This window comes from Segatella maculosa OT 289, assembly GCF_000243015.1.
Taxonomy (GTDB): Bacteria; Bacteroidota; Bacteroidia; order Bacteroidales; family Bacteroidaceae; genus Prevotella; species Prevotella maculosa.
On record NZ_JH594502.1, the window covers coordinates 111,262 to 168,853 of the forward strand.

A 57,592-nucleotide genomic window follows, 5' to 3' on the forward strand; every position below is an offset into this window, starting at 1 on the left:
GTTGGTTGCAGGCCGCTTATTCTTTCCTCAATTGAATTCTTAGTGAGCCAGAGAAAGCACACAAGAAAACCGCACCGGGCATACGTCCGATGCGGTTTTACACGTATTATGAACAGAAAAGAATTAACCAACCATGCGCTTGAGGTCGTCTTCGACGGTCGTAATGCCGCCCAATCCGAAGTTCTCAACGAGTACTTTCAGTACACCTTCCGAGACGAAAGCCGGGAGTGTAGGCCCGATGTGAATGTTTTTCACCCCTAAAGACAGCAGGGCAAGCAACACGATAACGGCCTTTTGCTCATACCAAGCGATGTTGAAAGCGATGGGAAGTTCGTTGATGTCGTTGGCTCCGAATATCTCTTTGAGTTTCAAAGCAACCACTGCCCATGAGTAAGAGTCGTTGCATTGGCCCGCATCGAGCACGCGCGGAATGCCGTTAATGTCGCCAAGAGCGAGCTTATTGTACTTGAATTTCGCGCAACCGCTGGTCAGAATAACCACGTCTTTCGGCAATTTTAGGGCGAATTCCTCGTAATAATTGCGGCTCTTCATGCGTCCGTCGCAGCCTCCCATGACGACAAATTTGCGAATAGCGCCGCTCTTTACGGCCTCAACAACCTTGTCGGCGAGGGCGAACACCTGTGCATGTGCAAAGCCACCTACGATTTCTCCCGTTTCAATCTCCGTTGGAGCCGCGCACTGTTTGGCAAGGGTTATCACCTCAGAGAAGTCTTTGTGACCGTCGGCACCAGCCTCAATGTGCTTCCAACCGGGGAAACCTGCCGAGTTGGTTGTGAAGACCCGGTCCTTATAATTAGCCTTTGGAGAAGGCGGAACGATACAGTTTGTAGTGAAAACAATAGGCCCATTGAAGGTTTCGAACTCTTCTTTCTGCTTCCACCACGCGTTACCATAGTTGCCAACGAGGTGCTTATACTTCTTCAACTGCGGGTAATAGTGAGCCGGAAGCATCTCTCCATGCGTGTAAACATCAACACCTGTGCCTTCAGTTTGCTTCAAAAGGTCTTCTATATCCTTCAAATCATGACCGCTGATAAGGATACCTGGATTCTTACCCACACCGATATTGACCTTCGTCAGCTCGGGGTTTCCATAGACACCTGTGTTGGCTTTGTCGAGTAAAGCCATGACATCGACACCGTATTTGCCTGTTGCAAGAACACAGTTGAGCAGTGTTTCCATGCTTGCATCGGGGTCGCTGATGGTGCAAAGCGCCTCGCTCATGAAGTTGATGATGTCAGGATTGTGCTCACCAAGCCGGGATGCGTGCTCATAATAGGCTGCCATGCCCTTCAAACCAAGCACGGTGAGCTCTTTCAATGACCGCAAATCGGGATCCTCATTGCGAAGAATGCCCTCGCGTTTGCCCTCTTCGGCATAGTCATCTTCGTCACCTCCCCATCTTACTTCCTGCCAATCAGGGAGCGAAATGTCCGCTTTTGCAGCCAAATCCATCAGTTGCTTCTTCAGCAAAATACCGTTGGTCACCTTGTTAAGGATAGAAGTATCGTCGAAGTTTGCATTGGTTATGGTTGAGAAAAGTGCGTCGGTAATAAAACTTTCCACCTCGGGTAAGCTCGCTTTTCCAGCCTTTTTGAGATAATGGTCAACCGTTCCTACACCGCGAACTACGCCTAACAGCAAATCCTGCCACAGGTTTGTTTCTGCCGTTTTGCCACAAACACCCTTCACAGTGCAGCCGGTTCCCTTTGCTGTTTCCTGACATTGGAAACAAAACATCTGATTTTCTGTCATACTTTATCTGTTATAATGTTTTTGTAAATGTGCTGCAAAAGTACGGCAAACGACCAATATGGCAAGGTAACATTTGTGACTTTAAGGGTGTTAATGACTGTTAAAACGCCTTGATGAGCTGTTGTTCGGCTTGAAAATCAAGTATGCTTTTAGGCTGATTATATTGAAAATAGCACCCCACTTCTGATAGTTTTTATAATAATGATTGCCTTGCAAAGTTATCATTATGTAAAAGAGACGGTTTTAGATGACTATACCAATCTTGAAAGTGACATAGAATAAGGTTGTATCATTCTTACCAATGGAAGCCAGTAAACCTGTTGATGCTGTAGCCTATAATAAAGCTGTTGAATAGGTAAATCGATAAAAGGTTCCTAATAGGAGGAAAATAGGACTTTGGAATAGGGAGATTTGTTGCCCATGATATATCGCCGGGCTTCTTGATTAATCTGTGTTGCAGTCTTAATGGGCTTCTGTCGTAGCCATGTTTCAAGTACGGTCTTCTCAAAGTAAAGCATTTTATCTGTTGCTGTACTTGGGTTCACACCATAACAACAAGAGGATTATTCCCCCTCTTCCTTTAACTAAAATCGAGACTTACCGTTCTTTTCGGGATACATCACTCATCTTTCCTTCTTCGTACTTCATAGATATTGCTTTTGGTTGATTAACAAACAATCCCTTCACAAGCCATTAGTTTGCAAAGGGATTTATAGTAGTACCCAGACGAATGAGAGAGCATCACAATTACCGCTTATGGTTTTGCAAAGGGATTTATAGTAGTACCCAGACCCGGTACAACGCCACGAAAACAAGAGAAAACAAGAGAATATATTATATTGATAATCAATAACTTATAATTTTCTTGTATTTATCGATTTTACCCATTTTTGTCTGTTTTTTGTTAAATAGTACACTTTTAGTACACTTTGATATTCAGAACTTTTTAGTATCTTTGCAAAATAAGAAAACATCTGAAAATAAACGAGTTAATAATTTTACTCGGTTCTATACTCATTCAGGTACATAACTATCAATTATGGCAAAATTAGAAAATAAAGCAAAGGAAAACTCGAAATTGGAGCAAAATGTGCTTTCTGATGGTCGAATAAGTCTTTATCTGGAGTATTATCTCGGTAGAGAAGAAACTCCTGTGTTAGACGAAAACGGTAATCCCGTTTTGTATGAAACGGGTAAGATGATGGGTAAACCTAAAGTTCACATCAAACACAACAGGCGAAAAGAAAACTTGCAGTTGTACTTGATAGCTAAGCCCCGTACTCCTGCGGAAAGGCAACAGAACAAGGAAACTCTTGAATTGGCTGCCAAAATCCGTGCGGAGCGTGAACAACAGTTTAAGGAGAGTATGCTTGGCTATCGTTTGAAGAAAGATAGAAACGTCAACTTCCTGGACTACTATCAGGCTTACATTGATACTTATTCTAAGAAAGACCTGCGAATGGTTAAGATTGCCTTGAACCGTTTTAATGACTTTTTGAAAGAGCAATATCCTGTTTATGAATTTAGTATTAAGCCCGAACTAATAACCAAAGATATGATGGAACACTTTGTTGAATATTTGCAATCACGAAGTGTTGGTGAAGGAGCAAAAAGTATCTATCAGCGTTTCAAGAAAGTTATACGTTATGCCATTGACCATGAAGTAATGCAGAAAGATCCCTGCAAAGGTGTTGTGTGCAAGGTAGATGACCAAGTGTTGCGCAAAGATGTACTCTCAATGGACGAAATACAGACATTGATTCAATGTCATTATGAGAATGAGAATCCTAATGTTAGACGTGCTTTTATTCTCTGTCTCTATTGTGGCCTGCGCTTCTGTGATGTAAAAGACCTTACCTATAAGAATGTAGATTATACCAATCGCCTGCTGAAGTTTGAACAGAATAAGACTAAAGGGCATTCTACACATAGTGGTGTTATTATTCCTCTCAATGACGGCTTACTCTCTTTAATTGGCGAAGCTCCTGAAGATTTAAATTCTTCTATCTTCAACCTACCTTCATATGAGAGTTGCAGCAAATCTGTTAAACGATGGGTAAAACGTACAGGTATCAATAAACACATTAGTTGGCATTGTGCTCGCCACAGTTTTGCTGTGAATATTCTGAATAATGGTGCCAACATCAAGACCGTTGCAAGTTTGTTAGGACATAGCGGATTGAAGCACACAGAGAAATACACTCGTGCAGTGGATAAATTGAAGTCGGAAGCAATCAATAGTTTGCCAGAATTGAAATTATAATAAGAAAAATGAATTGAAATACATTTTTTTGATTACAAGAAACTATCTTTTTGCTCAAAACACACACTTTCTGAGAAATAATGAGTAATTTTATGGCGTAATCAAGTTACATAAGTATGGAACGCAAGAAAATAAACCGTCTAAAAGTGGTTCTCGCCGAGAAAGGAATGACCAATAAACAACTGGCAGAGATTTTGGATAAAGACCCTGCTGTTATATCGAAGTGGGTAACGAATGTTGCCCAGCCCAATGTTGAAATGTTCATTCAGTTGGCAAAGTTATTAGAAGTAAAAGTTGATGATCTATTGTGGACAGAATAAAGAAAAAATAATATGGTAATACAAATAAAAGACAATAAGATATACGCTCCTCTAAAAGACAAATGGCTCATACTGAAGCCAGAGGAAGAGGTTCGACAGACATACATTAAGCGCTTGGTGGATAGTTATGGCTACGCTATAGATAAAATGGATCAGGATACAAGTATCTAATTCCCAACGTGGGAAAGGAGCAGCCTGGACCGATATTGTAGTTGGGGAAGGTAAAGAGGCGAATAAGTATCCTTTGATAGTAGTAGGATGTAAAGCTGAGTTTATAAAGATAGACAAGGAATACTATTACCAAAGTATGAAGTATGCAAATCGTAAACTTCTCATTTATACAAGCAGCCAGATTGTGTCTTGTTGTCTAATTTCATAGAATAAATGCGAAAATTTAACACCGAAAATAATGATCAAGTCGTTTGATAATAATTCGCTTCGGAACTTCTCCGATGTTTTGGCAGTAATATTGACCCATACAAGGATCAGTAAAATACTTGCAGAATGTAGCATGCCTGAAGCTGGTGGTGCCAATAAATCAGATAGACTTTATTATGCATTCATGGAAAAGCAAAGGATAGATAATTGTGGTAATAATATAGCAGCATTTATTGTGCGCGTAATTACTCCAAAGCTATATGATGATGAGTTAAGTTTTGAAAAAGATCGATCAGCAATTAATGAAAAATTAGCCTATGATGGTTTGCAGATTGATATTCATGGAAATATTGCTTTATGTAAAACTGCAACAACCATCACAGAGGCAAAAGAACGCTCCCAAAATATCAAAGCGAAAATAAAAGGTATGACCATTCATCAAGAAATAGTTAGATATTGTGATGAAGAATGGCTACATCAAGATTATTTTCATGCGATAGAAGAAATTGCAAAGAGTGTATTTGACAGATTAAGAAAAACGTCAGAATCCAATAAGGATGGAGCAGAGTTAATTGATGAATGTTTTGCTCTTGGTAAAGACAACCGTCCAAGATTTGCATTCAATAAACTTGAAACGATGAGTGAGTTAAGTGAACATAAAGGATTTGCAAATTTGTGTAAGGGGTTTTATGGTTTATATCGGAATCCCAAAGCGCATAGCGTTAGAGTAGATGAGACCACAGATTTAGAGGATATGTCTGAGGTCCTTATTGTGGCAACAATCATTCACAATAAATTAGATAATACGTTTAAAACAGGATTCTAATAAATTATATATAGGATGATGACATACGAAATAAAAAAACAAGTTTATGAGTTGACAAAGGAACATATCTTAGAACCATCACGTTTTAATTCTAATGATTTAATGCCCGTCATTTCTTCTATATGGAATGTTTACAATCTAAAAAACACAGAAGATAAACGTTATAACAACTTGGATGATGAAATCGACAAGCATTTTTTCATGAATGATGATTGGGATGAAGACAAGTTGTTCATAGGTAAACTTCATCTTTTAGACGATGATCATATTTTTCTTACTTTTATCGAAAAACTTCTTAATTTATATGTAAGTTCACCACTTTATAATGCATATAAAGAAGCAATTAGACCAATTCTTTCCAATATAGGTATCCATATATCTGAAATTACGTATGATAATGGACAAATGAATGTTCATATTCATGTTGGCGACAAAGGACAAGCTAATCGAACAGAAGATAGAAGTCTAAGATTTTATATTTGTAAATCGAAAATAACTAATGCTGTTATGTTTTATGAAACAAATATAGAATGGCCAGATGATACTAATTGCTTTGTACTTACATTTAATGCAGAGTGGAATGATAATTTTTCGTATAAAACGAGATACAATCTATATTACGTCTGTGATAGTATACAAAATCATATTGGTGAAGTTAAAATTATAAAAAGAGGGAGTGATAACACGTCAGATGTTTTACCATCTTCATTCTATTCATTAGATTCAGATTTTTGTTCACTTGGACAAAGTGATAATTATTACTATAATTTTTCCAAGTTTTTTAAAGAACAAGCCTATGTATATTTAGCCGAACTATGTGATGTCGCACTATATTCTCGCTTACAGAAGGAATTTGAAAAAGAACCTTCTTTTATCTCGTCTCTAATTAGATATAATGATGCGGAAAGAGCCTTAAGGCTAGGAAGATATATCGTATATGGAAGAGATATATCAAATGCATTCTCTTTTCAATATGAGTTTATTCCTCCCTATAACAAGCAAAAAGACAATCTTGTTGTCTTTGATTTCAATTTTACGAAAGACATAGAATATTATAGACGTGCAATTGCTCTAATCGGAGAAAATGGTGTTGGTAAAAGCAGTCTAATGAAGAAAATGGTGAAGGAAATTGTTACTAATAAGAATGAAAACTTTAGAGGCCTAAATCCTCTATTTAGTTGTGTCATGGCCATCACCTACTCTCCATTTGATGATTACCCTTTATCAGATTCTCTAAAAGGAAAAACAATCGATTACGAATATTGCGGTTTGGTTGACCATCTAGAAGAAGAAAATAATCGCATTATAAAGAAAGATTTACTCACAAAGGATAAGCAGATAAAGATATTTATAAAAAATGTACATGTAATACTTGAAAGGAAAGAACATCTTATATCAACTTGGATAGAAAACGTTCTTAAAGTTATCAACCAAGAAACTCTTGAAAAAGCAATAAATTTTAAAGAAAGCATCCTCAATTATACGTTGAATGACAACGGATTAGAAGAAATGTTCGAAAAAGCGAGTTCTGGTGAATCAATATTCTTATCTGTAATTTCATCTATATTAGCAAAAATCAGATATGATAGCATCTTATTTTTGGATGAACCAGAGCAACATTTACATCCTGCAGGAATTACAGTACTAATAAGTTCAATAATGGGAATACTTGAAAGGTATAATTCGTTTGCGGTTATATCAACACATTCTCCATTCATTATTCGAGAAATATCATCTTCAAATGTGAAAATACTCCACAGGAAGAACGAAAGACTATATAGCTCTCCTATTGGAATAGAATCATTTGGAGAAGAAGTATCCGCAATTAGCAACTTTGTATTTGAAGATCTTGATAGAGAAAAACGATATGAAGAAATAATAGATAAATTATCAGCGATGCACAATTATGATTTTGGGAAAATCATAGAGACATTACAGAATAATGGGAAATCACTAGGTTTAAATACCTTGCTCAAAATTAATTCAATAATCCGAAAAAATAAGGAACAATGAAACATTTAAATCATACAAATGATGATGCAATTTCATTTATCAGTAAAATCATTGATAACAAATCAGAGAAAGCTGATAAAGAAATTCTTAGAAGAAGACGAAAAGCAGAAGAAATTGGAAGCTCTAAGCCTAATGAACTAACCTATCAAGAGAGATGCCATTCCATTTTGGATAAAAATAAAAAATCCATTTCTGATTATGATACAGATTTCAACAATGACCAATGGACAGATATCAAACTTGGTATACCTTCCGTTACAATTACAGAAGAAAATGACAAAACAGATTTCAAGAAATTATATTTATATAGGAATAATTATATACAAGAACTATGTAACGACCTAAGGAAATCAAATTATGGTGAATGGATGTGCCCAATTTGCCAGGTAACACCTGTAAATAGCCTGGATCATTATATTCCTAAAACTAAGTATCCTTTATATGCTGTTCATCCTCGAAATTTAATACCTTGTTGTACTACTTGCAATGGACATAAATCTGAGAAAGTTGTTGAAGAAGGAAAGAGAGTATATTGGAACGCATTTCTTGATTCAGTTGAGCAGAGATATCTTTATTGCGACATTATCCTAGAAAATGGAATTCCGACCTGCAATTTTTCAACAAAGAAAGGTGATTTGTCTGATGAACTGTATAAAGTGATAAAAACTACATTTGATGATTTACATGTTGCCGATACAATGCGTGATGGTGTTTCTTGCTTTGTGACAGAATTAAGAGATTCAATTGTTAAGAATCTTATCAAAAACAATTTTGAATCATTAGAACAATGCATTTGTGTAATAAAACAACTATATCAGCCCAAAAATGTTAATGACGTAAGAAAGGTTGCACAATTAGCGTTATTGGATTCTCCTGCTTTTCTTAAAGTTGTTAATGATCTGGTATCATGTAAGAATATATCATCTATGGACATTTCGCCTCTCATCGCTTAATATTATGATAAAGAGGATTTATATGAGAAAAAAATTACCATCTAAACGCTCTCTTTAATTAATATTGTCAAGATTGTTATATAAATTTTACTATAAATATTAATTTATGAATATACAAGAAATAATAGCCCGTAAGGAAGATCAGACATTTGACTGCAAGAGCATTCAAATAGAGCCGAAGGCTTTGGCTGTGCCCATCGTGGCATTTGCCAATGCAGATGGTGGTGTTATCGCCATTGGTGTGTCTGATAAGACGAGGAAGATAGAGGGTGTGGATCAATATACAGAAAAACTGAATGAGTTGCTTCGTGTGCCTTTAGATTTCTGTAATCCTTCTGTACCCATTACCAGCGACTTGCTGCCTTGTATAGATAAAGATGGAAACGACAACCATATATTGTTAATGTATATTCCTGCAAGTTCTGAGTTGCATGCCAACCAAACAGATGAAGCTTTTATGCGTGTTGGCGACAAAAGTAGGAAGCTGTCTTTTGAAGAACGCATACAGCTGATGTATGATAAGGGTGAACGCTACTACGAGGATACGACTGTGTATAGTGCTACGGTAGATGACATTGATATGGCTACTGTCGAAAGATATACAGAATTGATTGGTTATACTAAGTCAGCAAAGCAATATCTACAGGAGAATAATAACTTCGTGACTACCAACGCAAGGGGAGAAGAGCAAGTGAGTGTGGCTTGTATTCTTTTGTTTGGTAAATATCCTCAAAAGTTCTTTCCTCGTGGGCGCACTCGTTTCATCCGTTATAAAGGTACAGAGGAACGAGTGGGTGCAGAGATGAACGTAATTAAGGATGTAACCTTTGAAGGAACTATACTTGATCAGGTGAAAGCCACGATAGCTTATCTTGAAACCCAAGTAGAGGAACATACATTCCTTGGACAACATGGGCAGTTTGTAACCCATAGAGATTATCCAAAGTTTGTGATACAAGAAATGGTAGTCAATGCTTGCTGCCACCGCGCCTACAATATTAAGGGTACGGAAATCCAAATAAAGATGTTTGACAATCGTTTGGTATTTGAGTCGCCCGGTAGATTACCCGGAACGGTCAAGCCTTCAAATATTCGCCATACACACTTTTCACGAAATCCCAAAATAGCCCAATTTTTTAAAGCATACGACTATGTGAAAGAATTTGGCGAAGGCGTAGACCGTGTGTGCAGGGAATTGGAAGCTAATGGTACACCACATCTATCTTTCCATCTTGATGATTTTATTTTGAAAATTACAGTACCGAAGGTGGCAGAAACCGAACCGAATCGAATCGGAAGGGTAACAGAAAAGGTGGCAGAAAATAGCAATAAGGTAGCAGAAAAGGTGGCAGAGGCAAATAAAAAGGTAACAGAAAGATTAATTGAAAAGGCTAATGCTCATGGAGAAAGATTAACGGCTAACCGAATCAAGATATTGGAACTGATGTTAGAAGATCCCTATATATCGAGGGCAGATTTGGCTAAAAATATAGGAATTAGTGAAACTTCCATCTATCGTAATATTGAAGTTATGCGTGGCAGATATCTCCGTCGTGTTGGACCAGATAATGGTGGCTTTTGGGAAATCATAGAATAATATGGTGATATAACAAGCCCAACCTACATCTCGTTTGGTTGGGCTTGCTTCGTAGAGTATTATTTCAATTTCTTCTGCATCAAGCTATCAGCCTTAGATTTTAGTTGCAAGTCGTATCCGTCTGCTTTTTCCTTGATTAGCTTGATAATCTTTTCATTGCGATGAATGTCAAACATATCATTGAGCCATAGGATTTCCTTAGAACTACAACCTCGCCATACTCTGATGATACGAAACTTCAAGGCATCATCTTTGTATTGCTGTTTGCTTTGCCACAAGAAGTAATTGCCGACCAAAGAAACAAGACAGAGGATAGACACTGCCACCACAGTAGCAAAGACTTTCGACGATTTGATTTCAAAACTGTGTCTGTGAAGCAATTCCTGTGGTTGTAGATGCTCTTTCTGCTCCTGTCCCTCGTTCAGCATGGCCCAGACGCTTGTCGTCAATTTGTCTATGGACTTAGCCTCCTCGTCCTTGATGCGTTTTTGTACATCAATGTACTTATTAAGTACGTCTTTCGTCCGCTGTTCATACTGGTTAAGCAATCCTTGTTCTTGCTGTTTATCACTTTGTACGGTTGTAGATGGAACAGGGAGAGAAATAGGACTGTTCTTCTTTTCTTTCAGTTCCTTTACTTCCCTGTAAATTGTCTCCAGTTTGTTCTTTATTTCCTCAAAGAGGATAAATGCGTTATTGTCTGCCATAGTTATAAATGTATTTTACGTTTTTTCTTTTTCTTCTTTTTATCAAGTGTATTGTAAACTTCCGCAGGGACAGTGCCGTGAGTTTGGAATAATCCCAATCCTCCTTCAATGAGTTCGTTGGCTATTTCGCTCGTAACACTTACAACATTAGATATGAGGTTTAGCGTTCCTTGCATCTGTTGTTCGTGTTCCCTGTTATTCTGTTGCAGAGCAAAGTCTATTTTAGAATAGCTGAAATTCCTATCCACCTTAGAGCCATTGAAATGATAACTGTTCTTTTCAAAGATAATTCCCTGCACCTCCTGTGAGTTGCCTTTATATTTAAAGTGGACATCAATATCTTGCTTTTTCAAGTGAGCAAGCAAAGCTTTCCAATCCCTGCGCCGAGCTATTTCTGTTTTCAACGCCTGATAGATTTCATACTTGGTTTTATCGGGTTCTTTCAAGCGGTGTTCCTTGACATTCTCCTTACCATCGGAAAAATACAATCCGTGTTTGGCGGTTAGTTCCTTGCAAATCTTTTCACTTCTGAATCTGTCGTTACGGTCAGAAATAGTCTTGCCATTATTGTCTATCCGATTAAAAGCGATATGAACATGTGGGTGCTCCTTATCGAAATGGCGCCCGATGATATACTGCGTATCTTTTATTCCCATCTTATCCAAGTACTCACGGGCTACTTTCACCATCCACTCATTGCTGAGTCTTGGGGAGTCTTGTGCAGAGAAACTTAGGGAGATATGCCCTACAACCTTATCAACTCGTGGATTCAGTGTCGTCTGGTCAATGAAACTTTGGGCAATATGGCTGATACTGTCTGTCCGCACTCCGGAACAGTCTATAAGCTCCGTTCCTTTCTTCGGGTCAAGGATGTAATTGATGACACCCTTGAAGCCTGAACCTTTCATTATCTTTGCAATCATCTTCGTATCAGATTTAGGATTTCATCAATCTTGCTAATGATGATTTTATGGAAAGGAGCAATGGTATGAAATCCTTCCGCATTAGCACGATGTGCCAACTGATTGAGGTTGTTTGCCATGCCGCACAGCTTACGGATGAAGTCTGCTTGCTCTATGGTCAGTCGCTCAATGACATGTCCTTTATCAAGAACTTTCCTTACAAACTCACTCATGGGTACTCCTGCGCTTTTGGCTTTACCTTTGAGCGTATAATAATCCTGCGTATTCAGTTTTACCGTGATACGATATTTCTTCTTTTCGGCTGCGCCCTTGGTTGGGCGACCTCCCTTGTTGTATTCTGATTTAGTCATACTTGTTTCTTTAATTTGATTTGATGGAGACCGACGGGATAATCCTCTGCACCGAGTGTCAGGAGGTAAAGCAAGTGGTTTTGGTATGCCCAAAACATAAACTTGCTCCCCGAAAAATAGATTATGCGAAGCATATTCCTATAATCAGAACTTAATCCCTTTGGTTTTCTTGATTTCTGCTTTTTCTGAATGCTTGGATTCTGCACACAGATAGTCGTTCAGGTCCTTATAGCCGTTGTATAAAGCAGATGCTTTTACACCGGAATCTCCCAATTCCTTTGATAATTGCAGATAAGCATTTCGCCCTGCTTCATCATTATCCAAGAAACACTGGATGTTATTGTACACAGATAGACACTTCAAGGCTTTATGAATATTCGTTACAGAATTCAATATCAAATAGTCCTGATTACTCAGTCCATTATATTGTGGGTTCTGGATTCTCCTAAGCGTCATGAATGAGAGAAAATCAATAAAGCCCTCGAAAAGAAAACATATCTTCTTTGGCTCGTCGGCATAGAAATGGCTGATGTCTTTCGGTGCAATGCAACCCTTGAAGAATGGATTGCGCAACTCATAGCCACCACCACAGTTCGGAAAGCCAATAGCAAAATAACGTTTGTTGTTGACCTCATAATGTACCTCCTTGCAAACTGATTTGGCGACTTCTATGTCAATACATCTGTCCTGCAAGTATCTAATCAAAGCTGGATGCGACAAAGGAAGTACTTGCAAGTTCTCAAAAGTTGCAGAACTCTGTTTAAGCTTCACAACTCCAGGAGATGCAGAAACCATACTTGGAACATTGTGCCCAATCTGATGAATGAGATACGACACATCAGAGGATTTGTAGAGTTGCTCTGCCAAATCTATGATGTTTCCACCCTTGCCAATACCGAAGTCGTACCATTGGTTATGCTCGGTATTTACCTTGAATGAAGCATGGCTCTCCTGACGAAAGGGGGAAATATACCATAACTTGTTGCCCTGTTGCTTAGTGGGAGTATATCCCAGACTTGCAAGAAAATCCTGCAACTTTATCATTTTAATTTCTTGTATGTTCATATTAGAGTGAAGTTGAATGGTTTGAAAAATTGATGATTTGATGAAAATGCACATAACCATTTCATAACAAATAAATTACTTGCTCATTATGGTTTCATCACAGGACTTACCAAAAGAAAAAATATGTATTTCTCTTTTGGCCAGTATCATCTTTTCCTTTCATCATTCTTTCATACTGATAAGTGGAAAGATGAATCAAATAGGCATTGCCAATCAATCTGTTATATATACTTTTCATCATTTCATCAAAATAATGATTAAATGTTTGTGAGTTGTTCCTTGGTTACGGTATAGTATCTGCCTGTTCGTTTGATGGGCGAATAGTTTCGCAAACTGTTATAATCCATCTGATAAGTCAGATATGTCAGCGTGTTGGAAGCAGGAGAGAGTTTCCATATATCCTGCACAATCCTGCGGACTTGGCTTTTATCAGTCTTGCATCCTGTGTTGTTCAGCAAGCACACCATATCATTGATACAGAATGAAAGTTCGGTAACAGCCATCTGCTCCATTATCTCCAAACAGAGTTCGGACATTTCCAACTCAATCTTATTGCGGTTGCTGCGGATAATGCGCTGCAAGGCTGACGTAAAGGTCAGCTGGGGCGCAAACCACATTCGGCTTTCCTTTTGGGTAGATAGCGTGCGGTGCTGTAGAAAATAAAGAAAGGCTGGAATTTCGGCTTTCAGCTTTTGCAGAAAGTCGGTGTCATCGCTTTTAAGACGCTCTATCTTCCTTACCCAATATCGGGTTTCTCCCACATCTATAATGACAGGGAGCAACTCGTTATTGGAGCACAGTACAAACTTGGCAAAGAAGGAGATTTCGTCTCGGTCTTTGCCCTTGGCTTCCACCTTGTAGGAAAGCGTTGTGCTGAGATTTTTCAATCGTTCACTATCCTCCCTACGGTTGAGCAATACCTCGTCCACGACAATGAGTAGCTTACCAGCCCAATCAACATTGAATTGGCTGCGAAAATCCTCGTTGGTGTTGAACGTAACATTGTTCTGAAAAACAGCCTTGAGAAAATTGAGAAATGTACTCTTACCTGTATTGCGTTCTTCTGACACCATCAGGAGGATGGGGAGTTTCTGCACGGGCTGGAGATAGAGCAACTACAAATAGTCCATGCCCAACTCGTATTGTTCCCCGAAGATATGCCTTATCAGGGATTCAACATGTGGGAACTCTCCTTCTTTTGACTGGTGTCCTATCGGCTCGTAGAGATTCAGGAACTTATCAACCACAGGCTGATAGTCCACATGATTAGGTACGGTGCAGAAACCATCGTACTTCGGGACAGTGGCTATGAAATCTTTTCCATAGTCCTGGCGTAGCGTTTCATTGTTCCACACTATACGCTTCTTGACAAAACCACCATTAATGCGTGGTTGGTTCACAATCTTATATAAGGTTGTGCCAACACGGATAAATTCTTCCTGTGCCATGAGTTATTTCTGCATTAAGGGTTTGCTACCCATGATATACCGCAGGGCTTCTTGATTTATTTGTACAGCAGTTTTAACTGGGTTCTGCCGTAATCACGCCTCAAGTTCTGTTTTTTCAAAGTAAAGCATCTTTCCCTGTGGCTTGTAATGCGGTATCAGATTGCCTGATGTGAGTTTGTAGAGATAACTCTTTGAAAGGTTCAAGAACCTGCTGGCTTCTTCAAAACTCAACACATTCTTATTTATGAATACTATTTGTTCGAGTTCTTCAACTCGAGTTTCTAATGTCTTGTTCATATTGAAAACATTTTGAATTAAACAATATGAAGGTGCACCTTCGCTAATTATTTGTTAACGATGGCAAAATTAGAAAGGATAAAAGTAAATGGCGTTGAGCAATGTTTGAGGTATCAACCTATGCTCAACCTTTTTTCAGTTGTTTGAAGTATTTATCAATGGTTTTCCATCCTTTCGGCTGCTTCATGTTGATTTGGTCTGTTGCAGTGGAAAGGTCGGTGCGTGTCAGTGGCGTATCTTTTGTTTTCCCCAAAACAAGTTCATTACGGGCAATCACAGATTGCCATTCATCAGTAATGAACCCTCGAAGATTAAGACTTTGCATGAGATATGCCAGCTGGCGGTTGTTGTTTGATTTCAGAACACCTTTTAGCTTACAAGCAAAGAAATCTTTGAGTATCTTAGGAGAAATGCAAGTTGTAAATAATTGAATTTCGTTGATGCAAGCTGTAAGAATCTCTATTTGTTCATCTGTAAAATCAGATTGAAATGGATTTGTTCCTTTGCCAACGATGACAGGTTTCTTTTTCTGCTCACATGGTTCATCGTTTATCAAGACTGAAGAGCGAGACCGATCAGTTTGTACCTCTGCCAATTCAGTTCGTTCTATTTCTGCCATGAGATATTTTGTGTATCGTTCATATAGAATAGCATCGACAAGATACGAGAACATCGGCAGGATATTATTATATGAGGTGTGTGTCTCAATGTACTTCGCATATTTAAACGAAAATACAGAAAATGAGATATATTTCTGTTTTTGTTCTTTGGTCAGTGATTCAAAAAAAGTACTTTCCCACAAAAAGTCATCATTGTTGTAATATTCCTCTACACATGCAAGAGCAGGGTAATTCAGATAAATGGAAGAAAGTTCGTCAGTGATTCGGATATATTCTTTTTGCAAAATCTCTTTGAACTGTATATTGCTGATGCAACTCTTCTTCCTCAGAATATTTCCAATGAGCACATTGTAGGTCTGAGTAATGCAATAGCTTAATATTCGTTGAATACTGTCAAGCTGTATCTTTAGATTGTCATTTTCCATTTTGCAATTTTCTATGGTGGGTACTGTTTACAAAGGTAGGGCATTCATTGGAGAAAAAGCTAAGAAAGGGAAACAAACAGAATAAAAGGGAAAAGTTATCGTTAATTAAATATAAAACTAAGAGGTGAAATACTATAAAAGTACACCTTTCCAATAGTTTTGTTAGAAAGTACACTTTTAGTACATGTTGAAAAAGAAAAATCCCTTGTAAATCAAAGACTTACAAGGGATTTGTGGTACCCAGACCCGGGCTCGAACCGGGATGCCTTGCGGCACTGGTGTTTGAGACCAGCGCGTCTACCTATTCCGCCATCTGGGCATGGTTGTCTCTTGGAGACAGGTGCAAAGGTAGGAAGATTTTTTTGATTGGCAAAGCTTTTCATGAGAAAAGTGTTCTTTTTGTGTAAGGTTTCCATAAAAAAGCAAAAAGACTTTGCGGTTTCGTTTTTAATATTTAAATTCGTTGAGTAAATAAAGAAACTCAAAAGCAGGCATGACCTTAAACAATTTCTACTGTGTGATTTTGGCCGGAGGCAAAGGACGCCGGCTTTGGCCGTGCAGTCGCGAGCGTTTTCCTAAGCAGTTCGTTGACTTTTTTGGCGTAGGACGCACGCAGTTGCAGCAGGCTTACGACCGATTTGCTGCGATCCTGCCACAAGAGAACATTTATATCAACACCAATGAGGCGTATTCGGACTTGGTACACGAGCAGTTGCCCGAAGTTTCAGCTGACCGCGTGATGGCTGAGCCCATTTATCGCAACACGGCACCAAGTGTAGCATGGGCCATGCACCGCATCGGGCGCGTCAATGAGGACGCTTGCCTGATTGTTGCACCTTCCGACCAGATGGTGCTCAGCGAAATAAACTTCAAAAATAACCTATTGGAAGGCTTAGAATTCGTCGCAACGCACGACTGCCTGCTGACCATGGCTGTCAAACCCACGCGCCCCGAACCGGGATACGGCTACATTCAACTCGGAGAATACGCCGGAAAGGGCGACATTTACAGTGTGCGCACGTTCATCGAAAAGCCCGAACGCGACTTTGCACGCATGTTCATGGACAGCGGCGAATGGTATTGGAACACGGGAATGTTCCTCTCCAACGTCCGTTTCTTGCGCAAAAGTCTGTACCGTCTGCTGCCATCTGTATTGCGAAACCTCGATGCCAGCAAGCCCGATTGGACCATTGCAGACGAGAATGCCTTTGTGAAAGCGAACTTCCCTTCGTACCCCAATATCTCCATCGACTTCGGAATACTCGAGAAATCCGACCACGTCTACCTCAAACAGTGCGACTTCGGGTGGGCCGACATGGGCTCTTGGCACGGCGTTTACGAGGCCATACAAAAGGGAGATGACGACAATGTGGTCATCAATTCGGACGTTTATCTGGAAGATGCCCGCAACAACATCATCAAAATGCCCGAAGGTCGGCTGGCCGTCATCAACGGATTAGACGGCTACATCGTGGCTGAAGAAGGCAATGTGCTGCTGATTTGCAAGAAAGAAGACTCTTCGGCACTCATTCGGAAATATGTTGCAGAGGTGCAGATGAGAAAAGGACACGACTTCGTGTGAGGCACATAATAAACCAAGAATATGATAGAAAAGACTTTAATCGACGCTTATCGCGAGCAAGTGAGGCAGTGTCTGCTGCGCGCAACCAGTGAAACGGGAGAGCCGCGACTGACAGAAAGCGAGGTGAAAGAACTGATGGAGATGTTCACCGACGACGACCTTGTCTTCGGAATGCCTTTCAATACACCCCAAGAGATGGCCGATATGTTGCTGGAAAAGTGATAAAAAAAATCGGTGAAGATTTCTCTCCCCGATCATCAAGGGTGTATAGCCGTCACGGCTCCACCACTTTCATCTAAAATTACAACCTTTTAACCTAAACTAATAACTAAAAACCTAAACCTATTAACCTATATTACAATCTTTTTTTACCTTAACCAATACCTAATTTTGGTGTTATTCCTGAAAAACAATCTTCTTTTTACCTTAACTGACCTATTGTCTTTTGGTATTGCAAAGGTAGGAAGATTTTGCGAAATGCCAAGAAACGAAACCTATTTTTAACGAAAATGCGGCGTATTTTTGACATAAATCAATTATTTGTGCGCGAACACACCTCCTAAAACACTCATTTTCATGCTTTGCCCATCATGATATTCCTCCATCAAAACGCTACTTTCGTTCACCTTTCCAACCGAAACTGTCTTTTATTTGAACGAAAGCAGAGGTACACGGCTCGTGCGTTTCCTTCACGTTTCAGTTGACAGTTGACAAGTAAACGGGTGAAGAAGTTGAATGTGCATACGGATATGGGGACGCACGGTTCGTGCGTTTTGCTCAAATAGGCTGTGTATTCGCTTGCCATTCACCTTGGGCAGACGCACGGGCCGTGCGTCCCTACATACCCATATCGGTCGGATTGATGTGTAAAATGGGTGATGGGGCAAGCTATGCGAATGCATGTAGGGACGCATGGTCCGTGCCTCCACTCAAACAGCTGTGTACATTGAAAATCAATCGCTTGCATTCTCTGTTCTAATCTCAGCCATTTCACCGTGTAATATGGGTGAGATTAGGCGGTGAAACGGCTGAGATTGCACGACAATATGGGTGAGATTGGAATGCAAGGTGCAAGTGATTGAAATCCAATGCGAAAGGAACAGCGCGGCGTAACGATTTCAAGTGCGCTACAACCCTTCGGCAGCTATTTGCGATTGCGGCGCGGCAAGCGGTCACAATGATTTCAACAGCGCGCGACAGTCTTCCAGAATGGCAGTCAGTTCGGCCGTTTTCGTGGCGCGAAGCATGGCTATCCGCATCGGTTTGAAGTCGGGAATACCTTTGAAAATGGGGCTTGAAGCGAGGTGACGGCGCGTGTGAATGATACCTCGATACTCGTCTATTCGCTCCACATTTATCCGGAGTTGCTCCTCAAGAATATCGATTTTGTCGTCTATGGTCAACGGTTTTGCGGTCGCATTGTCGATGAAATCGCGCATCTCTTTGAATATCCATGGCCGCCCAAACGTGGCTCTTCCCACCATAACGGCGTCCACTCCGTAGTCGTCGAACGCCCGTTTGGCTTCCTCGGGTGTGCTGATGTCGCCGTTACCGATAATGGGAATGTGAATCCGGGGATTGCGTTTTACCTCGCCAATCAGCCTCCAATCGGCCGCACCGGTGTACATTTGGGCCCGCGTTCTGCCATGAATCGTTAGGGCTTGAACGCCACAATCCTGTAGCTGTTCGGCCAATTCTGTGATGATAAGATGGTCATTATCCCAGCCCAAACGAGTCTTAACGGTGACCGGAACATCAACAGATTGCACCACGTTTCGGGTGATATCGAGCAGTAAGGGAACATTTTTCAGCATGCCAGAACCAGCTCCCTTGCCAGCCACTTTCTTTACGGGACAGCCGAAATTCAGGTCAATCAAGTCGGGTTTTACACGTGAAATGATTTGCGAAGCCTGCACCATTGACTCCACATTTCGGCCGTAAATCTGAACTCCGATGGGCCGTTCTGCATCGTTAATTTCTATCTTATTGAGGGTTGATTTGATGCTTCTTACAATGGCATCTGCTGAAACAAACTCTGTATAAACCATGGCTGCGCCATACCGTTTACATAGCATTCGGAAGCCAATATCGGTCACATCTTCCATCGGAGCAAGGAAGATCGGACGCTCACCAAAGTCGATTTTGCCTATTTTCATACGTCGGCAAAGTTACAATATTTTCCTTATCCCAGCAAATGATAGCTGCCGCCGGGCATCAGTTTCACCACCCCTTTCATCTCAAGCCTGAAGAGTGAGGCTGTGAGATGGGCTATCGGGAGGTTTGTTTTAACGGTAAGCATGTTCACTTGCAGGTCGTTTTGCTGGCTCAACACAGCTACTATCAGTTGCTCTTCAGCCGAGAGTTCGGGGAAAAGTTGCCGTTCGATGCCCTCGTTACGGACCTTGGAGAGTAGCTTGTCCTGCCATCCCATGGCGTTGATGAAGTCGAAAGCCGAGGTGATAAGGCCGGCCTGATTGTCGCGAATGAGGTTGTTGCAGCCCTCACTATAGGCCGAACCGACAGCTCCGGGAAATGAAAATACATCGCGATTGTACTCTCTTGCGAGGCGAGCCGTGATGAGTGCACCGCCGTGAACTGCACTTTCAACGACGATACATGCGTCACTCAAGCCTGCCACAATGCGGTTCCGGCGCACGAAGTTCTGCTTGTCAGCGTTGGTGTGTGAGGCATATTCGGTGAGCAAACCGCCTTGATGGAGCATTTGTTTCGCGGTATCTCGATGCGCATTGGGGTAGAGATTGTCGAGCCCATGCGCCAAGACAGCAACGGTATTGAAGCCGTTTTGCAGTGCATTTCGGTGGGCTTGAATATCCACACCATAGGCAAGTCCGCTCACGATAAGGGCGTCTGGGCAGAGTTGTTTCAGGTCTGTTGTGAACCGACGGACAAGGTCTTGACCGTAAACCGTGCAACGTCGCGTGCCCACAATGCTGATGATGCGTCGGCAATTGAGGTCGGCTGTGCCCTGATAGAATAAGACCAGCGGTGCGTCGCAGCACTCACTGAGGCGCTGGGGATAGCATTCATCGTTCAGACAAAGCACATGTATGCCGTTGTTTCCGGCCCATTTCAGTTCCGCTTCGGCCCATCTTTGCAAGGAATCAATATGCTGAAACGCCTCAACGAGGCGCGGCGAGGCTTCGGGAATGAGGCTTCGAATGTCACGATGTTGCTCCATAATGGCCGTGGCCGAGCCCACCCGGCGATAGACTTCGAGTATTCCTACGAGATTATAAAAGCCTATCCGCGATAGAACAAGAGTGTTGAACTGTTCCTGTTGGTCTGCCATGGCGTGCTATTTTGGGGTCTCTTGTGCGATGAACGGAGCAAATGCACGGTCGTAGTCTGCACTGTTTCCGAGTCGTCCGTTGATAAGACAGACCAGTTCCACAGTGGCATGGAAGCACAGCTGCTCGTCGTTGGCACGGTAGATGTCGTGGGTGAAGATATAGCGCACGCCCTCCTTGCGCAACCCCATGCGTGAGATGAACTCGTCATCGCAGCGGAGCGGGGTCTTGAAAGCAAGGTTCATGCGGGCCACAACCGCGTCTACTCCTTTCTCATGCATGCGGGCAAAGCTCAGTCCGGCATGCTTTAAAAAGCGGTGTCTGGTGTGTTCGGTGTAGTGAAGGTAGTTGGCATTGTTTACAATTCCTTCGATGTCGCACTCGTAGTCGCGCACTTCCATGCGCGTTTCAAAGATGTATTTGCTCATTGTTTCGTTTTAAGTATTCATAACCTATCCTGCATCGCAGGCATTCTTTTTTGTCACAGTATTCGTTTTTCAATTGTATCAGAGCTTGAGCGTCGCCGGCATGTGTCACTTGCAGGCCGCAGTCGCGCCACATTCTGACGATGCGGTTATCCTCGGCCCGTAGTTCTTCGAGGAAACCGAGGGCTCTTTCACAAAGCGATTCTTTGTTGATGTGACGGCCATATGCAAACAACAGTGGCACAATGGTGTTGACCACGAGCAGTTGGAGCGAGGTCGTCGAGAGCCGTTTCTCATGGGGGGTGCTTGCAACGCCGAAGCCGTAGTGTGCTTCCCAATAGGGGGTTACGTTGCTGCCAAGCAACTCCATGGCTGCTTTCACGGTCTCGCATTCGAGCAATTGGCTCAATCCTGCCCGCCGTTCAGCGTAGAGTCGGGCCAATTGAGCAATACGGATATGTGGGAAGTTCTGGGGTCTCAGGCGCAAGAACCGCCACAGATGGGAGTCAATAGGCTTCAGGTTGAACTTGTGTTGCAAATAAGTGTACTCGTTTTGCAACTTAGAAAAATAGCCGTCGGCAAGTGCTTCGTCGCGGTGACGGACCGGAACGGTCTCGAGATTGAGCAGTCCGGCCTGTCCGAGGAAGATGGCTTCAATCTGAAAAAGGTTGTCGCGGTGGTGGGCAATGGCCTGCAACGGAATGCTCAACGCCCACTGCTCAAAAGCTTCTCCATTGATACCGAAACCATAGTTACGTGCCAACGTGACGAAACAAGCCGCCTCCCACGAGCCATTACAGGCCGTTACGCGTCGCAAGATGGCTTCCGTTTTCTGCTCCAATCGCTCGGTTTGCAAGGCTGTGAGCCATGAAGTGAGCATCAGATGTGACAGGTTTGGAATGATTGAATGGCAGGGTGGATAGCGGTCAGCGGCCAACAATGCATCATAATGTTGCGTGACATAGGGAGGTATTTCCAACTGCATTTGTGGCAAATGATCGCCCTTTTGCGTTGTTGCGACAGCATCGAGCTGTCCGCAGACATGCAGGATAACGTTGTCATAGCGCTCGTCCTTGTCGTGTCCATGGGCGAACCAGTCGCTCGCTTTGTCGTGGATTTCGACGTTACCCACCCACAACGTACTCCCGATTTTAATCTTTGCATTAAAGAAATCGGGCCCCGCATCGTGGTTGTGCAGGCCGGAATCTATCACTTCCACCGGCTGCCCGTCGGTCGTCGTGAGGGGTTTCAGGGGGAACATCTTGTGTTTCCAGACGTAATGCAGGAGCTGCTCCATGATATTCTCAGGCAATTTGTTTTTTACAAAAATATTGCAAACAAGGCAAAGTGAACGTGTTCACGATTTGTCGAGTGCAACTATATTTTGTACAAAAATACAAAAAAACTGATAAAACACCACGAATTTCAACAGATTATACATCATATACTCATCAAATCAGCGGAGAATTTCGTAACTTTGTCGCAATAATAAGCACGTAAAATGAATAAAACGACAACGCAAGTATGAAAATAGCATTGATCGGTTACGGCAAAATGGGGCATATGATCGAGCAGGTTGCCCTTGCACGTGGCCACGAAATCGTGTGCAAAATCGATGCCGACAATCAGCAAGACTTCGACTCCGAGGCCTTCGCAAAAGCCAATGTGGCCATCGAGTTCACCAATCCCACGGCGGCATACGACAACTATCTCAAGGCATTCAGCCACAATGTGAAGGTCGTTAGCGGCTCTACGGGTTGGCTGAAAGACCACAAGGCCGACGTTGAGGCTCTGACCAAAGATGGCAAGCATACCCTTTTCTGGGCCAGCAACTTCTCTGTGGGCGTGGCCATCTTCGCGGCCGTGAACCGCTATTTGGCCAAGATTATGAACCAATTTCCGCAATATGACGTCACGATGGAGGAGACTCACCACGTGCATAAGCTTGATGCACCCTCCGGAACTGCCATAACACTGGCCGAAGACATCATCGGAAACCTCGACAGAAAGACCGAATGGGTGAAAGGTTTCCAGCATCATGCCGACGGAAGCGAGGAAGGAAGCAACGCTGTTGCGCCCGAAGAGCTACCCATTGCCAGCATTCGTCGCGACGAAGTAGCGGGCATTCACAGCGTCATCTATGACAGCGAGGCCGACAGAATCACGATTACGCACGATGCACACAGCCGCGAAGGCTTCGCTTTGGGCGCCGTGTTGGCGGCTGAATACACTCAAAATCACACGGGGTTGCTGACAACCGGCGACCTATTTAAATTCTAAATACAATGATCGATAAAGAAAAAGCCAAGATAAACCCACGTGTTCAGTGGGCCAAGTTCGTTGCCGTCATCATCTGCTACCTGCTGTTTCTCTATTGGATAGGCAGTTGGTGGGGACTCATTGTGGTTCCATTTATTTATGATGTCTATATCACCAAGAAAATCAAATGGCAATGGTGGAGAGACGCCGAAGGCCCAACACGCTTCATCATGGGCTGGGTCGATGCCCTCATCTTTGCCTTGGTAGCCGTTTATTTCATCAATCTTTTCTTCTTCCAGAACTATGTTATTCCCTCGAGTTCACTTGAAAAGAGTCTCTTGACAGGCGATTATCTGGCCGTGAGCAAGGTGAGTTACGGACCCCGTATACCCGAAACACCGCTCTCGATGCCCCTCACGCAACACACACTTCCCGTCATCAACACCAAAAGCTACCTCGAATGGCCTCATTGGGACTATCGTCGTGTGAAGGGATTTGGGCATGTCAAGCTCAATGACATCGTGGTTTTCAACTATCCGTCGGGCGATACGCTCTGCTCGGCCGAGGCTTATCAGGGGCAAGACTTCTACGGATTGTGCAGCTATATTGGCAAAAGTCTGCTCGCACAGCAGGGTGTTCAGCCCGATTTGAAGGCCATGAACCCCGTTGAACAGCGTGATTACTTGGATCATGCGTTGGCCGTGGGACGCAAATTCATTGCAGGTAACCCTGCAGAATACGGCGAAATCATCACCCGACCCACCGACCGACGCGAGAATTATGTGAAGCGTTGCGTGGGACTTCCGGGGCAAACGCTGCAGATCAAGAACCGCATTGTCTATTTGGATGGCAAACCCAACAAAGAACCCGACAATGTTCAATACAGCTACTACGTGAAGTTGAAGACGCAGATGCCCCCGGAATTGATGGACGAATTGGGCATTTCAAACGAGGATATGGCCTCGCTCAATCAGTTCGGCTATCTGCCTTTGACGTACAAAGCAGCCAAGAAACTTGCTGCCCGCAGGGACATCGTGGCCTCTATTCGCCTGAACACCGACGCACAATCGGGCGATCTCTATCCCTTGAATGCCTATACGGGGTGGACACGCGACAACTACGGACCTATATGGATACCCAAAAAGGGAGCCACGGTGCACTTGGATATGAAGAATATTGCCCTTTATGAGCGTCCGATCCGAGCCTATGAGCACAATGATCTCGCCGTGAAAAACGGTCAAATCTATATCAATGGGCGACTCAGTCACAGCTATACTTTCAAGTTAGATTACTATTGGATGATGGGAGACAACAGGCATAACAGTGCCGATTCGCGCTATTGGGGATTCGTACCCGAGGACCATATTGTCGGGAAACCTATCTTTATATGGTGGAGTCACAACCCCGACCACCCCGGATTCAGCGGCATTCGCTGGAGCAGGTTGTTCAAACTTGTCGACAATATCAAGTAATATATAAATAAGGTGGGCCTTTTTCGTATTCCACCGACTGCGGTTGGTGGTTGCGAAAGGGTCTTTTCTGATGCAGCAACTGCGTGCTTGGCTTCTGACTTCGGGCGTTGCACTGTTGATCGTCGTTGCAGTTCGCGCCTTTGCTTTCACCGTTTACCGCGTTCCGGCAGCCTCCGTGCTGCGTCAGGGCGACCGTGTAGTGGTGAATAAGTTGTCACATCGCAACTTTCATCGGGGCGAACTCATTGTCTTTGGCAGCCGAACAACGACCTTGGGTCGCATCATGGCGTTGCCCGGAGATACCCTTACAGTGAGCCAGAAGCGCTTCGTTATTCCTATAGTTTGCTGTAAGAAATGCCATTGTAAACACTGTTTTGCCTACCTTGTCAGTACAGGAAGCGGTCAAATGCTCGTGCCTTACCACGACATTATCGGCCCTGCTTACCGCCTTTTTTATCTGCCTTTCTGACAGGAAGCAACGCTTTCAACGCCTAAATGCATTGCTTTATGAAAACAGCCCTGCTCTCTTCTGCCTATTTTGGCCCCGTTCAATGGTATCAAAAGTTGCATCGTTACGACCGATGCCTCATCGAACAACACGACAATTTCGTCAAACAGACCTATCGGAACCGTTGCATCATTCCCACGACCAATGGCATTCAAGCCCTCAGTATCCCTGTTTCATGCCCTCAAGGTAGCCGACTTTCAAAGACACCGATGCGCGATGTCCGCATCTCCGATCATGGAAATTGGCGACATATCCATTGGAATGCACTCTGTTCGGCCTATGGGGAGAGTCCGTTCTTCGACTACTATCAAGACGACTTGCGCCCATTTTTCGAGCGAAAATGGACGTTCCTCTTCGATTTCAATATGGAAATCACCATAAAAATGGTCGAACTGCTCGACATTCGGCCCAAAATTAACCTCACAACGGCATTCCTTTCCGATGCTTCGATGGCTGAAAATGCTACAGAAAACAGCCTCGTTGATGACTTCCGCGACGTCATTCGGCCCAAGCATCCCGGCCTTGATAGTGACTTTATGGCCCGTCCTTACTATCAAGTTTATCAGCAAAAGCATGGCTTTCAGTCCAACATGAGTATCCTCGATTTGCTCTTCAATGAGGGGAACGAGGCGATATTGTGGTTATAAAAGCCTCTTCTTGACCCTTGTGAGGGTTTTGAGGTGAATTCCAAAGACTTTCCGGTGAGTTTTTCCGGTGGTCCTTCCCACTAATGATATTTAAAAAACACGAAATTTTTAGAGTATTTTTTTGCGCCATTCAAAAATAATGTTTAATTTTGCCACCGGATTTTGATTTTTTAATAGGGAGTTTATACAAAGGTAAAATATGGAAATGAAAGAAAATCATATTGTTTCTGTAATATTTAACAGGAATTATTTGGTTATTCCAAATGATTTGTTACCTATCCCGTATCCTCTAAATACGCTTATACATATTATAAAACGTTTCCCCGCTGTGATTTGCGAGGGCCTTTCGGGTGTCTTGATATCAAGGCGCACCATGACGGTTTGTAACTTAATTATTAAATTCAAAATAAATCGATGAAAGAAATTCAAGAAGAAAAGCTTCTCGATGGGCGAAAGACATACATCAGCCCATTCATCACCGTGCACGAAGTGGACTATGGTCACGCATTACTTGAAGCATCGGTCGTGGGATTAGACAACCAACCGGGTGAAGCACAGAACTCCGGCGGTGCTGGAAGCCAGAACATTGGCTCTAGCAGTGCGGGTGAAGATGCGTTAGATGATGGAGAAATCAACAATGCAAAGTCGTGGGGTAGCATTTGGGAGGAAAATTAATTCTCGTGTTATTTCACAATTTTATCAATACAACAATCAAGAAATAGAATTGAAGACGATGAAAAAGCAATTATTGATGCAGTTGTTTGCTGTCGGCATATTGGCATTGAGCTTTGGGGCTTGTGCCAGTGAAGACAATGCCGGCAAGGATAATGGCAATGACAACAAGGAAATCAAGCCCGCTGAAGGCAAAGGTCTGCGGGGTTATATCGACTCCACGGCTTGGCGTGCATCTGCACCTACCCGTATGACGGGCTATTACATGACCGACCTCACCGGAGATGGCAGTGGCTTGAGTGGTATCCGGTTCTTTTGGGATACAGATGAAGATACGAATCCTTTTCTCTATGTGAACACAGGGACGGATGCTTCACCAAATTGGAATAGTTTCAATACGATGGATATCTTAAACAAAGACAGTAAAAATCGTATCACGGCAGCCACATGGCATGGAACGACGCTTAGCAAGGATAGTTATAAGGTGAGGTATGGAAATCATGCCAGCAGTAACTATACAGAAATAGAGGATGATCAGTATCAATATCAGCCCGGGCAAGCTTCACATCTTAGAGCCTTTGGTGACTATGCAACGGCTACAGCAGAGGACAATGGTATGTGGTATGACTTTGTATTGAAGCATCATTGTGCTTATGTCAATTTCATGCCCTATGCCGGAGCGGGCGACAGCCATGATGCCTTAACGAGTTGTAAACTTCTGCGTGTGATTATTTCATCGGATCAAACGATGAGTAATACGAGTTTCCCAGTCAATGATGATGGTTTTAACATCGTTACATGGCCGACTAGTGGTACTAAGCAAATTAGGTTGAATTGTGCGCAGCGTTTAGATTATCCAAACGCTGGGAGTCCAACGGCCCAATTCAATATTCCTGCAAGCAAAGCAGATGCCAAGGACAACGGGGCTATTATGGTGTTAGCACCGGGCACGTATACGAATGTGAAGATAAAATACCTTGTTTGGGACCCTGTTGTCAACAACTCACACACTTTTACCACAACCATAGCATCGCTTACATTGAACCCCGGAAAGAATAAACCAATTTATTCGGAGTTGAAGTGCAAGGATTACACCAGCGAGTTCTTTAATACTTATCACATGTGGGGTGCGAAAGCTGTTTATTGGAACACGGGCATAGGTGGACCTTACCACAACTGGAAGCCGGAAGGCAACAAGATGGATGACGGCACACCAAGTTATGTGCTCCCACAAACGGGGCAAACTCGCTATTATAGCGATGTCAACGGAAATGTTAAAGGACACGTTGATGCACCGGACGGATCGCTTGATGCAGATGCTCCAACGGCTAACTTGATGGAGGCCTATTGCCGTATGCCTCACTACTGGGACCCTGAACCTTTCACTTATGACGGACATCTCTTTTCGGGGCGTATGTGGTTCTTGAAGAAATCGTTCATTGCATCGTTGTATGGTATGTCTCCAGAGGATTTGTCTACCGTCCATGGGACAGGGAAACCGACCACTACCGACTATGTTACTTATGACGGCAACTATTCTATAAATGGTATTACCGCAGCACCTTGGTCAACATTACCGGCAGCCCAAAAAGCGAACTACTTTTTCGTACTTCCATTGGGCGGGTATAATCAGTCCGGTACATTAGTAGGTATGACGAGCAATCATTATAATGGTACCATTGCTGGTGGCTATTGGACAAGTACGGCGCGAGCAAACCGAACAGATTATAGTTGGGTGATGGTAATTAAGTTTACCTTCAACAATTACGAGATGGATGGTGGTACCGTATATATAGAAAATGCTAATGGCTTTGCAGGAGGATTATACGGTTACCGTCCCTATTTCGGTTACCCAAAGTGGCCGGGGGAGACGTTGCACTAATAAATTAATTAAAGAAAGGAAAAGAAGATGAAGAAATATATGATGGTAGCATGGGTGGTATGCGTCGCCTTAGCCTTCGGGCTGAGCGGCTGCACCGCTGATGACGTATCGGACGAGGGCCAAAAGGGCAATGGTAACGGTTCGGAAAATGCCGATAACTGCCTTAGCTTTGTCGTATCGGAGAAGGCTAATACGCGTATGGGCGGCGTGGAAGATGTCAATCGTATCAAGTTCGTATGGACGGAAAATGATTATAAGTATCTCTATTGTGATGTAGATCCACAAGGCTCTGCAGCCAACTGGCAGAAACCTTCCATGCAATATACGCTCAAGGCCGATGAACATCACCCGACATTACTGTCTTCGGTGTCATTTGTATTCCCACAATTACAACAGATCTCTCATAATTGGTCTTACTTTCAGCCTTCTCCGGGACAACAAAACTATTTTGAGCCTAGCTACCCAAGTAGTCCAACTATATATGCCTACTATAGATCTTGGTATCCCCTACTTTTTACAGCTGCATCTAATTCCACACGCGCCTATGTCAAGAACCGTCAGTTTCAGACAGGCAATGCAGGCTTTGCCGATAAGTTGGCAGAGAATGGTGCTTGCTTTGTAGGAATAGCTTATGCGGATTGCAATAACAGCAACAGTTATACAAGGGTAAACCCGTATGGCGGTAGTTATACAGACACTTATAAGCAATATACCCTTTATGTGGGGAATAATGTGCGTCCTTTTTATCTGCCAAATTCGAGTGGGAGAAGGACTATGGACGGAGGATCTACATGGTACTATGTTTCTGGAAGTCAACCTTCCGCCCATGGCAAAAACCTTGTAGCAGGCCACAAGACCAGTTATATTTCGTTCATGGTGTATAACCCGAAAGGTGCAATGGAGAATGTCTATGTGAAACAAGTTAAGATTACGACCGATCAGGCTATCAATGGCAACCTGCCTTTCAGTGTAGACGGTATAGATTTGACGCAGAGAGGCAATAGTGGGCTATTTAAGAGCACGCGTCTTGAAATCACCGACGGGCTTTCTATTGCAGGAAGCCGTGAAAAGGCTGTGGAAAAGGCTGCCGTGATGGTGGCCTTGCCCGGAGAATATACAGGAGTAAAGGTGGAAATCAAACTCGAAGACCCTACTTCGGGAGTGACGCTGGACATTGCAAGGAATTATCCTAAGATGAAGTTGGAAGAAGGAAAGAACCTACCACTTTACTTTAAGTTGGAATATCCTACTTTCACACCACAGTTTGAAACCTATCACATGTGGGGTGCACTCGATTGGTATTGGCCGTTGGGAGCAGCTCCGAGAAATTGGGTGATCAATAGCGGTGTCGGTTCGATAGCTGCACCGGCCGCTCCGAATGATACTTGGCCGAAAGCTGTCGGAGATACTCGGTGGTATGATGCGGATAATGTTGAAGTGCAGAGTGGAACGCTGGACTACACGGCCGGTGTGCCTACTCCTAACGATGTCTCTTACGTGCTTGATAAGTGCTATTGGGATAATACGACGACCTATGTTTATGATGGTCATTTCTTCAAAGGCCTTGTTTGGGTTCCTAACATTACGAAAGGCCACGCCAACGCCAAGGACGGTAGTGACTGGACAGGTGATGTCCCTGCAACAACATTGTCTTCGAAGAGTTATGTAGGAACAGGATCACATGACGTTGCAGGCTATTTCCCATTGCCGGCATTAGGTTATTGGGAGAATGGTGCATTGAAAAACGTAGGCAAGGAAGGTCGCTATTGGTTGTGGAATGTAGACCCTGAAAATACAACCGACAATGCTTATAGCGTTCAGTTCACGTCAAGTGGTATCAAGGTGGTACATGATTCGCCGAAGAAGCATGGTTATCTCTCTATGCCAGTGCATAAATAATTTGAAACTAATCCTTAATTCTTTAGATTATACGGCACGCAATCCTCCGCGATTGCGTGCTGTTTTTGTTTAATGATACTATGTGAAGAATAATCGAGCCATGTAATTTATCCTAAATTGGCCATTAGAAAAAGGTAGTAACACTACTCCTAATGAACAATTCAGATTTATCAGCAATAGAGAATCGGTGGGAGGTACCGGTAGCGGCTAATATTTATGCCCACCGCTACATCTCCGACGAGTCCTTGTCATGCTGTTGTTTCCTTTGTCTTCAGGTATTTTTCGATGCCCCGACGAATGGAAACGAGACCGAAATCGGCAGGAACGATGCGGTTTAACGGCAGCCAGAGGGCCTCGGCAGCATCGTCAGAAGCCTGCAAAACGGCTGTGTTGGCAACGTTACAAGCAAAGAATTGATCGAGCGTGGGCACGATGACGCCACTGAATGCATAGTGGTTGGCGAAGCTGAAAAGGTAGTGCACGGACGTAACCTCAAGGCCCGTCTCTTCTTTCACCTCGCGGATTACGCCCTCTTCGGCCGTCTCTTCCATGTCGGCAAAGCCTCCGGGAAGGTCGAGAGTGCCCCGTTCGGGCTCATTTTTCCGGCGAACCACGAGCAGTTCCTGACGTTCATTCAGTATTAAAGCCACATTTGCAGCGGCAGGATTCATAAAATATTCGAAGCCGCAAGCCGTGCATCGGCGACTCTTCGGGCTTGACATCGGGAAGCGAGATGAGCCGCAAATAGGGCAAAAGGCCATTTTCTCCAAGAGCATCATAGGTTTGTTTCAATCGTTGGTTTCATGTTGCAATATTACGATTTTTTGGTTATCTTTGCAAATGCGAAAGGAAAAAACAAGCCAAAACCAAAAGAACAAGATATGAGAATGAAACATTTGATGCTGGCTGCCTTGCTGTTTTCGGGTGTCGGAGTAGCGGCACAGCGGCCAATCGAACTGAACTTGTGGCAGGATAATGCCCCTAACAGCAACGGAAACGACCGCGATACGGCCAAAGTCTACGTCTATCTGCCGGCTCAGAAGACTGCAACCGGGCGCGCAATCGTCATCTGTCCGGGCGGAGCCTATACCATGTTGGCCATGAACCACGAGGGAAAAGACTGGGCAGGTTTCTTCAATAATCTTGGAATTGCGGCCATCGTACTGAAATATCGCATGCCCAATGGCAACCTCGAAGTGCCCATCAGCGATGCTGAAGCAGCTATGCGACTGGTCAAAGCCAATGCTTCAAGATGGCATATCGACCCGAATGACGTGGGCATTATGGGCTCTTCGGCGGGTGGACATCTGGCATCTACCATCGCAACCCACAGCAAGGGAGACGCCAAACCGGCCTTTCAAGTGCTCTTTTATCCTGTGATTACGATGGTTCCGGGCTATACTCATCAGCAAAGTCACGATAACTTTATGGGCAAAGATGCCCGAAAAAAGGACGAAAAAGACTTTAGTAACGACACTCAGGTGACCCGTTTCACACCCCCTGCTTGGATTGCTTTGAGCGACGATGACAGGGCTGTTATGCCGGCAAATGGCGTGAATTATTATCTCGAACTCTATCGGCACGATGTCCCGGCCTCGCTCCATGTCTATCCAAGCGGCGGACATGGGTGGGGCATCCGGCCCAATTTCAAACACCATGTCACGATGTTGCAGGACTTGAAAGACTGGCTTTTGCAGAAATAACGAACGATTTGGTAAGGGAAATCCCCCATGTTGCCTCGCCGTTCCGTTCGTTTTGTGCTCCTACATACATTCAATTGAAATTCAACAATTTACACCTTATGTTTCAATCTCAGTCATATTACCGTGCAATCTCACCCATATTGCGCGGTAATCTCAGCCATATTGTGCGGTGAAATGGCTGAGATTGGAACACCATAGTGGTGCGTTTATTTTTAAAGCGATGATATCAGGCGGCGGGGTGGGGCGTTATGTGCGTTGATGGGCATCATTTTGACGGCAATTTTCTGTCATTTCTCTTGCACATCTCGCGACAAGAGTCTATATTCGCAGCCGAATTCGGAACTTGCGGTGTGCAGGTCGGAGTATGGGGCGGGCCTCTTTCGGGGCGTATTGTTGGAAACCAACGGTGCCGTCACGGTGCTTTCGCCCGGCAAGTTAGCCGAATCTCATTTGTTGGTCAACAACGGTGCAATCGTTGAAAAGGGTCTTTTGCGTTGCAACAAGACGCGTTCTTGGGTGCTTCACAACATCAAGAACAACGGATTTGACGGGCCTCACGACCTGTTTTGCATGGAATGGACACCCCATCGTGGCTTTTATTTCGTCACCTATGACGGCGATGTGAAGCGCGGAAGGGAGGAAATCGCTGCCGAAAAGATTGAAAATGAGGTGCAGATGTAGGCATTCGGTGGCCATGCGGCAATGAGATGACGGCGCAACGGGGCCTGAGTGGCAACGCTACATGCCGAGACTTCTTGCTATCCGACGGTAAACAAGATACAAGACATTGCTGACTTGCAGCGGAATTCCGCTTTTCATCATTTTTAAAAACAGCCTGTTGACGAGTTTGCTTGGCCTGAACGGGCAATAAAGTTCAATCTCTTCGGGTTGCATTCCCTGCTTCATGGCCTCGCGATACATGTTGATCAATCCCATGTCCAAGGCCATTCTGTAAGTCTTTTTCCTATCATTTTGGCGGAAAAAGTCAGCCACAACGGCATTCGCTTTCAGCATGGAAACGAGGTTCTTACGGGAGATTTGATGCGTATAAGAGGCCACATTGTCCGTGCGATAGTAGTAAACCACTTGGTCGATATGGCCGTATTTGGCGTGCAGAAAGGCCCGCGTGACGACCGTATAGTCCTCGCAATAGTCGATTCCGGTAGCGAAACCGATATGCTGTTCCTGTAGGAATGCGCGGCGATAAAGGCGGGCCCAGAGGTGATGTTTCACTAAATTCTGACACAACATCAGCCGCAAATAACGCCGACGTGACAGTTTTGGCGGTGCCATAATGGCTCCGATTGTTCCGTTTTCATACGTGGCATAGGCTCCGGTTACAATGTCATAGGCTCCTTTTTGCATGGCTTTGACCAGCAATTCCACGGCATCTTTCGGAAGAACATCGTCGCTGTCGGCATGCATGACGGCCTCTCCTGTGGCATGAGCAAAGGCAGTTTGGCGGGCCGTTCCCACGCCTTTGTTGACCTCGTGCCGCAATATCCGAACTTGATTTTCTCTGTCGGGATAGGCTTTTAACACCGCTTTCAAGACAGAAATGCTGTCGTCGGGCGAACAATCGTCTACGAAAATGAACTCGATATCATGGTAGGTCTGTCCAAAAAGCGATGCGGCACACGCGCCGATATACTGCGCCACGCCATAAACGGGAACGAGAACGGACACTTTCATCAGTCTTATTCCAATATGAAATTTAGGAAAATGCGACCGTTGATAGCCAACATGAACACCGTGATGAGCACAGTCAGCAAGCGCAAAGCCTGTTTGATGCCCGGCTTTTGCAGGCGTTTAAGCAGGAAGCCGACGGCAATCGGCAGCACAAAAGTCCAGTGGGCGGCCATGATATAGACCTCGGACAGGGCAAAACCCAGGCCAAGATGCAACACCATGTCAAGGCTGAACCACGACAAGCAGAGCTGCATGAAGCGGTCGTGAAGCCCCGTTACGATGCCAAGCAGCAACAACAGCATCACTATGCCCGCGACAACGTAGCACATCTTGTTACGATAAGCCACGAAAACCGGCCGTCCTTTGTTGACATCCTGCAGCGCATGGTCTTCATGGAGCACCAAAGACTCGCCGAAAAGATTCTCTATGACCGAGCGAGGACGTGACAATGAGAGGTCGGTCCAGCGGAAACTTTCGCCGTTCATGATGGCGTTGGCGTTGCGTTTTGCCGTAGCTTGCATGAGCGTCGCCTGTTGTTTGCGAAACGCTTCGTCCTTTTTCAGTCGCTGATTCAGCGTGCGGTCGCGCCTTTCCTGCTCGGGTTTCTGAATGTATTCACTGATGATCAGATAGCTTCCGCCCAGCAACAGCAGTGGAAACACGATGGAAACGACGAACGATTTGGGTCGGAAGAACCGCCTGCCGCCTGCAAACCACCCTGCAAGTGCAACCTTCAGACCGTTGGTAGCGGTGACTCCGGTTGACAGGAACAGCAGAAGCGCCGTCTTCCATGCGGCTAATGGCTCTTTGAGACGAATGGCCCGGCCGGCCACATAGAGCGTCAATAGCAGACAAAAAAGCGAGAGTGCGAAGTGATCGGGGGCCACAACGGTAACCATAATGTGCCCGAATGCGAAGAAAAACACCGATAACAAGAAGCTATCCTTATGGCCGATGCCGATGATTTTGTGCAGAATTCGGAATAGAAAAAGGAAAGAATAGAGCGAAAGAACAATGAGAACGGCGGCCCAAATGAACACGGCACAGTTCATATCCGTCAGCATCATGAGCCATTGGTTGAGCTGGTTCAGCGGGTAAATGAGCACAGCCAGCAGCGGATGACGGGCCAAACTGTAGAGCGAACGCCACTCGGAAAGAATAACATACGTGAAAGGATCGAAGCCTGAAAGAGTGAAATCGCCGAAGAAGAGCGAGTAGTAACCGAGGTGTCCGCAACGGGTGAACGCCTCGAAATGCTTTGAAACGGCAAGTGCGTTCAAGGCTGTCAGATAGATAAATATGGCCAAAGCGGGCCATCTTTCGCCCTTTCGGATGGCGAAAATGCTGAATGGGTTTCTCATTGTCATCGGTTTTTCTACTTACAAAAGTACATATTATTTTTCAATTTGTCAAGTGTTTTACCTATCTTTGGGTAGTTTCAGGGGGACAAAAAGCGTGGGTGGTTTTCCACGGCAATCATACCGCAAAACAATCTCAGCCATATTGCACGGCAAAATGGCTGAGATTGCCGCGTAAAATAGCTGAGATTGCACGGTAAAATGGCTGGAATTAAAATGCAATGGGAACAAGGTGGGAATGTAGAGACGCACGGTTCGTGCGTCCGCTCAAGTGAATTGCAAGCATATAGCACGTGGTTATTGGGGCGGACGCACGAGCCATGTGTTCCTACAACAGCCGGAACAATTAACTTGTCCACCCGTTTACGCGTCAACGGTCAACTTATACGCCCGCCTATCTTGCTGACATTGCCTGCAAACTTGGGTTCCCCCTCTCTTGTGAAACGTTAGGGTGGTGTCCATTTATCCTTCGACAAACGCTGTTATCCGCGCCAGATTTGCCTCGCACTGCCGCCTTCCAATCTCGTAAATACGGTGCATTTCTTGCGGATCGTGCGAGGTGTGGCTGATGGAAAGCGGCGTTTCGGGCGCAAGAACGAGCGTGTCGCCCGATTGTTCCTGCGCTTCGACGTAGCGAAGTTGCGCATTGTACATCACATGGCGACGGGCCAAAGCGGCTATCATCTTGGGGTAACGGCGCAGACCGAGGCGCATCAGGGGCATGAAAGGTGTGGGACGCTTCACGTAGTTGCGTGGTTGTGTCAAGACAACCAAGTTGCGTTTGTAGCCTTGATGCCTGAAAAAGCGCAGCGGAATGGAGTCGGCCACGCCGCCGTCGAGCAGTTTTCGGCCCTCGATTTCGACCACTCTCGACACCAAGGGCATGGAGGCCGAGGCGCGAACCCACTCGCAGAGGCTGTCGAAAGACATCGCTTCGTCGGCCATGCGATAGACGGGGAGACCCGTTTCCACGTCGGTGCACACCATCCAAAAGTCGGTTGGGCAGGCTTTGAAGGCTTCGAAGTCGAACGGGTCGAGCTCTTTTGGCAACCGATGATAGGCGAATTCGGCTCCGAAAAGGTCGCCCGTGATGAGCCATGAACGCAGACTGCAATAGCGCCAATTGCCAGAATAGCGTTGATTATAACGCAAAGCACGTCCCGGTTGACGGCTTGGATAGTTGCAACCAAAGGCAGCTCCGGCCGAAACGCCTATCATTCCGTCGAAGAAGATGTTGTTTTCGGTGAGCACATCTACGATGCCCATCGTGTAAAGACCACGCAAGGCACCGCCTTCGAGCACGAGTCCGGTCTTCGTTTCTCGGTCATTCTTTTTGGTTGTTTCCATGCATTGATTTTGAAAGATTGGTATTTTATCTTTGCAAAGATAAGGAATTATTGAGAAATAATTGGTAATTTTGCACCGTAAAACATGTGAAACAATGTGTGCACAAATTGAGATAAAGACAGTAGAGCATAGGAGTGATTTGAAGAAATTCATTGATTTCTACTACGAACTGTACCGTGATTGCGCGTATGCCGTTCCTTTTTTGTTCGGCGACGAGATGAAAACACTACGCAGCGACCGCAACCCTTCGTTCGAATGTTGCGAGGCCCGCTATTTCATGGCGTTCAAATCGGGGCGCATGGTGGGGCGCATTGCCGCCATCATCAACCATCGTGCCAACGAAAAATGGGGCTGTAAGGAAGTGCGTTTCAACTGGTTTGACTTCGTAGATGACCCGGAAGTGTCGACAGCCTTGCTTGATGCGGCTGAGAAATGGGGCCGCGAAAGGGGCATGAACGAGATTGCTGGGCCGCTCGGATTTACCGATATGGATCGCGAGGGCATGCTCATTGAGGGCTTCGACCGCCTTTCTACGATGTATACCAACTACAACTATCCCTATTATCGACAGCATATTGAACGGCTGGAAGGCTTCGCAAAGGACAATGATTATTTGGAATACCGTATCAAAATTCCTGAAGTGGCACCGCCGAAGTTTGAGAAATTGAGCCGAATGATAGAGACGCGGTATAATCTTCATGTGCATAAATTCACGTCGGACGAGCTACTCAACAAAGGAATGGGGCGTAGGTTGTTTGAGATTGTCAATGCCACTTATAAAGACCTTTACGGCTATTCCGAACTATCCGACCGACAGATAGATGGCTTGGTGAACGATTATATCCGTAAAGCCGACCTTAATCTCGTCACAGCTGTGGTCGATGGGAATTGCAATAACGAGATGATTGGCTTCGGAATCACGTTCCCTTCGTTCTCTCGAGCATTGCAGAAGACGCGCGACGGCCGCCTTTTTCCGATGGGGTGGTGGCCATTGTTGCGTGTCTTGAAATGGCATAAGACTGACACGGTCGACCTGCTTCTCATCGGAATATTGCCCGAATACCGTAAGAAAGGAGCCAATGCGCTTATCTTTAACGACCTCATTGACCGTTCCCACCAATATGGTTTCAAGTGGGCGGAAGCCATGCCGCAGATGGAAACCAATACGGCTGTGCAGAGCGAATGGCAGTATTTCGAGTCGGAACAGCACAGAAGGCATCGGTGTTACAGGAAGAAGATGGGTTAGTTCGGTCTTTCTCCACCAATTACCGTGCATAACTTCACGACTTCAGCCTCAAATGTATCCTTGTTCTTGGCTTTTGACTTGATGACCGAGCGGTAATTATAAATCGTTTGTGGCGAGTAAAAGAGCAGATTTGCAATCTCTGAGCTTTCGTTTACGCCCAAACGGACGAGTGCCATGATGCGTTGTTCGGTCGTTAAAGCATGAGATTTGAGTTGCATGATTTGGTATTCAGGCTGCAAAAGTGCGTTAAGTTCCTGCGGGAAACCGGGGTAAAGGTCGAGAAAAGCACGGTCGAATCGAGAGAGAAATGTGGTTGCATCCTCTTCAGAAAGGCGTTCCGAAGAGAGTTGGGTGAGCAGTTCTTGCGCCTGATTGGCCTTGATTTTGCGTTTTACGAGGGTCTGTTGCTTCTTCAATCTGTTGATATATCGCGAGCAAAGATCGATATAAAGGCGTACGAGTCCTTCGCGTTTCTTGTTGGTTTCTAATAGTTTTTCGTTCAAATCGTGCAGCTGTTCGTTGAGCATACTCTGTCTTTCGTTCATCTCAGAAAGTCGGTTGTTCGATGTTTGTAGCTTCTTTCGGCTCTGTGTCAGACGGCTGTTCTGTTTGAAGATGAAGCCCACGGCGGCGATAAGGAACACGGCCAAGAGAGAAATCGCAATGAGCGTGTTGTGCAAAACCGTGTTGCGCTCGCCCAATTGTTGCTGATAGCTTTCAACGATGACGGGCAGACGGTCGGAGATTTCAATGATACGAAGGCGGTTATTGTAGAACTTTGCATTCTCAAGAGAGATGCTGATGTAGCGTTGGGCATCGACAATGTCGAGGTTGTCGTGGCCATGTTCCAGCGTGTACATGGCCAGATTCTGCAACGCCATGTTCTCCATTGTGAGGCTTCGCGCGTCACTGATGCAGGCCATGACAAGGTAACGCTCGTATAAATCCATGTCTGCTGGGGCGGAATATGTGCAAGCTAAGGCAAAACAAGCCATGGCACGCATGCGTGAATTCTCTGGAGTTGTGGCGATAGCTTTCAGATAATGCCGGCGTGCCCCAACCTGATCGTTGAGGATATAGCCGTAGTATTCACCCTGATAATACTCATAATCGCGGTCGTTCCGGTCGAGATAGGGCATGGCAAGGCGTAGGTTCTCGCGTGCTTTTTCGCGGTATCGCGGTGCATAAATAGCATCGTTACAGAAGTCACTCCAATAGGAATAGATGCGGAAATGGGTCAGATAGTAGTTGAACCGTTGCCTTTTGCTGAAACGGGTTATGTCGAGTGTGCTGATTGTTTGCAGTGCTTCGCTGTACAATCCGCCGATGGCCAACAATTCGGATTTGCGTATCGTGTTGTCGGCATAGTAGGTTTCATTGCGGTGTCGGGCGAGATTGAGCCCCTTTTCTACGTAGGTCATGGCCGAATCAAATTGGAATACGTGGTAAGCTTGATAGAGTTGGTCGCAGAACTGTAGCTTTTTCTCCATATTTGTTTCGCGGTTCATCCTCACTTTAATGATATTAATCTCGCGCATTTTGGCCTCGGTTTGAAGCGACTGCAATCGGAGTATACTGTCCAAACGGTCTGTTAAACGGTTGTTTCCGCCCGCTTTTGAAGGTGGAACTCCAAATAGGAGGAATGTAACGATAATGATTGTCTTATACATTATATATGTAGTTGATTGCGAAGGCCATGCACCTTTTCTTATAATCTCCATACAAAGATAAAGAAATCACATGTGTTTTATATTCCTACTTGCTATTATTTAATATTATTTATAATAACATGAATAACAGTATGTTATGTGTATTGAGAGTTTATGAAAATCTACTTAAGCTCTACTTTTCTGTATATCGATGAGATATTTTCCTTATCTTTGCGACAAAGAAATCTATCATAAACCTAAATTTAAGATTATGCTGAATCTCAACAATCGATTAACAAGCAGGCTACTTGTTTTTCTTTTTGTGATGTACATGCCCGTTATTGGCTTTGCACAAAACGCTTTTACCGTGGAAGGTCTCGTTAAAGACGCCAATGGTGAACCTATTATCGGTGCCAGCATTGTTGAAAACGGAACGCAAAACGGTACAGTTTCCGACATTGAAGGTGCTTTCAAACTCAATGTAAAGAATGGAAATGCAGTGTTGCGGATATCCTATATCGGATTTCAAACACAGACAATTGCATTGAAAGGAAAGAACAAATTCAACGTAATATTGGTTGATGACGCTGCCAATCTCGGTGAGGTTGTCGTGATTGGTTACGGCACAATGGACAAAAAGGAACTTACTTCTGCGGTCTCACATGTGTCATCCAAGGACTTCACACGGGTGGCAAGTGTCGACCCTTCCATGATGATTCAGGGCAAGGTTCCAGGCGTATCGATTACCAATACAGGTGCCGGTGACCCCAATAATGAGGCAAGTATTCAGGTACGTGGAGTCTCTTCGCGTGATGCGGGCCTTGGTCCTTTGATTGTAATCGACGGTATTCCGGGTGGCAATCTCACTAATCTTAACCCCAATGATATCGAAAGTTTCGACATATTAAAGGACGGTGCGGCCAGCGCAATCTATGGAACACGCGGCTCAAATGGCGTGATTCTCGTGACAACCAAGAAAGGATTGCGTGACGGAAACCTGCATACTACCTATACTGGTAACGTGTCGTTAGATGTCATTAAGCATGAACTTGATATGTTGGATGCCGATGAATATCGGGCCAACCGCATTGCTTCAGGCATGGGATATGACCTTGGGGGCTCTACCGATTGGCTGAAAGAAGTGAGTCGGGTGGGCGTGCGTACACAGCAAACCCTGACATTAAGCGGTGGCAATGCACGCTCGAATTACCGCGCATCTGTCGACTATCGCAATGCAAAAGGCGTAGACAAGTATTCCGGCCGTGAGGAATATGGTGCCCGTTTCTCCATCAATCATACCACAAAGGGAGGACTTTTCACTTTCATTGCCAACGTAGCTCCGCGTGTAGCTTACCGAAAAGTGGCTACTTGGGACGTGTTCCGCAATGCCATAGAGGCCAATCCTACGACCCCAATCATGGACCCTCGAAACCCTGCTTTATATTATAATTTCAAGGGACAGTCGGCAGCTTACAACCCATTAGAGGTGGAAAAGCTCGAAAAGAACACTGGAACAACCAAGTTAATTGATTGGGATGGCACTGTGAAACTCAATCTCTTCCCCCTCCTTCTGAATGATCCCGGAAAGCAAATGCTGGCGACTCAGCTCACTTTTGCCGACCATCAATACGACAATTACGACCATTGGTTTCGCCCATCTACCAGCACTCAGGCCATCAATAACGGCCGAACGGGCGAGGCAAAACAGAAATACTCCAAATCTTCATTGCACAGTTTAGAATGGATAACGAACTACAGTAACTCCTTCGGCGACCATAACATCAAGGCCATGGTGGGCTATTCCTACCAATATAATAAGTATTCCGGCATGGAAGAGCAAAACAAAGACTTCCCGAACGATGCGCTCGAAGACAATAACATGGGTTCCGGTACCTACGCAAAAGACGAAGGTGAGGTCGGAATGAGCTCGTATATGAACGATAATAAGCTGATTGCTTTCTTCGGACGCCTTAGCTATGACTGGAAAGGACGCTACATGTTGACGGCCTCATTGCGCCATGAAGGCTCCTCAAAGTTCGGTGCTAACCACAAATGGGGCAACTTCCCGGCTGTCTCGGTGGGCTGGCGTATCTCGGATGAGCCCTTTATGAAGGAGACAAAAAGCTGGCTGACAGACCTCAAACTGCGTGCCGACTACGGCGTAACCGGCAACCAAAACTTCGATAGTTATAAGTCATTGAACACTATGTCGGGTTTCGGTTACTACGTATATAATGGAAAATACTATCAAGTTTGGGGCCCCGGGAAGAATGTCAACCCCAATCTTCGCTGGGAAAAAGGCAAGAACTGGAACATTGGTTTAGACTGGGCATTGCTCAACGGCCACCTTTATGGTTCGTTCAACTACTACAACCGTCGTCAACAAGACCTCTTGGGAAACTACAAAGTGTCCATTCCTCCCTATCTGTTTGACGAGACTTATGTCAATGTAGGAACGATGCGCAATAGCGGTTTTGAGTTTGATGTGACATGGAATGCCGTGAAAACCAAGACATTCAGTTACACATTAAATATCATCGGAGCCACGATGAGCAACAAATTCGTGGACTTCAGCAACAGCGAATTCGTAGGACGGGACTACTACGACGTTGTAAGTCCGGAGGATCCTTACCCATTTCACACCCTACAACGTATCGAAAAGGGACGTCGCATCGGTAATTTTTACATGTTGAAGTATGCCGGTGTAGACCCTCAAGGCCGCTGGATTGTCTACGATAAAGACGGTGATAAGGTGCTTGCCGACAATGCAACCGACGAAGACCGCCAGTATGTTGGCAACGGATTGCCACAGTTTACGGGCTCAATGACCCATACTTTCCATTACAAGAACATCGATCTTTCGCTGTTCTTCCAAACGGCTTTGGGCTTCGATATCTTCAATATCCACGACTTCTACTATGGAACAAAGAACTTCCAAGGCAACGTTATGGACAAAGCCTACAGCAAAAACAAACTCATTTCACAGAACCCTATAGTCTGTGATTACTTTCTTGAGCCGGGTGACTACCTGAAATTGTCTTCCGTCAACCTTGGTTATACACTCAATGTAAACAAGAAATACGTCGATGCCATACGTATTTATACAACGGCAAGCAATCTTTTTACCATCACGAAGTTCTCAGGTGTAGACCCTTCTACCTATCAGTTGAACGGCTTAAACCCCGGTGCAACGAACTCACGCACCTATTATCCGTCAACCCGTCAGTTCATGTTGGGTATGCAAATCGACTTCTAATCAATGATGAACCTTTTATATTATCACAATATGAAAAAGACTTTCAACTACATAGCAAGTGCATTGATCGTGGCAACAAGCCTCGTCGGCTGCACCAATCTGGACGAAACACTCTACGATCAGGTTGCCTCACAGAACTATTATAACACAAAGAGCGATGTCATTCGGGCCGTTTTGCGTCCTTTCGAGCATGGTTATTGGAGCGTACAAAGCCGACAAGTGCTCAATGAAGAGACTGCCGACCAGCTCATAACGCCTACACGCGAGGACTGGTGGGACGATGGTGGACGCTGGGCACGGTTGCATCGGCATCAGTGGTTGACTACGAATGGCGAGGCACAAAGCGAATATAACGGTTGTTTTCAAGGCATCATGCAGGCCAATCTCGTGATTGAAGATCTGCAAAACCGGTCTGCTTCGCGGTTCGGTTTCACTGATACCGAGTTCAATAACCTCAAGGCGCAGAACCGTGTTTTGCGTGCTTGGTTCTACATTCGCCTGTTGGATGCGTTCAGAAACGTGCCGCTTGCCGTCAGTTATTACGACACCGAGAAGAACTCCAAAGGCCAAGTTGAGCCGCGAAAGATTTATGATTTCATTGAAAGCGAGCTGAAAGCGGTTATCCCGGAGCTTACCAAAAAGACCTCGAATGGCGGAAACCAGAACATTCAAGGGCAGTGGACGCAGGCCGGAGCAGCCGCCCTTCTCGTCAGACTCTACCTGAATGCCAAGGTATATATCGGCGAAGCGCACTACAACGACTGCGAAAGAGTAGCGCAGGATATCCTCGATGGTAAGTATGGTTCATACAGTTTGGCCGACCGTTGGGACGCAGCTTTCGACTGGAACAACGAAACTTGCGACGAAGTTATCTTCGCTTTTCCAGGTTCGGCAGGCTATTCTCACTGGCATTATACGGGAGATATGTATTGGTGGTCGGTGCCTTCACGCGCCAAGGACTGGCTGAAAGACACCAAAAACAAGCAGGGTGACCACAACATTAAGTACTCCGCTTCGCCGAGTTATAACCCAAAAGGCGAGCGATATGACTTCGAATTGGGCATGCCTATCGCCCGTTTTAAAGACTATCCTTCTGATGTTCGCCTAAAGAAATACAAGAACTTGGGCAACAACAAGCGTGAAGGTCTCTTCATATATGGAAAGATTTCATATACTGATGAGAACGGAAATCCCCAGTATCTCAAGGACCATAACGGCAAATATACCCTCGATTTGCGTGACGCTGTGGGCCGTTTCGGGGCCACAGATGGCGACAAATGGCTTGCAAGTGCAGACAGTAAGCTCGAGAACGGAGACGATAATTCGGGGTGGATGTTCGTGAAATACCCCCTTTATTCAGATGACGAAACAGGGCAACTCGAGGCAGATTACTGTGAAATTCGGCTGCCCGAGGTTATCTACAGCCTTGCCGAATGCAAGTTGCGCAAGGGAGATACCGCTGCAGCGGCCAAGCTTCTGAACAGCGTCCGCAAGCGCAATTACCCGTCGTCCGATTGGTCTTCAGCTCTCTATCAGCCCGAAGGAACGGCCCAACTCAACATGAAAGAGTTGCTGAACGAGTGGGGGCGCGAGTTCTTTGCTGAAGGTCGCCGCCGAATAGACCTCATTCGGTTCGACAAGTTCCTGAGTGCATGGTGGGACAAACCTGCCGATGCTGACAACCATACGCTTATCTTCCCGTTCCATCGCGACATTATCGGTGCCGCCCACGGGGCCTTGAAGCAGAACCCTGGCTATCACGATTGATAATCCGGTCCGGCCAGCTGCGCAAGATGACCTGTTTTGCGCGGCAATATGGCCCATATTACACGCTAAAATGACTGATATTGCGCGGTAAAATGGCTGATATCGCAGGCCAAAATGACTGATATTGCAAACAAGCCTGTGCACCCGGCTTTTCAAAGTGGGTGCGGGCGGCTTTGATTGCAGCACTGAAAACCAACAAAACAAATTCATGATATGAAAAAGATTCACAAATATGGAATGCTTCTTTGTGCCGCATTCCTCGCAATGATGACCTTGCAGTCATGCAACGACGACAAAGATCTCGTCGTTATAACCGAAGAACTGCCCCTGAAGGTGGACCATCTTTACATGGTAGGTGACGCAACACCCGCCGGATGGAGCATAGATAACCCCACGCCCTTGGTGAAAGACAAGGCCAATAAGTTTGTTTTCACCTATCATGGTGTGCTGAAAACGGGCGAAATGAAGTTCCCCTTGTCTAAAGGAGACTGGGGAGCAACCTTTATTTATGCCCCGAAAGCCGACACGGAAATCGGTTCCAAGGGCGTCGCAAGCAATGAAATCGACATCCGAAAAGGCGGCGACGACAACAAATGGAAGGTGACCGAGCGGGGCATTTACACCGTTTCCATAGACTTGCGCAGTCGAAAAATCAACGTTGTCTACGAGGGTGCAGAGCCCGTAGAACCTATTCTTACCGAGTGGCTCACCTTCATCGGCGATGCAACGCCATGGGGTTGGAACAACAATCCGGCCGTGATGACAAAGTTCAAGAAGACGTCTGCCGACCCACTTCAGTTCACTTTCGAGGGCAAACTCAATACGGGCGAGTTCAAAATTGCCTATGACAAGACTGATATTCCAGCCTGGAGCAACTATATTCAGGCACCCCAAGCCGGTGTGACTCTTAATCATGAGGGCGTTTCCAAGCAGGGAATGACCATCGGAGGGGCCGACAATAAGTGGAAAGTGACAGAGGCCGGCACATATAAGCTTGTGTTCGACCTGACGAAACACACCATCACCGTGGCCGCTTTTTCTGCTTCATAAGTATAAAGAAACTATAAAAGGGGACTTCTCTACACCTTATTATATATAAGGGGCACAGGGAAGTCTCCGCGAAACGAACAACATAATCGAACAATGAAAATGAATATGATTGCCGGTTTGATGCTTGCTATGATGCTGACCGGCTGCAACAGCAATGAATGGGACGTGACAAGCGACCTCACTGTAGACCGTGTTGACCCCACAATCGGCCTTTCTCCGCTGGCCGAACAGCAGGGAATGGACTACGCACCGCTCTATTGGAGCGTCTACGGACAGCTGCGTCAACAGGAAAAAGAGGGCTCGTTTCCCAACATCTTCACCGAGGCCGACTGGGACAAAGCCATCGATTACGTGGCAACCAACCTGAAACCCTACGGCTACGACATGCTCGTGACCGACGGATTTGCCTCGATGAGCGGTGATAATGGCTACATGACGCGCTACAGTCGCACCAAGAAAGACGAGCATTCCCCTGAAGTAGAACTCTCGACTATCATTGAAAAGCTACGCAAAAAGGGCCTGAAACTCGGCATTTATGACAGTCCTTTCTGGCTTCACTACACCAATCCCGATGCCTTGATACCGGGAACGAAGTACACTGTGGGCAGTCTTCGCTACAATCCCAAGACAGATACCGACGTACTTCACCCCACAAAGGACGACAAATTTGGCTGGGTGGTCACCGACCATCCCGGTGCCGAGCAGTATTTCGAGGGCTTCTTCAAGCACTATTCCAGCATGGGTGTGAAGTTCATTCGCATGGATTTCCTCTCATGGTATGAGGATGGAATGAACTATACCGACCAAATCGACCGTGGATATGGCCGCGAACGCTACGTGAAAGGACTGCAATGGATCAACAAATATGCCCGGAAATACGGTGTATATGTATCGCTTGTGATGCCTCATCTCAAGAATAATGCTATCATGGAACGCTATGCCGGCAACATGATTCGCATTGATGCAGATGCCTTGGAGGGCTCTTGGTATCGCTTTTCCGATAATAATCGTGGCACACTTCGCGGCGGTTGGCCCAACTCTGAGAATGCTTTCGACGGCTTCATCAATTGGTCTAAGATTTCAGGACACAGGAAAGTGCGGCTTGACGGCGACTTCATTCGTATCGGAAGTTATGCAAACGATGCCGAAAAACAAGCGGTCATCTCGCTTCCTTTGATGGCCGGCAGTCCACTTTCCGTGACAGATATGCCCACAGGACACGACCTTTCCTTCTTCCAAAACAGCGAGATACTGGCCTTGCAAAAGGAAGGTTTCGTTGGTCAACCGCTGGCCCGTGACCTCTGGAGCACCGATGGTGAGATATGGTATGGTCAAATGAAAGACGGCTCTTGGGTCATTGGGCTCTTCAATCGTGGTGAGACTATGGCACAACGCACGCTTGATTTCTCTCGAATCGGGCTGTCCGGACGGTGGAATATGCGCGACCTTTGGAAGCATTCCAATGAGGGGACGGTCAGCGAAAAGGTTGAGGTTGAGGTGCCGGGGCACGGTTGTAGGATTCTGAAATTGACCAAAGTAGGCTGAACGGACAAGAGATTGCCGTTCGTCGGCATTGACATTATACACAACACACTTATATTTTGCTTTGATTCTTGCGCCATCGAACTGGTCGGGGCGCACGTTCGGCGGGGAAGGAGCGCCTTCTCCGCCGACAAACAAGAATGAAAAAAACAAAGAATATGAAAAGAAACAAATTCTGCATTGTCGTTGCTGCGATGCTCTTCGCTTGCTCTTCGGTCCTGAAAGCACAAACGGTGAAGTCGCCCGACGGCAACGTTGTCCTCACTTTTGCGCTGAAAGAGGGCGGAGTTCCCACTTATGAGTTGCGCTATAAGGACAAAACGGTGATCAAACCATCGCGTCTGGGGCTTGAACTGGCGCGTGACAAGCATGCCAGCAAGGGCATGGAAGAAACCGACCTTATGGACGGCTTTGTTGAAACGGGCCATAATATCTCCTCGTTCGACGAGACTTGGAAGCCTATATGGGGTGAAACGGCCACCATTCGCAACCATTATAACGAGTTGGAAGTGGCCCTCAATCAGCCAAGCAGCAAGCGCAACATCGCGATTCGCTTCAGGGTCTACGACGACGGTATGGGCTTTCGCTACGAGTTTCCACAACAACGCGAACTCAACTACTTTATCGTGAAGCGCGAACGCACCCGCTTTGCCATGGCAGGCGACCACACGGCGTTCTGGATTCCCGGAGATTACGACACACAAGAGTATGAAACGCAAATCAGTAAGCTCTCCGAGATACGCGGATTGATGAAGACTGCCGTCACCGAGAACTCGTCTCAGACGCCATTCTCGCCTACCGGCGTGCAGACTTCCCTGCAGATGAAGACTGCAGACGGCCTGTATATTAACCTTCATGAGGCTGCTTTGGTGAACTATCCCGCCATGCATCTCGACTTGGATGACAAGAATTTCGTCTTTGAAAGCCGGCTTACACCCGACCCAGTGGGCAATGAAGCCTATGTACAAACGCCGTTCAACACGCCTTGGCGCACCGTTATCGTTAGCGATGATGCCCGCCGAATGCTCGCAAGTAATCTCATCTTGAACCTCAATGAGCCTTGCAAACTGACCGATACCAGCTGGATTCACCCTACGAAATACTGTGGCGTGTGGTGGGAAATGATAGCAGGTGGCAAGCCATGGAGCTATACCGACGTTCTTTCCGTGCATATCGGCATCACGGACTATACGAAAGTGAAGCCCAATGGCACGCATCCGGCCAATACAAACAACGTGAAACGCTACATTGACTTTGCTGCCAAGAACGGTCTTCAGCAGGTTTTGGTCGAGGGATGGAATATCGGTTGGGAGGATTGGTTCGGGCATTGGAAGGATAATGTCTTTGATTTCGTGACACCATATCCCGACTTTGACCTTGCCTACCTCAACGAATATGCCCACTCAAAGGGTGTGAAATTGATGATGCATCACGAGACTTCGGGCAGTACTCTCAACTATGAGCGACACATGGAAGCCGCTTATACGCTGATGAACAAGTATGGTTACGATGCTGTGAAGAGCGGTTACGTAGGCGATATGATACCTCGTGGCGAGTATCATTACAGTCAAAGCATGGTGAACCACTATCTCTATTGCGTCAAAGAGGCTGCCAAACACCGCATTATGGTCAATGCTCACGAGGCCGTTCGGCCCACCGGACTGTGTAGAACCTATCCCAATCTCGTTGGAAACGAGAGCGCTCGCGGCACAGAATACGAGGCTTTCGGTGGTAATGCGCCTTATCATACGGTGATACTTCCCTTTACTCGCCTGCAAGGAGGCCCCATGGACTACACTCCGGGCATCTTGGAAACGAGGCTGAACAAGTGGTGTGGCAACCAAAGCTACGTGCATACGACGCTCGTCGGCCAGCTTGCACTCTACCTAACCATGTACAGTCCACTCCAAATGGCGGCCGATTTGCCGGAGAACTACGAGAGGTATGACGACGCATTTCAGTTCATTCGCGACGTAGCCTGCGATTGGGACGACTCCAAATACATTGAGGCTGAACCGGCACAATACATCACCGTAGCCCGAAAAGCAAAGGGAACGGACAATTGGTTCATCGGTGGAAAGTGTGACCAAAACGGACATCGGAGCGTCATCAAGCTCGACTTCCTTGACAAGGGCCGCAAGTATGCTTGCACAATCTATGCAGATGGGCCCGGAGCCGACTACGAAAAGAACCCCTCGGCCTATGTGATTACGAAGAAAACCGTGAAGCGTGGCGATACGTTAAGGCTTACTATGGCCCGCGGCGGTGGCTTCGCTGTGAGCCTGATGGCCGAGAAATAAAGTTTTCCCCACCTGCTCGGGCATAAAGGGAGGAGAAAACGATGTCTTTTCTACCGACGGTTGCGTAGTTCGTTCTTGTCGATGACTACGTAAACCGTATCGACCACGCGGCCTTGGCGGGCACCGCTGAGCCGCTTGGCCACGTTGGCAAAGTCCTTGTCAAGCACGGTTACGTCGTCAACAAAGTAGTTGGTCTCGCCCCGATTGCTGAAGATATTCTTGAGTCCCCACACGGAATGATACTTGATTTGGACCTTCCAGCCCTCTACTTGCGCCCGATAGAGCAGTTTGATTAGGCTGTCTTGGTCCGTGCGGTCGTTGTCGAAAGAGAACGAAAAAGGTTCACCGCTGGTGTTCATTCCTGTTTGTGTGAGGTTTAACCGGCCTTCCCAACTGTCGTAAATCACCCCTTTCTTGGTGAATTCTATTAGGTTCCCCACTTTTTCTCCTCTGGAATAATTCTCCTTACAGCCGCCCAATAGGAAGCAAATCGCGGCAAAAAGCGTGTAGATAAACGTTTTCTTCATGTTCAATAGCATTAATGTTGCTGCAAAGATAATAAAAATCAAAGTGTAACGCCCACCGAAAGCTCGAAAAGATTACGCTGATGTCGGGTGGAGAAAGTCGTGTGTTGGAACTTCGCTTGCATGAAAATCGTGTTGAAGGGCTTGCCGATTGCATAGTCATAGCGTACGTCTGCCTCACTCATCCATGCGTTACTGGAGAGCATTTCGTAATTGTCGGTCAGCGTTGGCAGCTGTTGCGGGAAGGCATTTAGCTCCGAAATGGAGAGCGATTTGTGCAGGTTGGACACGTTAGCAGCCGAAATTCGGGCTGTCAACAAGCCTGTTTGGTGTTGCAACATGGCCTGAAAAGCGAGCTTAGGTATCAGTGAGGTGAGACTCATTTTGCGTACGGGCGTCTTGTAAGATTGCCGATGATGGCACAGCATGAGCGACGGAGTGGCCGACAAAGTCCATGCTCCGGCCGTCCATTCCTGTGAGGCTTCGGCCGTAATATGGGCCGTCACAGCTTTGAACGGTTTTGTGATGGCGATGCGATGATAGTTCTGAATGCCGTCGTCATAGATGTTTTCGCTTCCTTCCCTGCTGCTGTATGCACCGCTTAACAGGGCATAACGGCGATCGGACCGCCATGCGATTCCGCCCCGATAGGTCCACACTTGCAAGTCGTTGATGGGCGCATTATTCAGTCCGGAGAGCTGTTTTTGCAACTGACGCCGCTCTGCATAGAGCATGATATCAAAGCCATGGCCCGTCGGTTGCAGCGTAAGACCGGCCCCGAAAGTGTGTCCCGTGTAATAAGCCTGCCCCAATGTGCCCGCAAAACGATGGTAATGCATGTTCATTCCCGACATCTGATAGAGCAACATCGTGCCATAAGGGTTCATAAAAGCGATGCTCTGCTCCTGCGAATAATGCTGCCAATGCAGGTAAAGTCCGCCGGAATAGCGGCTTGAAAGCGCTCTTGAGGCCCCCAATGTGAGGTTTACGAACAGGCTGTTATCCTTGGGTCGTGGGTCGGTGTCGCGGTAATGCAAGGCCGATTGATAGGCGGCTTCTACCCCATAGCTCCACTTTCGGAAGCCTTGCGCATAGCCCAGACGGAATGAATAACGCTCGGCTTCCATCTTTCCGCCTACACTGTCGGCTGTCACATAGGGATAAACGGTCAGGAAATCAGCTGTCTCGTTCCACCGAACATCATTGATATGCCTTCTGTTATAGCCCGCATGGCCCCATGCAACGCCGTGTTTTCCCATCTTTTGATAAGAGGAAGCGTCGAAAGCACCGGCCGTGTGGCCCCTTCCCAGTTGTGCAATCACGGCCTTGTCTGCATGGTCTGTAGAGAATGTTCCGCGCATTTCGGAGAACGATTCGCCGTAACGTGTGCCGGCAAAAGCTGGGTTTTGATAAGTTGGAAACGCCTTTCCGCGTGTGTCGGAAAGGCGTTGTTGCAGTCCTTGCTGTGCTTTCCCGACCGTAGAAACGGCCAGAAGCACAGCTAAAAGACCTGTTTGAAGTTTCATCTTACTTATTTAAAAATGTAATAGGGGTCTGCCTTCACCATGCTTTCAAAGTCGTTGGTCGAGTTGTTGGTGTCGATTAGCTTGCCGGTTTTCTTATCGAACTTACGACGCACGGCCTTTCCATAACGACTTTGATCGTCTTCTTGCACAGAGTTATAGGCAAATCCGGCATCAAGTGCACTCGAAGCGCAGAGCCAGGCCTGCACCGTTTTCTGCGGACGCATGTTCACACAATCGGCAATCCAGCTGTTGGGAACCATGAACCCTGTGTTATCCATATCCACAGAAAGACCTTCATAAACAAACTTATAGCTGTATTTATAGACATAATCCGTCAGGAATTGCTCTACGGAAACCTTATTGTCGTCTCCGAGATAGCCTATTGCATAAGTTTTCACGCCACGTCCGTGGGGTGCCCACAGCCCAACAGACTCGCCATCCATTGTAGTGATGAGCTTAATCAGATTGGGTACGTCGGTATCTGTGTCTGCCCCGTCCTCCGAAGCATCATACCATTCGAAGTCGGCCTTGGCCAAATTGAAAGAATTTTTGTTGTTTTTCGTATGGTCAAGTCCCACATCTACCAACAGAATACTCTTGCCCGGAGCCACCGGATGCTCCTTTCCTGTGCCCGGAACCATGTAGGCCACGTCGATAGTAAAGGCCTTATCGCGTAAGTCGGGCGTGTAGTTATGCGGGTCATCATTGGTGAATGCGCTCTCGAAAAGCACCAATCCGTCGGCATAAAGTGTCTCGTCAGAATTGTTATAGATGCGGAAATACTTGTCACTCTCATAGCTATCGCCATCCGGAGTTTTTGTTCCAGAGACAAAAATCTCGGCAAACACGAAGCCTTGCTTGACCGAAACGACCTCAGCAGCGAGCGAGATGGCCACCTTGCCACCGCTTACCGAGACGGCATTCTTCACCGCCCGGAGATGCGAGGTGATGGTTTTTCCGTTCACCTCGTAGGTCAATTGACCGACAAGTGTGATATTGTAGAGCCCGTCATCAACGGTAATCGTTGTACTGCCATCAAGGGGATACTCGATCAAACGGCCCGTATTGACATTGTAAAAAGTGACCTTTGCGCCCGTGACTTTACCCGTTTTGAGACCTTCAGGCACACTGTAAGTGAGGGAAACTTGACTCTGCGGTGTCGTATCGTCACTGTCACCGCACGATGATAAGAACGAGGTTGCTGCAAAAAGCAACAAGCCTGCTGCGAAAAATTTAACTTTATTCATGTCTGTTTTTATAATTGAATGTTTAATTCCATACCGAAATAAGGTGTGAAAACTCGTCTGACGATGAAGCCATCGACCTCATAATCGGGAGCAATATTCAGCAAACGGTCGGCGAAAAAAGCGAGCGTGGCATAGCGCCCAAACCGCTTCGAAGCCTTAATATTCAGGCACATGTAAGCCCGCTCGCGCTGTATCATGTCGGCGTTCTTTTGATTTCCGAGAATCAACCAGCGCTTATAGAGGTCTGAGGCATCTGCATCGGTGTAAGCATGTTGGTTGCCTTCGACATCGACATAGGCTACGGGGCGCGGCAATCTTGACGGCGCACGCATCCTGCCCAGCCAGAAACACTCGGCCGTAGCCGAGAGAATGAGTCCCAACTTGTCGAGGTAAGTATCGGCAATGATGTTGGATGAGAATTGGTCTTTCACGTAACCGCTGCTCCATTCATACAATCCGATGAAACGATTGCTTATCGTTATGCCGTTGATTTGGCGGAAAGAACCCGCATAATACTCGGGTGCTGCGGTGCCATATGTGCTGTGAAACCATGCTCCGTTGATGGTCAGACGCGTATTGATGAGGGGAACTCGTGGCGAAGCATACTGAAATTCGATGCCTTCTTTGACGATAACTGTTCCATTACCTGTGACAGTTGTGGTGCGAAGAAGCGTGTCCATGCGATATGGAAGTGCCTCCAATGCAGGCGGAGCCGTCAGCTTTGAGCCGTCAATTCCTGATGTATCGTAACGCTTATACGTGAGCATCGGAATGATTTGTTGGGTGCTTCGGAAGCCGTCATTCATCTTTTCGTGAAAATAGGTCACGTAGAATTGATGGTTGTCATAGCTGCCACCGAGTCGCAATTCCACCTTATTATTATGGGCAGGACGCAGCCCGTAGTTGTTGGTATCAATCGTATAAGTGCGTATGTTCACCCGCTTCAGCTTCTCATTCTTATTCCAATAGTTCAGTTGGACGAAGTCAAGATAACGCTTTTCGGGGTAAAGTTCGCCCATGGTTGGCATCTTACTCATGCGTCCCCAGCCTGCCGAAGCATAGAGTTTCAGCCGTCCAAGTGACGGAAAGTCCCACAGAAAGTTGACTCGGGGGTCACAATATAGCTTGCCATGCATGGCAAACGACGCGGCAATACCGGCCATCGTGGTGCCTCTAATGCCTGCCATGATTGTCAGAAGATGCTTACCCAAGGGCAAAGAAACCTCGTCTTCGGCATAGAATGCAAGGAGGTTCGTGGCCGGAATGTCCTTGAATGCACGTGGACGACGAGCAGAAGTGCCGTCCAATGGACGTCGGAAATCATACACTTGTCCATCACCAAAGTTCTTGTTATATTGCCATTCGCCACCCAAGGTGAGCTGATGTGTCAGCTTACCCATAGTAGTTTGTAACGCCGTTTCAAGTCTTAGATTAGAATAAAAAGGCAATCCTTTCACCTGATGTCGTGCGATATAGGTTGCCGGAAGGTAGGAAGCATCATATTCACCATTCTCTTGTTCGAGTGGTGTATGCGTATCTCGGTCTACCGAAACAAACTTTGTTTGGTCGATTTTGTCGGCAGAAAGACTCGTTGAGTAGGCCAAAGAGATCAACCGAAGCAGGCTTTCGGCTTTCGGACGATAGCGCAATGCCGTGCTTAAACCACCGTGATGATAGGCCGAGCGATACTTGTCTTCAAGATGAATCTGCACTTCGGGGTCGGTCTTTACATTGTCGATGTTACCCGAATAGTCTGCCGAAAGGTCCCAATAGAGGTGACTTCCGCCGGCAAACGACCAGAACTTGTGGAGCCGAGAAGAGAAGTTAAGGCGGCTGTAGGTCTCAAACTTGTTACGCGGGTCGGCCATCGAGCGGAAGAAACCGCCGTCGGTATTGAGCATCCAACCATGGCTGAGCGAGAAACCTTTGCCCATCGAGAAGAGTTTTCCATATTCATCGGCCTTCATTCTTGCCTCGAATGGACTCGCTGTTTGCTTGCGACGAATGTTCACAAGTCCGCTTGTGAGGTCGCCATACTTCACGGATGGAATGCCTCGCACAACCTCTACGGACGCTATATTGTCCGTCGAAAGCGTGCGCATATCGACCCCATACGCGGCATAATTGCGCTTGTCGTCGGCCGAAGTGCCTCCCGCAATGCCCTGCATGTTGGCATCTGTGCCCACAGGAGCACCGTCGATAACGAACTTGGTGCCTAAACTACTGATAGCATAATCGCTGCCCGACATGCCAACCTCGCGCAAACGAATCACATTTGCTCTGTTGGTATGCGGTGTAGACGTGCTTCCTCCGGGTAGGAGACTCAGCAAATCGGAGAACGAGGAAGGTTGAAGATGCTGCATGGCCGTGCGATTGATGACCGTCGTTGCAGTCAGCCCCTTCTTCTCAGAGGCCGTGACAATCACCTCGTTCAGGCTCAATGCCGACGAGGAAAGGCCGATGTTGCATCGTCGGTCGGCCCGTACATGGACCAAACTGTCGACGGCTTCGTAGCCGATGTGGCTGACATGGAGCCGATAAATTCCTTCGGCAAGATTGTCGAAGCGATAGTCTCCCTGCGTCGTTGATAGCTGTCCCGAAAGGAAATTATCGTTGGAAAAGAGCTGAATTGTCACGAAATTCAACGCCTGACCGTCAGCTTTGTCGGTTATTTTGCCTTGAAGAGCGAACCGACCCGCGGGCGGCGAGGCCTGGATACCGAAAATGTTGCAGAGAAATATACCTATGAGAAATTGTTTAACTCGCATGCCGTCATGAAAAGCGGCTGCAAAAATAGGCATTCCCGTGAGATTGCACAATACTCAAAACTTGGTATTTCCCATTTCGGGCCGAGCGGAACGGGAGCCCACGACAGCGCCTTTGCTGCGCATAGGGTCGAGATAAGGAAAACGAGGCTGGGCGCAGAAAAATGCTCTTTTCTGTTCATCTTCAGCTGTGCCGCGTCGTTTTACCGTGAATATGATGCACAATCGCTGCAAAGTTACGCATTATTGATAATTTTTTATACCTTTGTATGCAATTTCTGCATAGTAACTATAATTTAAGAGAGGAAACAAGAGATGAACAAGAAAGAAATTCCGGTTTTACTGCTCACGGGCTATCTGGGCAGCGGGAAAACGACGCTGGTGAACAGAATCTTATCGAATAGGCGCGGTATCAAGTTCGCGGTCATCGTAAACGACATCGGCGAGGTGAACATCGACGCCGATTTAATAGAAAAAGGTGGAATTGTGAACGAAAAGGACGACAGCCTCGTCGCCCTACAGAACGGTTGCATCTGCTGCACGCTGAAAATGGACCTCGTTAAGCAGCTGCACGACATCGTCAAGATGCGAAAGTTCGACTACATCGTCATTGAGGCCAGCGGCATCTGCGAACCGGCGCCCATCGCCCAGACGGTTTGTTCCATACCGACCATGGGACCGGAATACATCAAAGATGGCATTCTCAGGCTCGACTGCATCGCCACCGTAGTCGATGCGTTGCGAATGAGAGACGAATTCGGAAGCGGCGACGCGCTCGTGCGGCAGGAAATCGGCGAGGAAGACATCGAGAACCTCGTTATCCAACAAATCGAGTTCTGCAACATCGTCCTGCTCAACAAGGCCGCCGAGGTGGAGCCGCGTGAGCTGGCACGCATCAAGCACATCATTCGCGCGCTGCAGCCAAAGGCAGAAATCATCGAATGTAACTACGGCGACGTGGACCTCGACAAGCTCGTCAACACCGGCCGCTTCGATTTCGACGCGGTAGCGACCTCGGCCGCGTGGATTGACGAAATTGAGCATCATCACGATGAGGAAACGGAAGTGGCTGCGCATCACGACCATCACGACGACCACAACCACGAAGCGGGCCATCATCATCACCACCACGAAGGGGGCGAAGTGGAGGAGTATGGCATCGGGACCTTTGTTTATTATCGCCGCAAGCCGTTCGACCTCGTGGGCTTCGACGAATTCATCGCCACACAATGGCCCCGGACCGTCATTCGCTGCAAAGGCATCTGCTGGTTCAAGGATGAGCCGCAAACCTGCTATGTCTTTGAGCAAGCCGGCCGCCAGATGGGGTTACGTAACGCCGGACAGTGGTATGCCACGATGCCCGAAAAAGAACTCGAGGCGCTCAAGGCGCGCGAAGAGGGGCTGCGTCGCGACTGGGACGAAACCTACGGCGACCGCATGCAGAAGCTCGTTTTTATCGGCCAGCATTTAGATAAGGACGAGATTTCACGTCTGCTCGACGCGCGATTGGTGGATTGAAAAGCCCACCCCCAACCCCTCCCGAATAAGCAAAAAAGAGGAGGAACCCACCCCCAACCCCTCCCGAATAAATGAGAAAGAGGGGGGAGCCCACCCCCAACCCCTCCCGAAGGGGAGGGGAGTGCAAACTGCATACAAATAATTTGCTGTAAATTTAGTCTCTCCCGTATTTGGAAATAGCGGGGGAGATTTTGTTTTTTGTTCCCGCATAAAGGTTTTTTGTTTTCTAAGTTTTTAGAAACATTGTCGCAAAATGTTTTTTATTTTATAAATATTTGGAAATGCTGTCGCAAAATGTTTTTTACTTTCCGAGGCCTCGGAAATACAATTACAATATGCATTTTTGCTTTCCGAGGTCTCGGAAATATAATTTCAATATGCATTTTTACTTTCCGAGGCCTCGGAAATGTAATTTCAGTATGCATTTTTATTTTCCGAGGCCTCGGCAGAGCTGTTGCAAAATGTTTTTTAAGAAACGAGGCCTCGGAAA

Annotated in this window: 42 protein-coding genes, 1 tRNA gene and 4 pseudogenes; 25 read left to right on the plus strand and 22 right to left on the minus strand. The window is 46.0% G+C overall.

Annotated features, from left to right (window positions below):
- Positions 1-123: 123 nt before the first annotated feature.
- Complete coding sequence (gene hcp / locus HMPREF9944_RS04580; protein ID WP_044113365.1) at positions 124-1,776, minus strand: hydroxylamine reductase; 1,653 nt, start codon at positions 1,774-1,776, stop codon at positions 124-126.
- A gap of 1,039 nt (positions 1,777-2,815) precedes the next feature.
- Between hcp and HMPREF9944_RS04585 the strand changes: the two genes are divergently transcribed.
- The 7 genes from HMPREF9944_RS04585 (at position 2,816) to HMPREF9944_RS04610 (ending at position 10,126) form a co-directional block, all read left to right on the plus strand.
- Positions 2,816-4,039, plus strand: coding sequence for a site-specific integrase (locus HMPREF9944_RS04585; RefSeq protein ID WP_008564777.1), 1,224 nt, complete (start codon positions 2,816-2,818; stop codon positions 4,037-4,039).
- Positions 4,040-4,155: 116 nt separating this feature from the next.
- Positions 4,156-4,359: a helix-turn-helix transcriptional regulator gene (locus HMPREF9944_RS04590; protein ID WP_008564778.1), complete on the plus strand. Its 204-nt coding sequence runs from the start codon at positions 4,156-4,158 to the stop codon at positions 4,357-4,359.
- Positions 4,360-4,371: 12 nt separating this feature from the next.
- A complete protein-coding gene (locus tag HMPREF9944_RS13195) occupies positions 4,372-4,530 on the plus strand; it encodes a type I restriction enzyme HsdR N-terminal domain-containing protein (protein ID WP_008564779.1) in 159 nt (52 codons plus the stop codon).
- A 238-nt stretch (positions 4,531-4,768) separates the two neighbouring features.
- Positions 4,769-5,563, plus strand: a complete 795-nt coding sequence (locus tag HMPREF9944_RS04595) for a TIGR02391 family protein (protein ID WP_008564785.1) — start codon at positions 4,769-4,771, stop codon at positions 5,561-5,563.
- An 18-nt stretch (positions 5,564-5,581) separates the two neighbouring features.
- Positions 5,582-7,576 carry an AbiJ-related protein gene (locus tag HMPREF9944_RS04600; RefSeq protein ID WP_216594334.1) on the plus strand — a complete coding sequence of 665 codons (1,995 nt, stop codon included), beginning with the start codon at positions 5,582-5,584 and terminating at the stop codon, positions 7,574-7,576.
- On the plus strand, positions 7,573-8,529 hold the full coding sequence (locus HMPREF9944_RS04605) for a hypothetical protein (protein WP_008564787.1): 957 nt from the start codon (positions 7,573-7,575) through the stop codon (positions 8,527-8,529). The genes HMPREF9944_RS04600 and HMPREF9944_RS04605 overlap by 4 nt, the downstream gene beginning before the upstream one ends.
- Positions 8,530-8,635: 106 nt before the next feature.
- Complete coding sequence (locus HMPREF9944_RS04610) at positions 8,636-10,126, plus strand: ATP-binding protein (protein ID WP_008564788.1); 1,491 nt, start codon at positions 8,636-8,638, stop codon at positions 10,124-10,126.
- A gap of 59 nt (positions 10,127-10,185) precedes the next feature.
- Here the strand turns inward: HMPREF9944_RS04610 and HMPREF9944_RS04615 are convergent, their stop codons facing one another.
- The 8 genes and pseudogenes from HMPREF9944_RS04615 to HMPREF9944_RS04655 all read right to left on the minus strand — a co-directional run bounded on the left by HMPREF9944_RS04615 (position 10,186) and on the right by HMPREF9944_RS04655 (position 16,280).
- Positions 10,186-10,833 (minus strand): hypothetical protein, encoded by a 648-nt coding sequence (locus HMPREF9944_RS04615; protein WP_008564789.1) that lies wholly within the window; start codon positions 10,831-10,833, stop codon positions 10,186-10,188.
- Between the two features lie 2 nt (positions 10,834-10,835).
- Positions 10,836-11,756, minus strand: a complete 921-nt coding sequence (locus HMPREF9944_RS04620; protein ID WP_008564790.1) for a relaxase/mobilization nuclease domain-containing protein — start codon at positions 11,754-11,756, stop codon at positions 10,836-10,838.
- Positions 11,753-12,106: a plasmid mobilization protein gene (locus tag HMPREF9944_RS04625; protein WP_008564791.1), complete on the minus strand. Its 354-nt coding sequence runs from the start codon at positions 12,104-12,106 to the stop codon at positions 11,753-11,755. The genes HMPREF9944_RS04620 and HMPREF9944_RS04625 overlap by 4 nt, the downstream gene beginning before the upstream one ends.
- A 144-nt stretch (positions 12,107-12,250) precedes the next feature.
- Positions 12,251-13,171, minus strand: a complete 921-nt coding sequence (locus HMPREF9944_RS04630) for a toprim domain-containing protein (protein ID WP_044113366.1) — start codon at positions 13,169-13,171, stop codon at positions 12,251-12,253.
- 257 nt (positions 13,172-13,428) lie between these two features.
- Positions 13,429-14,619: pseudogene (locus tag HMPREF9944_RS04635) on the minus strand (primase-helicase family protein).
- A 3-nt stretch (positions 14,620-14,622) separates the two neighbouring features.
- Positions 14,623-14,916: pseudogene (locus HMPREF9944_RS04645) on the minus strand (helix-turn-helix domain-containing protein).
- A 124-nt stretch (positions 14,917-15,040) separates the two neighbouring features.
- The gene (locus HMPREF9944_RS04650; protein WP_008564801.1) at positions 15,041-15,961 is read right to left on the minus strand and encodes a hypothetical protein; all 921 of its coding nucleotides are present in this window, start codon (positions 15,959-15,961) and stop codon (positions 15,041-15,043) included.
- A 234-nt stretch (positions 15,962-16,195) separates the two neighbouring features.
- A tRNA-Leu gene (locus tag HMPREF9944_RS04655) sits at positions 16,196-16,280 on the minus strand.
- 174 nt (positions 16,281-16,454) lie between these two features.
- Here HMPREF9944_RS04655 and HMPREF9944_RS04660 point away from each other — a divergent pair.
- A complete protein-coding gene (locus HMPREF9944_RS04660) occupies positions 16,455-17,543 on the plus strand; it encodes a mannose-1-phosphate guanylyltransferase (RefSeq protein ID WP_008564804.1) in 1,089 nt (362 codons plus the stop codon).
- A 21-nt stretch (positions 17,544-17,564) separates the two neighbouring features.
- Entirely contained in the window at positions 17,565-17,765 is a 201-nt protein-coding gene (locus HMPREF9944_RS04665; protein WP_008564805.1) for a hypothetical protein, read from the plus strand.
- A gap of 950 nt (positions 17,766-18,715) precedes the next feature.
- Here the strand turns inward: HMPREF9944_RS04665 and dusB are convergent.
- The 4 genes from dusB to HMPREF9944_RS04685 are packed head-to-tail and all read right to left on the minus strand — an operon-like array spanning position 18,716 to position 22,573.
- The gene (gene dusB, locus HMPREF9944_RS04670; protein ID WP_008564806.1) at positions 18,716-19,699 is read right to left on the minus strand and encodes a tRNA dihydrouridine synthase DusB; all 984 of its coding nucleotides are present in this window, start codon (positions 19,697-19,699) and stop codon (positions 18,716-18,718) included.
- A 26-nt stretch (positions 19,700-19,725) separates the two neighbouring features.
- The gene (dprA, locus tag HMPREF9944_RS04675) at positions 19,726-20,853 is read right to left on the minus strand and encodes a DNA-processing protein DprA (RefSeq protein WP_008564807.1); all 1,128 of its coding nucleotides are present in this window, start codon (positions 20,851-20,853) and stop codon (positions 19,726-19,728) included.
- A gap of 6 nt (positions 20,854-20,859) precedes the next feature.
- A complete protein-coding gene (locus tag HMPREF9944_RS04680) occupies positions 20,860-21,279 on the minus strand; it encodes an acyl-CoA thioesterase (protein ID WP_008564808.1) in 420 nt (139 codons plus the stop codon).
- A complete protein-coding gene (locus tag HMPREF9944_RS04685) occupies positions 21,260-22,573 on the minus strand; it encodes a DUF2851 family protein (protein WP_008564809.1) in 1,314 nt (437 codons plus the stop codon). Before HMPREF9944_RS04685 ends, HMPREF9944_RS04680 begins: the two co-directional genes overlap by 20 nt.
- Positions 22,574-22,800: 227 nt before the next feature.
- Between HMPREF9944_RS04685 and dapB the strand changes: the two genes are divergently transcribed.
- The 7 genes from dapB to HMPREF9944_RS04725 all read left to right on the plus strand — a co-directional run bounded on the left by dapB (position 22,801) and on the right by HMPREF9944_RS04725 (position 30,615).
- Positions 22,801-23,556, plus strand: coding sequence for a 4-hydroxy-tetrahydrodipicolinate reductase (dapB, locus tag HMPREF9944_RS04690; protein WP_008564810.1), 756 nt, complete (start codon positions 22,801-22,803; stop codon positions 23,554-23,556).
- Positions 23,557-23,561: 5 nt separating this feature from the next.
- Complete coding sequence (gene lepB / locus HMPREF9944_RS04695) at positions 23,562-25,007, plus strand: signal peptidase I (protein WP_008564811.1); 1,446 nt, start codon at positions 23,562-23,564, stop codon at positions 25,005-25,007.
- Positions 25,008-25,077: 70 nt separating this feature from the next.
- Positions 25,078-25,476 (plus strand): S26 family signal peptidase, encoded by a 399-nt coding sequence (locus HMPREF9944_RS04700; RefSeq protein ID WP_008564812.1) that lies wholly within the window; start codon positions 25,078-25,080, stop codon positions 25,474-25,476.
- 38 nt (positions 25,477-25,514) lie between these two features.
- Entirely contained in the window at positions 25,515-26,162 is a 648-nt protein-coding gene (locus HMPREF9944_RS04705; RefSeq protein WP_008564813.1) for a WbqC family protein, read from the plus strand.
- A 414-nt stretch (positions 26,163-26,576) separates the two neighbouring features.
- Positions 26,577-26,837: a hypothetical protein gene (locus HMPREF9944_RS04715; RefSeq protein ID WP_008564815.1), complete on the plus strand. Its 261-nt coding sequence runs from the start codon at positions 26,577-26,579 to the stop codon at positions 26,835-26,837.
- 58 nt (positions 26,838-26,895) lie between these two features.
- Positions 26,896-28,716 (plus strand): hypothetical protein, encoded by a 1,821-nt coding sequence (locus HMPREF9944_RS04720; protein WP_052300150.1) that lies wholly within the window; start codon positions 26,896-26,898, stop codon positions 28,714-28,716.
- Between the two features lie 27 nt (positions 28,717-28,743).
- The gene (locus tag HMPREF9944_RS04725; protein WP_008564818.1) at positions 28,744-30,615 is read left to right on the plus strand and encodes a hypothetical protein; all 1,872 of its coding nucleotides are present in this window, start codon (positions 28,744-28,746) and stop codon (positions 30,613-30,615) included.
- Positions 30,616-30,863: 248 nt separating this feature from the next.
- Here the strand turns inward: HMPREF9944_RS04725 and HMPREF9944_RS04730 are convergent, their stop codons facing one another.
- On the minus strand, positions 30,864-31,394 hold the full coding sequence (locus tag HMPREF9944_RS04730; protein WP_008564819.1) for an NUDIX hydrolase: 531 nt from the start codon (positions 31,392-31,394) through the stop codon (positions 30,864-30,866).
- 102 nt (positions 31,395-31,496) lie between these two features.
- Here HMPREF9944_RS04730 and HMPREF9944_RS04735 point away from each other — a divergent pair, with 102 nt between their 5' ends.
- Both HMPREF9944_RS04735 and HMPREF9944_RS04740 read left to right on the plus strand, forming a co-directional pair.
- Positions 31,497-32,318 (plus strand): alpha/beta hydrolase, encoded by an 822-nt coding sequence (locus tag HMPREF9944_RS04735; protein WP_008564820.1) that lies wholly within the window; start codon positions 31,497-31,499, stop codon positions 32,316-32,318.
- A gap of 387 nt (positions 32,319-32,705) precedes the next feature.
- Positions 32,706-32,999, plus strand: a pseudogene (locus tag HMPREF9944_RS04740) (YetF domain-containing protein); the annotation flags it as partial.
- A 57-nt stretch (positions 33,000-33,056) separates the two neighbouring features.
- On the opposite strand, the gene HMPREF9944_RS04745 reads toward HMPREF9944_RS04740, so the two are convergent.
- The 3 genes from HMPREF9944_RS04745 to HMPREF9944_RS04755 all read right to left on the minus strand — a co-directional run bounded on the left by HMPREF9944_RS04745 (position 33,057) and on the right by HMPREF9944_RS04755 (position 36,712).
- Entirely contained in the window at positions 33,057-34,010 is a 954-nt protein-coding gene (locus HMPREF9944_RS04745) for a glycosyltransferase family 2 protein (RefSeq protein WP_008564822.1), read from the minus strand.
- Positions 34,011-34,015: 5 nt separating this feature from the next.
- Complete coding sequence (locus HMPREF9944_RS04750) at positions 34,016-35,368, minus strand: DUF6080 domain-containing protein (protein ID WP_008564823.1); 1,353 nt, start codon at positions 35,366-35,368, stop codon at positions 34,016-34,018.
- A 459-nt stretch (positions 35,369-35,827) separates the two neighbouring features.
- Positions 35,828-36,712, minus strand: coding sequence for a patatin-like phospholipase family protein (locus HMPREF9944_RS04755; protein WP_008564826.1), 885 nt, complete (start codon positions 36,710-36,712; stop codon positions 35,828-35,830).
- 94 nt (positions 36,713-36,806) lie between these two features.
- Between HMPREF9944_RS04755 and HMPREF9944_RS04760 the strand changes: the two genes are divergently transcribed.
- On the plus strand, positions 36,807-37,958 hold the full coding sequence (locus tag HMPREF9944_RS04760) for a hypothetical protein (RefSeq protein ID WP_008564827.1): 1,152 nt from the start codon (positions 36,807-36,809) through the stop codon (positions 37,956-37,958).
- On the opposite strand, the gene HMPREF9944_RS04765 is transcribed toward HMPREF9944_RS04760, so the two are convergent.
- Complete coding sequence (locus HMPREF9944_RS04765) at positions 37,955-39,628, minus strand: DUF6377 domain-containing protein (protein WP_052300151.1); 1,674 nt, start codon at positions 39,626-39,628, stop codon at positions 37,955-37,957. The two genes, HMPREF9944_RS04760 and HMPREF9944_RS04765, sit on opposite strands and share 4 nt — an antisense overlap.
- A gap of 250 nt (positions 39,629-39,878) precedes the next feature.
- Between HMPREF9944_RS04765 and HMPREF9944_RS04770 the strand changes: the two genes are divergently transcribed.
- The 5 genes and pseudogenes from HMPREF9944_RS04770 (at position 39,879) to HMPREF9944_RS04790 (ending at position 49,522) form a co-directional block, all read left to right on the plus strand.
- The gene (locus HMPREF9944_RS04770; RefSeq protein WP_008564832.1) at positions 39,879-42,863 is read left to right on the plus strand and encodes a SusC/RagA family TonB-linked outer membrane protein; all 2,985 of its coding nucleotides are present in this window, start codon (positions 39,879-39,881) and stop codon (positions 42,861-42,863) included.
- A 30-nt stretch (positions 42,864-42,893) separates the two neighbouring features.
- On the plus strand, positions 42,894-44,630 hold the full coding sequence (locus tag HMPREF9944_RS04775; RefSeq protein ID WP_044113429.1) for a RagB/SusD family nutrient uptake outer membrane protein: 1,737 nt from the start codon (positions 42,894-42,896) through the stop codon (positions 44,628-44,630).
- A gap of 213 nt (positions 44,631-44,843) precedes the next feature.
- A pseudogene (locus HMPREF9944_RS04780) lies at positions 44,844-45,671 on the plus strand (SusF/SusE family outer membrane protein); the annotation flags it as partial.
- Positions 45,672-45,773: 102 nt separating this feature from the next.
- Positions 45,774-47,225 (plus strand): alpha-galactosidase, encoded by a 1,452-nt coding sequence (locus HMPREF9944_RS04785; protein WP_044113371.1) that lies wholly within the window; start codon positions 45,774-45,776, stop codon positions 47,223-47,225.
- Between the two features lie 191 nt (positions 47,226-47,416).
- Positions 47,417-49,522, plus strand: a complete 2,106-nt coding sequence (locus tag HMPREF9944_RS04790; protein WP_406674625.1) for a glycoside hydrolase family 97 protein — start codon at positions 47,417-47,419, stop codon at positions 49,520-49,522.
- Between the two features lie 50 nt (positions 49,523-49,572).
- On the opposite strand, the gene HMPREF9944_RS04795 is transcribed toward HMPREF9944_RS04790, so the two are convergent.
- From HMPREF9944_RS04795 to HMPREF9944_RS04810, 4 genes are read right to left on the minus strand one after another with little or no spacing between them, the layout of a single operon-like run.
- On the minus strand, positions 49,573-50,049 hold the full coding sequence (locus HMPREF9944_RS04795) for a hypothetical protein (RefSeq protein WP_155814614.1): 477 nt from the start codon (positions 50,047-50,049) through the stop codon (positions 49,573-49,575).
- A gap of 38 nt (positions 50,050-50,087) precedes the next feature.
- Positions 50,088-51,572 carry a DUF6850 family outer membrane beta-barrel protein gene (locus HMPREF9944_RS04800; RefSeq protein WP_008564839.1) on the minus strand — a complete coding sequence of 495 codons (1,485 nt, stop codon included), beginning with the start codon at positions 51,570-51,572 and terminating at the stop codon, positions 50,088-50,090.
- 5 nt (positions 51,573-51,577) lie between these two features.
- Positions 51,578-52,819 carry a DUF4876 domain-containing protein gene (locus HMPREF9944_RS04805; RefSeq protein WP_008564840.1) on the minus strand — a complete coding sequence of 414 codons (1,242 nt, stop codon included), beginning with the start codon at positions 52,817-52,819 and terminating at the stop codon, positions 51,578-51,580.
- Positions 52,820-52,827: 8 nt separating this feature from the next.
- The gene (locus HMPREF9944_RS04810; RefSeq protein ID WP_155814615.1) at positions 52,828-55,587 is read right to left on the minus strand and encodes a TonB-dependent receptor; all 2,760 of its coding nucleotides are present in this window, start codon (positions 55,585-55,587) and stop codon (positions 52,828-52,830) included.
- A 312-nt stretch (positions 55,588-55,899) separates the two neighbouring features.
- On the opposite strand from HMPREF9944_RS04810, the gene HMPREF9944_RS04815 reads away from it, so the two are divergent.
- Positions 55,900-57,102 (plus strand): GTP-binding protein, encoded by a 1,203-nt coding sequence (locus HMPREF9944_RS04815; RefSeq protein WP_008564842.1) that lies wholly within the window; start codon positions 55,900-55,902, stop codon positions 57,100-57,102.
- The last annotated feature ends 490 nt before the right edge of the window (positions 57,103-57,592 follow it).

Excerpts from the sequence above, each read along its gene's own strand:
- hcp (WP_044113365.1), bottom strand. The coding sequence starts at position 1,776 with ATGACAGAAAATCAGATGTTTTGTTTCCAATGTCAGGAAACAGCAAAG.
- HMPREF9944_RS04585 (WP_008564777.1), top strand. The coding sequence starts at position 2,816 with ATGGCAAAATTAGAAAATAAAGCAAAGGAAAACTCGAAATTGGAGCAA.
- HMPREF9944_RS04590 (WP_008564778.1), top strand. The coding sequence starts at position 4,156 with ATGGAACGCAAGAAAATAAACCGTCTAAAAGTGGTTCTCGCCGAGAAA.
- HMPREF9944_RS13195 (WP_008564779.1), top strand. The coding sequence starts at position 4,372 with ATGGTAATACAAATAAAAGACAATAAGATATACGCTCCTCTAAAAGAC.
- HMPREF9944_RS04595 (WP_008564785.1), top strand. The coding sequence starts at position 4,769 with ATGATCAAGTCGTTTGATAATAATTCGCTTCGGAACTTCTCCGATGTT.
- HMPREF9944_RS04600 (WP_216594334.1), top strand. The coding sequence starts at position 5,582 with ATGACATACGAAATAAAAAAACAAGTTTATGAGTTGACAAAGGAACAT.
- HMPREF9944_RS04605 (WP_008564787.1), top strand. The coding sequence starts at position 7,573 with ATGAAACATTTAAATCATACAAATGATGATGCAATTTCATTTATCAGT.
- HMPREF9944_RS04610 (WP_008564788.1), top strand. The coding sequence starts at position 8,636 with ATGAATATACAAGAAATAATAGCCCGTAAGGAAGATCAGACATTTGAC.
- HMPREF9944_RS04615 (WP_008564789.1), bottom strand. The coding sequence starts at position 10,833 with ATGGCAGACAATAACGCATTTATCCTCTTTGAGGAAATAAAGAACAAA.
- HMPREF9944_RS04620 (WP_008564790.1), bottom strand. The coding sequence starts at position 11,756 with ATGATTGCAAAGATAATGAAAGGTTCAGGCTTCAAGGGTGTCATCAAT.
- HMPREF9944_RS04625 (WP_008564791.1), bottom strand. The coding sequence starts at position 12,106 with ATGACTAAATCAGAATACAACAAGGGAGGTCGCCCAACCAAGGGCGCA.
- HMPREF9944_RS04630 (WP_044113366.1), bottom strand. The coding sequence starts at position 13,171 with ATGAACATACAAGAAATTAAAATGATAAAGTTGCAGGATTTTCTTGCA.
- HMPREF9944_RS04650 (WP_008564801.1), bottom strand. The coding sequence starts at position 15,961 with ATGGAAAATGACAATCTAAAGATACAGCTTGACAGTATTCAACGAATA.
- HMPREF9944_RS04660 (WP_008564804.1), top strand. The coding sequence starts at position 16,455 with ATGACCTTAAACAATTTCTACTGTGTGATTTTGGCCGGAGGCAAAGGA.
- HMPREF9944_RS04665 (WP_008564805.1), top strand. The coding sequence starts at position 17,565 with ATGATAGAAAAGACTTTAATCGACGCTTATCGCGAGCAAGTGAGGCAG.
- dusB (WP_008564806.1), bottom strand. The coding sequence starts at position 19,699 with ATGAAAATAGGCAAAATCGACTTTGGTGAGCGTCCGATCTTCCTTGCT.
- dprA (WP_008564807.1), bottom strand. The coding sequence starts at position 20,853 with ATGGCAGACCAACAGGAACAGTTCAACACTCTTGTTCTATCGCGGATA.
- HMPREF9944_RS04680 (WP_008564808.1), bottom strand. The coding sequence starts at position 21,279 with ATGAGCAAATACATCTTTGAAACGCGCATGGAAGTGCGCGACTACGAG.
- HMPREF9944_RS04685 (WP_008564809.1), bottom strand. The coding sequence starts at position 22,573 with ATGGAGCAGCTCCTGCATTACGTCTGGAAACACAAGATGTTCCCCCTG.
- dapB (WP_008564810.1), top strand. The coding sequence starts at position 22,801 with ATGAAAATAGCATTGATCGGTTACGGCAAAATGGGGCATATGATCGAG.
- lepB (WP_008564811.1), top strand. The coding sequence starts at position 23,562 with ATGATCGATAAAGAAAAAGCCAAGATAAACCCACGTGTTCAGTGGGCC.
- HMPREF9944_RS04700 (WP_008564812.1), top strand. The coding sequence starts at position 25,078 with ATGCAGCAACTGCGTGCTTGGCTTCTGACTTCGGGCGTTGCACTGTTG.
- HMPREF9944_RS04705 (WP_008564813.1), top strand. The coding sequence starts at position 25,515 with ATGAAAACAGCCCTGCTCTCTTCTGCCTATTTTGGCCCCGTTCAATGG.
- HMPREF9944_RS04715 (WP_008564815.1), top strand. The coding sequence starts at position 26,577 with ATGAAAGAAATTCAAGAAGAAAAGCTTCTCGATGGGCGAAAGACATAC.
- HMPREF9944_RS04720 (WP_052300150.1), top strand. The coding sequence starts at position 26,896 with ATGAAAAAGCAATTATTGATGCAGTTGTTTGCTGTCGGCATATTGGCA.
- HMPREF9944_RS04725 (WP_008564818.1), top strand. The coding sequence starts at position 28,744 with ATGAAGAAATATATGATGGTAGCATGGGTGGTATGCGTCGCCTTAGCC.
- HMPREF9944_RS04730 (WP_008564819.1), bottom strand. The coding sequence starts at position 31,394 with ATGATGCTCTTGGAGAAAATGGCCTTTTGCCCTATTTGCGGCTCATCT.
- HMPREF9944_RS04735 (WP_008564820.1), top strand. The coding sequence starts at position 31,497 with ATGAGAATGAAACATTTGATGCTGGCTGCCTTGCTGTTTTCGGGTGTC.
- HMPREF9944_RS04745 (WP_008564822.1), bottom strand. The coding sequence starts at position 34,010 with ATGAAAGTGTCCGTTCTCGTTCCCGTTTATGGCGTGGCGCAGTATATC.
- HMPREF9944_RS04750 (WP_008564823.1), bottom strand. The coding sequence starts at position 35,368 with ATGAGAAACCCATTCAGCATTTTCGCCATCCGAAAGGGCGAAAGATGG.
- HMPREF9944_RS04755 (WP_008564826.1), bottom strand. The coding sequence starts at position 36,712 with ATGGAAACAACCAAAAAGAATGACCGAGAAACGAAGACCGGACTCGTG.
- HMPREF9944_RS04760 (WP_008564827.1), top strand. The coding sequence starts at position 36,807 with ATGTGTGCACAAATTGAGATAAAGACAGTAGAGCATAGGAGTGATTTG.
- HMPREF9944_RS04765 (WP_052300151.1), bottom strand. The coding sequence starts at position 39,628 with ATGTATAAGACAATCATTATCGTTACATTCCTCCTATTTGGAGTTCCA.
- HMPREF9944_RS04770 (WP_008564832.1), top strand. The coding sequence starts at position 39,879 with ATGCTGAATCTCAACAATCGATTAACAAGCAGGCTACTTGTTTTTCTT.
- HMPREF9944_RS04775 (WP_044113429.1), top strand. The coding sequence starts at position 42,894 with ATGAAAAAGACTTTCAACTACATAGCAAGTGCATTGATCGTGGCAACA.
- HMPREF9944_RS04785 (WP_044113371.1), top strand. The coding sequence starts at position 45,774 with ATGAAAATGAATATGATTGCCGGTTTGATGCTTGCTATGATGCTGACC.
- HMPREF9944_RS04790 (WP_406674625.1), top strand. The coding sequence starts at position 47,417 with ATGCTCTTCGCTTGCTCTTCGGTCCTGAAAGCACAAACGGTGAAGTCG.
- HMPREF9944_RS04795 (WP_155814614.1), bottom strand. The coding sequence starts at position 50,049 with ATGAAGAAAACGTTTATCTACACGCTTTTTGCCGCGATTTGCTTCCTA.
- HMPREF9944_RS04800 (WP_008564839.1), bottom strand. The coding sequence starts at position 51,572 with ATGAAACTTCAAACAGGTCTTTTAGCTGTGCTTCTGGCCGTTTCTACG.
- HMPREF9944_RS04805 (WP_008564840.1), bottom strand. The coding sequence starts at position 52,819 with ATGAATAAAGTTAAATTTTTCGCAGCAGGCTTGTTGCTTTTTGCAGCA.
- HMPREF9944_RS04810 (WP_155814615.1), bottom strand. The coding sequence starts at position 55,587 with ATGCGAGTTAAACAATTTCTCATAGGTATATTTCTCTGCAACATTTTC.
- HMPREF9944_RS04815 (WP_008564842.1), top strand. The coding sequence starts at position 55,900 with ATGAACAAGAAAGAAATTCCGGTTTTACTGCTCACGGGCTATCTGGGC.